The organism is Thalassobacterium sedimentorum, from assembly GCF_031127905.1.
In the GTDB taxonomy this organism is placed as follows: domain Bacteria; phylum Verrucomicrobiota; class Verrucomicrobiia; order Opitutales; family Coraliomargaritaceae; genus Thalassobacterium; species Thalassobacterium sedimentorum.
The window spans coordinates 1-57671 of sequence record NZ_JARXIC010000018.1 but is presented as its reverse complement, the minus strand read 5'-3'; the positions used below and the strand labels follow the sequence as shown (position 1 = coordinate 57671).

Here is a 57671-nt window from a genome sequence, read left to right as displayed (position 1 = left end):
CGGCCGATCTCCTGCATGTAGCTCTCGTAGCCTTTAGCCATGTGGTAGTGGTAAATATAGCGGATGTCGGACTTGTCGATGCCCATGCCGAAGGCGATGGTGGCGCAAATGATGGGTGTGCGGCCTTGCATGAAGGCCTCTTGGGTGGCGACGCGTTTTTCCGCAGTCATGCCTGCGTGGTAGGCGGCCGCGTTGAAGCCGGATTGTTGCAAGTGCTCGGCGACTTCTTCGGCGTGGCGCTGTAGGCTGACGTATACGATGGTCGCGCCCGCAGGGCGTTGCTCGAGGCGCTCCAGTAAAAGCACGGGGCGTTCGGCGTCGTGGCAGGCGGTGACTCGCAGCTCTAGGTTGGCACGGTAAAATCCGGTGTTGGTGATGTCGGCGGTCGCAATGTCAAAGGCGCTCGCCATATCGCTGGCGACTTGTGGTGTGGCGGTGGCGGTGAGTGCCAGCACCCGCTCGACTTTGAGTGTGCGTGCGGCGTCGGCCAGTTTTAGGTAGTCGGGGCGGAAGTTGTGGCCCCAAGAGGAGATACAGTGGGCCTCGTCGACGGCGAGTAAGCTAATATTCTGACCGCGAATCAGGTTGAGGAAGCGTTCGTTGCTGAGGCGCTCAGGTGCGACGAAGAGTAGTTTGACTGTGCCGCTGCGAATGTCGTCGGTTACGCGGCGGTAGTCGGCCTCATCCAGGCTGGAGTCCAAACGCTCGGCTTGGATGCCTTTGGCGCGCAGGCTGTCGATTTGATCTTTCATCAGCGCCAATAAGGGCGAGATCACGAGTGTCAGCCCCGGCAGTAGTAGCGAGGGCAGTTGGTAGCACAGACTCTTGCCCGAGCCGGTGGGGAAGATGGCACCGGCACTGCGCCCGTCGAGTAGACATTCAATCACGGCCTGCTGGCCGGGGCGAAACGCGTCGAAGCCGAAGCGTTCTTTGAGTAGGGTGAGTGGGGCAGGCAGATTCGACATAAGCCTATTTAAGATTCGTTCTCAGTATTCAGCCAAGTTGCTGCTTCCTCGAGTGTAGTGAATAGCTGAGTCATCCAAGGAGATTTTCCTCGAGTGTAGCGGTCGTAGGTCTCGGACAGGAATTGACCATCTTTGGCAGTCGTGACGACTGCAACCTTGACGCGAGGATTACTGCGGGCTGCTGCCATATCCAGATGTGCGATTTTCCGCATATGTTTTTCCGTAACCTTTACCTCAGTCACCGCGGTGAGATCGACTACTTGGTAGCGAATGTCGTCAAAGCGTTCATCTCCGAATATTTCGAAATTTGATCTGAGAAGTTCTTCACCAGTCAGAGTGCCTGAGTAAGTCCAGATAATTCCGTGAGTTTGCCATTTTGTTTCGTAAGGCATTAGATGCGAGGGGTTACAATTGGAAATAAGGTTAGTAGGGAGTTTGTGCTCCATGAGTCATGCCTGTGAGGCAATCACTCATGTTTTGCACCTTAAGGAGCTGTATAGATTTTTGCAGCTTTTACAAGGTTTGGCATGGGCTCTGTGTATTGAGTACTCATATCCAGTTTGTTTAGCTTCCGATGCCTAGCTGTCAAAATTCTCAAATATTTGTAGATAAGCACCAAAAATACTGAATGTTGTATAAATGACTAAGGCTGCAATGACAGCTAGAAGTAGTGCTGGGTAGATGATTGTGGCGCGGGTCATCGCACGGTTGGCACGTGCCTGATACTCGCGTCCAATGATGAGTAGATTAGTGTCCAATTGGCCGCTTCGGGCGCCAGTTTGATAAAAGGAAAGAAAGTCTGCAGGAAAGCAATCGAATTGCTGCAGCTTGTTGGAAGGCTCGGCTCCAGCTGCAAAAGTGGATTCTAGTTGTTCGGTTGCCTGAGTGTAGCGAGTGTCATTGACTAATTTGGATGACAGTCGCCAGGCGCTCGGGACCGGCACTCCGGCTGCAATAAATGTTCCGAGCGAATACGCTAAATCTGCTAATGCCTGTGCTTCACTGTAAGTTTTTAATATCGGAAGTCGTCGAAGTATGTGAGGGAGCCACGGATGCTGACTGCGGACGAGATAAATGCATGTAGCTATGATGCACCATGTCGGCGTGAGTAGGGAGGCTGTTTCCAATAAGTACTGAGGTAAGCTCCAACTCAATCCATTCTCAAAATCGATCATCCGCGCGATGGGCAGGATGCCTATGGTAATATGGAGCACGACGAGAGGATAGGTGAGCCCCAGTAGTAATTTCAGCTGTGAGGCGCCAATTTCGGCATGGCGTGCGGAGAGATTCGCCAAGGTCTGCGTCAGATTACCTGTTTCCCAACCTGCCAGTAGAAATTGACGGTCGGCTGGTGGTAACCACTTGGGGGCATCCGCTAATACTGTCGGAAATGAGACGCCTTCTTCCAAACGTTCGGCCATTGTAGTGCGTTCGGCTGTTGGCAGGCCTTTGCAGAGTCGCAGTGCATCGCTGAGCAGAACTCCAGCCTCTAAATGCTGCCCGAGTTGTGCATACCAATTGGAGAGTTCTGTGTGCGAAGTCATTTTTTAAGCAATGTGGATAGAAGCATTGATGGCGATAGGTAAAATTCAGCTTTGATACTTGGCGCAAATGCGCTTCATTCTTGCCACGACTAAATGATGACGAGTGATTACAAAAAGGTGCGGGCGTGAGTCGTCTTTGGAAATTTCTGGCGCTGGCTGCAGTCGTGTACGTGCTACTGTTTGGGCTGACCTTTCTGGCGGATCCCTTGGGGCAAACGCCTGTGCTGGATGCGCGTGAGAACGTGGCCTGGGCGCAGATCATTCGAGCTGGCCAGCTGCCGCAGGAGCCGATCTATCGAGCTTTATTGTATCCTTTGATTTTAGCGCAAGCACCTGCTTCGTTTTTGCCATGGGCGGCAACTTGTTTCGGTATCTTACTGCACTTGACGAGTGCGGTTCTGGTCGGGCTGATTGCTATGCAACTATGGCGTGATCGGGGCGCGGCATGGAGCTCTGGTTTGTTGTTTGCTGTTTATCCCGTCGCCTTATATTTTTCAGGACAGGTGCTGGATATTACTTTTTCCATCACACTCTTCCTGGCGGCGATCTATACGCTGCTGCGAGGTATGGAGGCATCTGCTGCATGTTCGCAAATAGCGTGGGGGCTGGCGGCTGGACTCTTCGGGGGGCTCGCAGTGCTTGCGCGTCCTAATTTTTTACCACCCGCGCTTTGCCTCCCTGTCGTGATATTGTTTGCCCAGACACGTTCGTGGAGGACTCCGCTCTGCGCTGGTGCAGGTCTACTGCTGATGCTGTGTCTGCAAGGCTGGGCGAATCAACAACTTTCGGGGCAGTTCCGATTATTGCCCTGGCAGGGGGCCTATAACCTTTACGCGGCCAACTGTGAAGGAGCCAATGGCAAATATTATACGCAGCGCGTTAGCTTCAATGAAGTGCCCGCAGGTAAGAATACCACTCGCATGGAATCCGAGCATTTTTATCGTGAGGCATTCGGTGCGGATGTGGATTTGGAGGTGGATGCGATGAATGCATATTGGCGCGAACAATTGCGCGAGTCCGTCGCCGCAGATCCCTGGCGATGGCTGGGGCTCATGGGGCGCAAGGGCTTCTATGTCTTTAATAATTGGGAACAGTATAACAATCTGAGCTATCATTATCATCAGGCACGTTGGCCTTTGTTGGCCTGGAACCCTTTGGGCTGGGGAGTGCTCTTGTTGTTCGCAGGGGCCGGGCTCTGCTTTGGTTACCGGAATTCCGATCGACCTGCTTTTTGGGGAATCACTATACTCGGGCTGGCATATGCCGCAGGGCTGTTGCTCTTTTTTGTCAGTGCGCGTTTTCGCTTGCCGCTGGTTCCTCTGCTCTGCGTGGCCGCGGGGGGCTGTGTCTTTTTGCGTAGGCCGCAAGGTAGGCGCGATTGGAGCCTAGCGACTATACTGCTGTTATGCCTGGGAGGCTTGGCCTTTGGCAACTGGTTTGATGCCAGAGACCGTGCGCCTTTTATCCAAGACGAAGTGCTGCTCGCAAAAGCCAATAGCGAGCTTGGAGATGATTTGCAGGCTTTAGCGCTATCGCGCTCCGTCTTGGCACGTGACCCTATGCGCGCAGAGGCGCAAGGCCTCGAGTTGACGAGTCTCTTTAACCTGTGGTTACTCCAGCGTGAGCCGATTTATTGGCAAGATTTAGCCCCCGCGCTTGAGAGGGTTCAGTCCAGCGATGCGGCTGTTGAATTTATTCGTGGCGTATTTTTGTGGCGTGAGGCTCAGCCTCAGCAGGCCATCGCGATCTGGCAGGCCGCGGTTCGAGACTTCGGCGCGAAGGCACGCTCCAGTGCGGATGCGCTTCAAGCTGTGGGAGCCGCGCCCCCGGAAGCAGGGCGTTCTCAAATCGTCGAGCAGTTGCGGCAGATTTTAGGCGTCTGATCTTAGCCTTCTAGCTTGCTATTTTTCTTATTTAGAATAATTCTAAATTAAGTATGAGTAAAGCAAGGCCGAGTCCAAATGCTGCTGAATGGGTCGATGCCCTAGCTGTATTTTTACAGGAGAGCAGTCGCGTCGAGGCGATCCGGGTGGATGCTGCGCATCATCGAGTCGAGGTTGCGACCTTGGGCGAAGTGGATGTCGCTGCGTTGCAAGCGCGTCTGGAGGCGACGCTGGCTGCCATTGAGCAAAGCCCACACTCCAAAGCAATTGGAGTCTCGGTCGATTCCAAGCCTGATGGTGGACTGGAATTGAGCAAAGCGACTTGCCTGACTGCGCCTAAACTTTGGCGCTGGCGTGAATTGTCGATGCCTGGGGAGGCTGCGGCCGAGGAAGAGGATTGGCGAACTCTGGCCATGTTGGCCGGCGCCTGTGCCATCTTGGGGCTCACGGCTTGGGGCATGGATACTGCGGACGTGGCTCCTGCCTGGCTGCCGATGGGGCTGTATCTCGCTGCGATGCTGGCGGGTGGTTGGGACGCCTTTCAGGATGCGCGAGAGGGACTGCCCAAGGGGGAGCTGGATATACACTTTCTAATGTTGGCCGTGGCGGTCGGTGCGGCCTGCATTGGTGCGTGGGCGGAAGGGGCATTGTTGCTCTTTCTCTTTTCGTTTTCGGGGGCCTTGGAGCATTTTGCGCTGCACCGCACGCGCCGCGAGATAAACAGTCTATTCGATGCGGCTCCTAAGACGGCCTTGCGAGTGGATGCCTCGGGGAGCGAGCATCAGATACCGGTGTCTCAGGTGCAGGTCGGCCATATACTGTCGGTCAAGCCCGGCGGGCTATTTCCGGTAGATGCCGAAGTGATCGAGGGGAAAACTGCTGCCGACGAGTCCAATCTCACAGGTGAGGCGAACCCAGTCGCGAAGCTCCAGGGTGATCCTGTGTTTAGTGGCACGCTCAATCTGTGGGGCGCGGTGCACGTTCGGGCGACGAAGCTCGCGGGGGAGAGTGCTTTGCAGAAAGTGATTCGGCTGATCCAAGAAGCGCAGCATTTAAAAGCGCCCAGTCAGCGCTTCACTGACCGCTTTGGCACGGGGTATACTGTTGGTATCTTGGGGCTTACTGCTCTGATGTTTTTTGTGTGGTGGCTCGGCTTTGGCATTCCCGCTTTCACTAATACCGAGCTCGGCTTTTCGGCCTTTTACCGCGCCATGACTTTGCTGGTGGTCGCTAGCCCCTGCGCCTTAGTCATTTCGATTCCTTCAGCGATTCTTGCTTCCATCGCATGGGGCGCCCGGCATGGCGTGCTTTTCCGCGGCGGGGCGGCGATCGAAAAATTGGCAGAGGTGAATCTAGTGGCATTGGATAAAACAGGCACGCTGACCACGGGCGAAATGGAAGTGGATCGTATCGAAAGTTTCCCGCCTGGACGCGAAGATGAGGCATTGGAGCTGGCCTATTCACTGGAGAGTCACGGTTCGCACCCGATCGGACGTGCGATTCAAAAATACGCCAAAGCACAAGGGGCTCACCAAAGGAAAATCGATGACTTTGAAGCAATGAGCGGTCAAGGCGTGCAGGGCCGGGCAGGCGATGCGCTCTGTGTGCTGGGACGACGCGAACTGCTGGAGGCTGGCCCCTTGGCTGAGTGGATCCAGGCCGTGCCGGAGCCGTCGCAGGAGTTTGTTGAAAACTGGATTTTTAAGGGCGATCTGATCGCTCGCATCTTATTGCGCGATCAAATACGGCTTGAATCCGCGGCCACGCTTGAGGCCTTGCGCGGGCTAGGCGTGCGCACTGTGATGCTGACTGGTGACCGCCGCGCGGCGGCTGAATCTGTCGGGAGCCAGATTGGTATCGACGAGATACGAGCCGCCCTCAGCCCGGAGGGAAAAGTGTCTGCCATTCGCGAGTATACCGAAGCTGGATACAAGGTCGCGATGGTTGGTGATGGCGTCAATGATGCGCCATGCTTGGCGGCCGCCTATGTCTCGGTCGCCATGGGAGCCCGCGGCAGTGATGCGGCGCTGGAGCAGAGCGAGGTGGTGCTGATGAAGGATCGCATCGAGAATTTTCTAGCGGCGGTCTCTCTGAGTAATCGAGCCCGCGCCATCATTCGTCAAAACCTCGCTATCGCCCTCGGCACCGTCATCCTAATGGCCGGCGCTGCGATCCTAGGTTGGATTCCACTCAGCATCGGAGTCTTCGCCCACGAAGGCAGCACCGTCGTCGTCTGCCTCAACAGCCTGCGGCTGCTCTTTAAATCTTAGTCGTTCTGTTGCTAGAGCTCGCCTAAAGGTACACATCGGCGAATTGCATTGACATTGTTTGTGTGTGTCGTGTGTATTGTGGTGGGTGAAGAGTGGCGATGTAATTAAGAAACTGAAATTAGATGGTTGGTTTTTGGCACATCTTAAAGGTAGTCATCAGCAGTTTAAACACCCGACTAAACCGGGTCGGCTTACTGTGCCACACCCGAAGAAAGATCTCCCCATTGGAACGATCAAAGCGATTGCCAAGCAGGCCGGGATCAAACTCTAAAACAGAAAGATATTTTTTATGAATTTCCCAGTAATCATCCATAAAGACAGTGATAGCGATTATGGTGTAACTATCCCCGATTTACCCGGCTGCTTCAGTGCCGGCAGTTCGTATGAAGATGCGCTGGCCAATGCTCGTGAGGCGATCGAGTGCCATATCGAAGGCATGTTAGAGGACGGTGAAGCCTTGCCACAGGCCAAGAGTATCGAGCATCATAAAGCCAATGAATTGGCTCAGGATGCGGTATTTGCTTTGGTGGCTGTCGATTTGAGCAAATTAAGCGGCAAGGTGAAACGAGTGAACATTACCTTCCCCGAGCGTTTATTAAGCCAGGTGGATCATTTTGCTGGCTCACATGGAGAGTCTCGTTCGGGACTCCTGGTCAATGCGGCGCTGGAATATATCAGTAGTCGTTCAAAATCAGCCTAGCCTCAACAGCCTGCGGCTGCTCTTTCAATCAAACAAAGAATAAGTCCAAAAAGAACAGGCAGATCACGCACACGCTGATTCCAAACTTGAGCGCAAAGGCCAAGATGCCGCCCACCACGGTGCCGATGCCCGCTTTGCCCCCGTCACGAAAACTGCGGCCCGCGGCCAGTTCACCAATCACCGCACCCAGAATCGGACCCACGATTAGCCAGAAGAGCGGGGGAGGGATGAAGAAGCCCACGAAGGCTCCCACAAAAGCGCCGACCGCGCCTTTCCAAGTCGCGCCAAATCGCCGCGCGCCCCAGACGCCCATCACGAAGTCTGCCAGCTGCCCGAGTAGTGTCAGCACGCCGCCAAGGATCACGATCTTCCAAGTCACCGAGTCTTCCGCACCCATCCAGAGGCGGTGCACGATCACACCCAGCCATACGATGAGAGCGCCTGGCACCACTGGTAATAATGAGCCCGCCAAGCCAATCATAAAAATCAATACGCTGACACCCAGCGCCGTATATTCCATTGCAGTCATAATAATTAATGGTAATTCACGAAATTAACGGTTCCAATTCATTTCAAATCAGACGCGGATCAAAGGCACAGGGTTCGGCCTTGCCGATCTTTATTCGGTCAAATTTCGCATGCCGAGGATTCAATAAGTAGTTTGGCTCTTCGGGGATAATCGCACTGCGCACTTCCAGGATTGGTTGTTGGGCGCGCCTAAGCCAATCCCGCCCCACTGTTTGCGTGCGGGGCGAAACCGTTAACGATGACAAGGCATCCGTTAATTCAGAGAGTGCCGCCGTCTCGATCAATTGCTTTGAAAAACTCACTGGATAGCGGACATACTGCACCTGACGCAGTGAACCCTCTGCGTGCACCAAGGTTTCCAGCGCTGCCAACGCCCGCGTGTCGGCCAGATACACTACAGACAGTCCCGGCGGATTCCAGCGTCCACCATACAGCCGCGCGCCTTCACCGTCAAAAGCACGTCCTGCCCAACGTGTCTGCACGATCCGCCAAGCCGTAATCATTAGCTAAATACACCGTGCTCGATGCGACCTAATAAATTTTCCACTTCACGTGCACCCGCTTCGGTCTCGGCAAACTGTAGCGGACTCTCGTAGCCCAGCGCACGTGCGGGCGCTTTCAGCCATTGTTGTGCCGCAGCTTCATCGCCCAATGTGCTTTTGGCCCGTGCATACAGCCGCGCATATCGTAAGAGCCGATCCGATTCCTGTGGGTCTAAACGACGCCCCTTGCGCCGACGAACCAAAGTGCTGCGCGAAATCCCCAAATGCCCCGCCAGCTCCTCAGCGGCCAAGCCCAAAAGTGCCTGCAGTGCTTCAAATTCGACCATCGGCAGCCCCGCGCGGATGCATGCCACCGTTTCGCCCGGTCCCATGGCTTCGCCTTTGGGCATGCCAGGCTTTTCCCCATAGATCGCAGCGGGTTCTTCAATGATAAGATCGTCTGCCTTTACTTTCTTGTCCATTTGAGACTTATTTAATGCTCATTTGGCTAGATCGCAAGTCTTTTGATCAGTATCACCAGGGGAGACAAAGTCAGCTTTACAGTAATTAACGGAAATTCACGAAATTAACGGTTCAAATCGCAGTGCCTGCGGACGCAGCTAGTTCCACTTCGTCATGCGGTCGAATTTGCGTTTGCCATTTATGGCAAGGCGCGCACATTCGCGGGCTTCGTTATGACAGATAAGACCGCCAATCCCGACAATTCGCACGATTTATACGCCGTGCGCCTGCAAAAGCTTGAGAATCTCTGCAAAGAGGATCGCAACCCCTTTGCCGCTAACTGCGCGCAAAGCCATACATCTGAGGAGGCGATTAAACTCTATAAAGAAGGCGTCGCCGATGAGGAACAGCCCAAAGTCGCCGTGGCCGGACGCATCGTCGTCTTCCGCGTGATGGGCAAGGCCAGCTTTATCAAGATCCAAGACCGCGACGGTCAGATCCAGGCCTACGTCACCCGCGACGAATTGCCAGAAGGGGAGTATAACACCTATTTCAAAAAGCTCGATCTTGGCGACATTATCGGCATCGAAGGCCGACTTTTTAAAACCAAGACCGGCGAGATCACCGTCCGTGCCGAAAGCTATACGCTCGTCTCCAAGTCCCTGCGCCCACTTCCCGAGAAATGGGCCGGTCTCACAGACGACGATAAAATCTATCGTCAGCGCTACCTCGACCTGATTGTCAACCAGGACTCACGTCAACGCTTCCGTCACCGCGCCAAAATCATTCAGGAAATGCGCAAGTATCTCTGGGAGCGCGATTTCACCGAAGTCGAGACCCCCATGTTGCAGTCCGTTGCCGGCGGTGCGGCCGCACGTCCATTCATCACCCATTCCAACGCCCTCGATTGCGACTTCTACATGCGCATTGCGCTCGAGCTCTACCTCAAGCGCATGCTCGTCGCAGGCGAAGACCGCGTCTTCGAGATCGGCCGCGTCTTCCGCAACGAAGGCCTCTCCCGACGCCACAACCCAGAGTTCACCATGTTGGAACTCTATCAGGCCTACACCGACTTTCGCGGCATGATGGAGCTCACGCAAGGGCTCATCCAACACGTCGCCAAGACCGTGATTGGCAGCCTCGAAATCGCCCGTCCCGACGGCACCGTCATCAACCTCGACGGTGAATGGCGCGAAGCCAAATATAAGGACCTCATCATCGAAGCCACCGGCGACGCCGACTGGTTCAGCCACAGCCGCGAGGACAAGCTCGAAAAAGCCCGCGCCCTCAATATCGAGGTCGATGGCGAGCTCGAAGACTACGAGATCACCAACAACGTCTTTGAAAAGCTCATTGAGCCCACGCTGATACAGCCCACCTTTGTGACGCACATTCCCAAGGAGCTTTGCCCCTTGGCCAAGATCACGCAAGACGACGACACCACCATCGACGTCTTCGAGCTCTGCATCAACGGACAAGAGATCGCGCCCGCATATTCCGAGCAGAACGACCCCATCATCCAGCGCAAAATGTTCGAGGCCCAGGTCGGGGAAGAAGTGCAAGACATGGACACCGACTTCCTCACCGCGCTCGAGCACGGCATGCCCCCCGCAGGTGGCATGGGCCTAGGAATCGACCGTCTCATCATCCTTCTAACAGGCGCTGAGAGCATTCGTGACACCATCCTGTTCCCAAGTTTAAAGCCCCTCAAACAAGAGGCAGAAAAATAAATAAAAAATTCTCACGAAACTATTGACAAGGGGCAAAATCATTCCCTTTATACGCGCTTTCCCACGAGCCGAGAGGCTCCGAAGAAACGATTTTATTGCTCGGTAGCTCAGCGGTAGAGCAGGTGACTGTTAATCACTTGGTCGCTGGTTCGATCCCAGCCCGAGCAGCCATTTCGTTTTTAAAGCGAACTACTTTCAAAAGTAGTTAACTGGCTCTTATAAGCCCCTGTTCATCAGGGGCTTATTTTATTTTTGGGTGGTTAACCACTTTGTCGTTGGTTCGATTTTTGCCTTTTTATATGCTCTGTTTATGCTGAAATAGCTGGAGGCTGCCATAAAGTGGTTAACTGGCTTCTCGCTGAGAATACCCGATGGAGTTTGGTATTTATTAGTCTTCTTTTCTTGTCAGTTTCGCGAGTGCTTTGCCGAGTTCCTTTAGTGTCGGGTTCATTGAAGCGAGCCGCTGATTCCAGCAAACACAGAGCTCTTGAGCCAAAGGCTTTAGACTTGCGAGTTCAGCCATCTTGAACGACTCGGCTGGTAGCTCTTCGCTGGCGATTGTCGGGAGTATGGCCGCAACAGGGATTGAGGTCAGAGTTTTAGCCATCATCGGGAACGAGCTGCAGCTTACGCTCTTTCTTACGAGGATACCATGTTTGCTGGAAAGCTCTGAGATAAACTTTTGATAGCGTCCTTCGCCTTCCATGATCGCCAAGGGGAAGCTGGAGAAGAGTTGGGCTTCATCCGATGGATCGATTTTGGAGTGGGATGGATAAAAAAACGCAAATTTAAGCGAGCCTACTGGCAGAGTCGCTAAATTTGAGGTGACCGCACTTTTTCGAATGATTCCAAAATCGATTTCTCCCTTATTGATTCCATCTATGATATCGGCGGTTCTTAAGTTCTTAAAGATGACGTCTGCCTTCGCAAACGACTCCTTTATTTCATTTAGTTTAGGTATCAGCTTCCACTGAATAATGCTTTCGCCAGCTCCTATCGTATAGCTGCCGAGTTGGCCGGAGCAGCGCTCCTTGAAGTCCTCTAATGCTGAAAAATACTCGGAAACTAGAGTATGAAGCTCTTTGCCAGTTTCCGATAGAGAGACAGTTCTTCCTTTGCGGTGGAACAGCTCTGTTCCAAAGAATTGCTCAAGATCCTTAATTTGACGGCTATACTGTGTTTGCCGATTGGGGTCGCCTCCGGCTGCCTGAGTGAAGCTTTCTGTTTTGGCGACACGGCAGAAGCTATTGAGTCGATCTAGGGAAAGTCCGGATTTTGAAAAGAGAGCTTGATGCATGACTCTACAGTCATAAATTGTTTAGTTTAGTCCATTTCAAAAAATATGAGATTCCTATATGATGTAGGCATCAAATATGTGGATGCATAGAAATCAGACAAAATTTACAATACCGGGATGGAAGAGCTTCCATGTGTTGGGAAATGCTGCCAATTTCCCAATCATGCAGTCGCATAACTTTGAGTTTCTACGTAAGGATCATCCCGAACTAGCCGATTTGGCTGGTTTTGCGGAGAGCTATTCGTTTGCCGATCCGGTGGGCGCACTTGTGAAGCTCCGCATGTATGCCGAGTTTCTAGTCAAAGCGATCTTCGCGCACCATAAATTGGAACTGACTTTTCAGAGTAATCTGAATGACCTACTGCACGACGCTTCCTTTTGTTCGATTACACCGGCAGTGGTTAAGGATAAACTTCACCTACTCAGAATCAAGGGTAACCAGGCTGCGCACGGCTCTTTGAGTAAAGAAGATGAAGCGCGTGTGCCAGAATACGTCAAAGAGGCTTTCGACCTTGGGCGTTGGCACATCCTCTCCACCAAAGGTGCGCCGGCGATTGAATCTGCGCAATGGACGCCACTCACGCCTGAGATTGCCGATCCCGCTGCGACACTCAAACAGCAGAATAAAGCGCAACAGAAGAAGCTGGCTGAACAAGAAGCCTTGATGGCGAAGCTGCTCTCCGACTTGGAAATGGTGCGCACGAAAGCTGAGGCGACTGGCAAGTCCGAAACCGAAAAGCTCGAACTGCTCAAGCACGCGCAACAAGCCGCCAGCACACTCGAATTTAGCGAAGAGGAAACCCGCTTTAAACTCATCGACGAACTCCTGCGCTCCGTGGGCTGGGATGTCGGCGCGCGCGGCAAAAATACCGCAGAGGTTGAGCAAGAGCGGGAAGTCACCCACCAACCGACGACTAGCGGTATCGGCTATATTGATTATGTGCTGAAAGATCCCAATTCTGGCAAAGTGCTCGCCGTCGTTGAGGCCAAGAAAACGGCAGAAGATGCCGACAAAGGCAAGGTGCAGGCCAAATATTACGCGGACGGCATCGAGAAAGAGACCGGCCACCGTCCAATCATCTTTTACACCAACGGCTACGAGATCTACATCTGGAACGATGGCAAGGGCGAGCCGCCTCGTTCACTCTTTGGTTTTTACTCACAGGACAGCTTGGAATATGAGCTCTACCAAATCGCCAATCGTGAGCAGGTGCTTGGTTCGCTGAATCCAAAGGAACAAATTGTCGATCGTCTCTATCAGATCGAAGCGATTAAGCGCGTCACTGAAAGTTTCGACGCTCGGCGTCGCAAGGCACTGCTCATCCAAGCCACTGGCACCGGAAAGACCCGCGTCGCCATCGCGCTCTCCGAGGTCATGATCCGCGCCAGCTGGGCCAAGCGCATTCTCTTTCTCTGTGACCGTCGTGAACTGCGGAAGCAAGCCAATGACGCCTTTGAGGAGCACATGCCCGATGAACCACGGGTCTACGTGAACCGCAAGACGGGCAACGACCGCAACAAGCGTATCTATCTGGCCACTTATCCGGCCATGATGAAGTGTTTTCAGAATTTCGACGTCGGTTTCTTTGATCTCATCATCGCCGACGAATCACACCGCAGTATCTACAACCGCTACCGCGATCTCTTTCGCTACTTCGACGCCTATCAAGTCGGGCTCACGGCCACGCCGCTCAAGTTCATCTTCCGCAACACTTACAAGCTCTTTGAGTGCGAGAACGAAGATCCCACTGCCAATTACACTTACGAAGACGCGATTGAACACAATCCGCCTTACCTCTGTCCTTTTAAGGTAGTCAAACACACCACCAAGTTCCTGCGGGACGGCATCAAATACAAAGCGCTCAACAAAGTGCAGCAGGAGCAGCTCGATGAACAAGTGGAAGACTCTGAAACGGTCAACTACGAGAAGGAACAAGTCAGCCGCCAGGTTTTCAACCGTGACACCGACCGCGCCATCATTCGCAACCTCATGGAGAACGGACTGCGCGGTCCGGACGGCACACGCGTCGGCAAGACCATCATTTTTGCTCGCAACCACAAACACGCCAAGCAGCTCGTCGATGTCTTCGATGAGTGCTACCCGCAATACGGAGGCGACTTCTGCCTGCGTATCGACAACTACGAGCCGCGCGCCGAGCAGCTGATCGACGATTTCAAAAACACCGACGGCAGTAAAAACCTCACCATCGCCGTATCCGTCGACATGCTCGACACCGGCATCGATGTGCCATCGCTCCTCAACCTCGTCTTTGCCAAGCCGGTAAAGTCCTACGCCAAGTTCTGGCAAATGATCGGCCGTGGCACACGACTTTGCAAAGACCTCTTTGGCCCTGGCAAAGACAAGTCCGAGTTCCTGATCTTCGATCATTGGGGTAACTTCGAATACTTCGACGAACTGGTTAAGGAAGAAGAGCCCTCGCAGAGCAAGAGCCTGCCGCAGCAACTTTTCGAAGCCCGTATCGCCCTCGGCGAGACCGCACTCAAGCAGCAAGACCTCGACGGACTCAAGACCGCCACCGCACTCATCGCGGCCGATATCGCCGCGCTGCCTGCGGACAGCCTTTCCGTGCGTGAAAAGGTCAAGACGGTCAAAGCTATGCAAGCCAGTGGCGTGATCGAAGCCTTCGAGCCTCACACCGTCGCCACGCTCAAGCGCGAGCTTGCGCCGCTCATGCAGTGGCGCGACATCCGCAGCAAGGAAGCCGCGCTACAATTTGATCTTCTCATCGCGAAGCTCGAAGTGGCACGCTTGGAGAAGTCCGCCGCCGCAGACGACCTGACCGATACCGTGGTGGAGCAAGTCTCACAGTTGCCGATCAACCTCAAGCAGGTCGAAGAAAAGCTACCCGCCATTCAAAAGGCGAAAGATCTGGGCTACCATAACAGTGCCAGCGTCAAGGACTTGGAATACCTTCGCACCGAGCTGCGTGGCATCATGAAGCACCGCAAGAAGGATACGGTCAATCCAGTCGCGCCACTCTTCCTCGATGTCGCGGAAGACCAAGCCGGCTACAATAGCCAGGAGCACAAAGTGAAACTCTCCGGGCTCGACCTCGCTGCGTATCGCAGCCGAGTCGAATCCGTGCTCAAGGAACTCTTCGACGCCAACGAAGCCCTGCGCAAAATCAAAGCAGGCCAGGCGATCTTGCCCGATGAACTCAACGAGCTGGTGCACGACGTCTTAATGCACGACCCTTATCTACATCTCGAAGATTTGCTCGTGCACTATCCCAACAAGTCCAAGAGCCTCGCGCTCGCCATTCGCCAAGTCATCGGCATGGATGCCGCCGCCGTCGATGCGCACTTCAAAGACTTCGTGCAAAAGTATCCCGCGCTCAACGCCAACCAAATTCGTTTCTTAGAGATGCTCAAGAGTCACATCAGCCGCTACGGCGTAATCGAGCTCGATCAACTCTGGGAGAGCCCATTCACCAGCATCGATAGCCAAGGCGTCGAAGGTGTTTTTAAAGAAGACGACCAAGTCAACGCACTGCTGGAACTCTTAAAAACTTTAAACAACACCGCCGCTTAAGAGAATATTTTAACCGCTTAAGAACGCTTAATTTACGCTTAAATTTATGACATCCAATTCAGAATATCTCGGCAACCAAGGTTATGCTCTCATGGGGGCAGCATTCGAGGTGTATAAAGAACTTGGCTATGGATTGAGCGAAGAGATCTATCAAGAAAGCTTAGAGTTAGAGCTCGGCTTTCAATCCATTCCATTCATTCCCAAAGAAGAATTAGCAGTCTACTACAAAGGTCATCGGCTGAAGAAAACCTATATCCCCGACCTGCTGGTTCACCGTGAAATCGTCACGGAACTCAAAGCAGTTAAAGCGCTACTTCCCGAGCATGAACAACAACTGCTCAATTACATGCACATTACCAAGAAAGCAGTCGGCTACTTGATCAACTTCGGAACTAAGCAATCTGTCGAATGGAAACGCTACATACTCAAAGAATACATTCCCGACACTCACCCTTAAGCGTAACTTAAGCGCTATTTAAGCGGTCCCCGGCGCAGCCGGAATCCAATTTTCAATCCAATTTTCATGCAATCACTCAAATCTAAAATCGACGCCCTTTGGCTGGAGTTCCACTCCGGCGGGATCACCAATCCGATCACTGTCATCGAGCAGATCTCTTACCTGATGTTCATTCGTCTGCTCGACCTTAACGAATCGCGCCAGGAGAGCCGGGCGCAGCGCTTAGGCAAAGATTTCTCCGGAGTCTTCGGCCCCGATCAACAACACCTGCGCTGGAAGAATTTTAAGCAAATCGGTGGCGATCCTATGCTCAAAACTGTGCGGGACGAAGTCTTTCCTTTCCTGCGCGACGACGTGGTTAAAAAATCACCACTCGGCAAATACTTGGAAAATGCCAACTGCTTGATCCCCACCGGCAACTTGCTGGTCAAAGCCGTCAACGCCATCAACGAGCTGCCCCTCGATAAGGGTGACACCAAGGGCGATCTTTACGAATACCTGCTCTCCAAGTTGCAAAGCGCGGGCATCGCCGGACAGTTCCGCACGCCACGCCACATCATCCGTGCCATGGTTGAGATTCTCGATCCCAAGCCAACCGATACGGTGTGCGACCCCGCTTGTGGCACGGCCGGTTTCTTGGTCGGGGTGATGGATTATCTCAAGCAGAAGTATTCCACGCCTGCTCTGATCGAAACCGATGAGGACGGCGAGAAGCACTATCCCGGCGACCTGCTGGAGCCTTACCGCGAGCACATTCAAAACAGTATGTTCTTCGGCTTCGATTTCGACAGCACCATGCTGCGCATCGCCGCCATGAATTTGCTGCTGCACGATGTGCAGTCGCGAACCCTACACAATCAAGACACACTCGTGTCCAGCTTCAGCGAGCGCATGCCGCAGATAGCAAACAATCACTTCGATGTGATCCTCGCCAATCCACCCTTCAAGGGCAGCATCGATGCCGACAGCACCGATCCCACCCTCAAGAGCAAAGTAAAGACCAAGAAGACGGAATTGCTCTTCCTCGTGCTCATGCTGCGCATGCTCAACAACGGCGGACGCTGCGCCGTGATCGTGCCCGATGGCGTGCTCTTCGGATCCAGCGGTGCCCACGTCGGCGTGCGCAAAATGATCGTCGACGATAACCAACTCGAAGCCGTCATCTCCCTCCCTTCCGGTGTTTTCAAGCCCTATGCCGGAGTCTCGACCGCCATCCTTGTCTTCACCAAAGGCGGCCGCACCGACGACGTCTGGTTTTACGATGTTTTAGCCGACGGCTATTCGCTCGACGACAAGCGAACCCCACAACCCGATAAAGACGATCTGCCCGATCTGCTCAAGCAATGGAACCAAGGCCAGCCTATCGCGCAAAAGACGCGCACCAAAAACTTCAAGGTGCCCGTTGCTGAAATTCGTGATAACAAATACGACCTCTCCATCAACCGCTACAAGGAAGTCGCGTATGAGGAAGTTGAATACGAAGATCCGAAAGTGATCCTCGGTCAGCTAAAGACTTTGGAGCAGGATATTCTCAAGGACATTGAGGCACTGGAAGGGATGTTGGATTAGTATGGGTTACAAATTGTTTCAGGTTTCTGAACTAGCAGAACAAGTTCGAGGAGTTACCTATTCGAAGTCTGATGCTAGTCTGATTGAAAAAGAGGGGTGTCTTCCAATATTGAGAGCCAATAATATAACGGATACTGGGCTCGTTTTAGATAAATTCGTCTATGTCCCTCGACTGAAAATATCAGACAAGCAGTTGTTGCAGGAAGGGGACATTGTAGTTGCAGCATCTAGCGGAAGCATTGATGTCGTAGGTAAAGCTGCCCCTTTAACCGAAAAATTCACCGGAAGTTTTGGTGCATTTTGTAAAGTAGTTAGACCGAACAGCAAAATACACCCCACATATCTGTCTCATTTTTTCAAAACCGAAAAGTATAGGTCAATAATTTCAGCGCTGGCAGCTGGAGCCAATATTAACAACCTTCGAAACGAACATATTGATACACTAAAAATCCCCCTCCCAATGAAAAACGGGAAGCCGGATTTATTGGAGCAGCAGCGGATCGCGGGGATCTTGGATCAGGCGGATGCCATCCGCCGCAAACGCCAGCAAGCCCTCCAACTCACCGACGACTTCCTTCGCGCCACCTTCCTCGACCTCTTCGGCGACCCCGTCACCAACCCCAAGGGCTGGGATGAGTGTAAAATTGGAGACGTAGAAGATTTCATAACCAGCGGGTCCCGTGGATGGGCAAAGTATTACAGTGATTCAGGTGCATTCTTCATCCGCATTCAGAACCTTAAGAATGGAGTATTGGATCTACAAGATGTTGCATATGTAAATGCCCCGAATAATCAGGAAGCAATTCGCACATCAGTTAAAGCTGGGGATATACTACTTAGCATCACTGCAGATTTGGGCCGCGTTGCGGTTGTCCCAGACGACCTGGGACAAGCGCACATTAACCAGCATTTATCCATTCTAAGACTAAACGACATTAATTCTGTCTACGCCGCTCATTACTTGGCATCCGCTGGAGGCGGACATCAATTCGCGGCCTTTAGTCGTAGAGGCGTAAAAGCTGGGTTGAATTTTACTGACATTCGAAACCTCACATTGCTGAGACCTCCCCTTGATTTGCAAAATGAATATCAAAAAATAGTAGAATTCCATTTAAAGCGAATTAACTCACAGAAGCACTTTATAGCACAGAGTGACGATCTCTTCGCCTCACTCCAACAACGCGCCTTTAAAGGAGAACTTTAAAATGAAAGAGCCTGAAACTCCATCGCCCGAGGACTTTGAGAAATTCCAAGCGCTCATGCGAGATATGGTTCCTGTTCCATCTGGTCATTTAATAAGCAATCTGCGACAAGATCATCAGACTCTCGCAAGTTGGCTGCGCGAATTTAAACCTACTTCAGCAGCGCGGTTAATTGCCTCATTGGAAACAATGCCGAGTTTGGCCGAAAACAATATAAGGATCCAAGTCCTGCAGAACATGGCTTTGCTGTGTTGCAAAGGTCATAAAATAGCAAAGCCAAATGACCTTCGGCAATGGACTTCTCAAATGGGTTCGTCGCCGTGGGCACCTCAGGAAGATCCATCCGAAGATGTTTTCGTAGGATACGTGTGCACAACTGAAGGTGGATTTCGGGTTTATCCAGGCACTTTTTCAAACGCTGATTTCATCCTTGAGCGGTTATTGAACTTTCTCTCTGAAAAAGTCAATTTTCCCGGATTTAAGGAATGCTATGAATCAGTCATCGCCCTCCTTCGAATTTCAGATTCGATTGCAGACGAACTAAATCAACACCGATACATTACCAGCGAAAGCGTAGCGGGTGGCCCCATCGAATTGCCGTCCGATGCCGTTATATGCGCACACTCTGGGGCCGTGACGTTTTCGGATGAGCGTCTTTCGAGTCTTGGGATTAATACTACAACACTCGCGGCATTTGTTTTTGACCGCAGTAAACATCAAGATTTAGAATCTAATCCTGTGGTGGGGTCGCCGTTAGAACGCTTCCCTCTACATAAAGAGGAGGGTAGTCTTGTCATTGCGGCACCGTCTTGTCTTTGCCGTGCTGCGGCTGCATTTATTCTCGAAGTAGTTCCTGCCTTAGGAGGTTGGGCCGATACGTTTTTCGGAAAGGAAAGCGCGGAGTTTTTCGTAAACGATGTGCTCCCACGGTTTGGTGTGCGGGCGCTGGAAGGAATAAGCCTACCGAAAAGTCCAGAATGTCTGCCACCATTATTCCCATACGTTGGTCAGTTTGATTTGGGTAAGCCGATTCTGGCATTCACATGGAGCTCAACTTTGTCTACAGGCAGTAATCTTGAAGCAGTTGAGGATATGAGCGAGGAGCAGGCTGATGCTTTGACTCAATACATCGAAGATTGCTGTCGATCATGTGAAAAAGTTGAGGATTTCAAAGGGGGAATCGTCCTTTTTGGATTATCGGGTGTTGGCCGCCCCGTAGTCTTTGCCTTAAAGAGCATTCCGCCTCGCTGGCACTTCTTCTCTTGCGGCTTAGCAGATTGGCAAACTCTCTCATTTGATCACGAATTTAGCGCAAAGAGGCTTTGGTATTTGGGGTGTCAAGAGGACAATCTGGAGCAAGCTAACGTCAAAATCGTCAACACTGCTGGATTTTTTAATCTTTACGCCTTCTGGAAAGATCAAGACTTCATTTTACATCGCCGAGAGATAGATCCGAAAAATCCTCACAATATGCTGATGATTGAAGGGAGTTTTTCAAAAGGTCTCAATCTTGAGCTAAAATCAACCAATGATCGTCACTGCCAAAAAGTGCCTGAAGGAGATGGGTGGCACATCGTTCAACGAAAAGCCGTTGGTCTAAATCCAGATTTGAGTTCAAATATTTTCTATGCTGATCACGATGCCGTCGGTAACGGCATTTTGAGTGGTTGTGCGGAGTGGCAGGGGCATGTCTGGTGGGTCACCGCCAGAGAGCGTCCAAAGAATCCAGAAGTAAGGAATTTATATTACCGCTTATGGGATTGTATTTCTAATTGGATTGAACGGATCTTGCCTGCTGTATCCGAAAAATCGGCATGGGGTGTCGAGCGTTTCAATCTTGAATTACTGTTTGTGGATATTGATGGATGGAAACTGGAGAATGTATCTCAGTTGGCGGACGAGCAAACTGAATTAAACTATCAGTTAGACAGGAGTCACGCGGTTGCTCGACTTAGTATATTTGAAGGTTTCCTAGGGAAGTTTCATCGGGCAGACAATATTGCGGAACGGGAAATTGTCTCGACGATCATTCGAGCTGTTGCAGACATGGCGGATGTAAGTCTTGGACCTGAAGAAGAGGTAGAACTCGTCACACAGATCGTGAAAAACGATAATACACGTTTCTTCCACGTTATTTCATCTGACAACCTTGAATCAATTGTTAGTGGTCCCGGAGATGCTGACCCAGAATTTATTCCACCAGAAGAGCTCGGCAGATTGCGAGTTGGGCTTGCTTTTCTGGTTGATGACAAACTACCCAAGCGAATTACAGATTCTAGTGAGGCTCAAAAAACTCTGGATACGATCGTTCGGAAACTGCAAGAAGATCTTACAGCTAAGCTCAAGCAGTATGATACATTGTCTGTCGTTTCTCGGTCGTTCTCTCAGATGGATGATTTTTCACGTGATCGTTCGCGTTGGAGTTTATCGACAAGAGCCCTTTTGGCTCTGGATGATGGAGCAGATTGGCTGAAGGAACGAATTCGAACAGAGAGTGGAAAACATGCCACTTCTGAAGTCGCAAATAGAGCGCTGATCGAGACGGCCGTATACTCACACGAACCAAACGCAAAAGAGTCTATATCTCAAACGGAACATGCCTCGCTTCTAGCTCAAATTTTTCTAATGATTGAAATTGCAAACCATCGAGACTCAATTGTTAGCGGGTTCGTTCAGGCTAGTCTAGAAATCAATCCGAATGGGATTGTGGATTATCAAGAGGACTTTCAAGAAGCAGTTTTTGCTCCCTACATCACCTCGCGAATCGATGATGGGATCCAGCATGACGCGGATTCATACGGAACCCACTTTCAGAATGCTGAAGAACCTTCTAAAACTTCCGGCGAGCGGAGTAAGGAGGTTTTGAGTTTTGAAAAGGCGTTCGAGGCAGAGTTTGGTTTTAGCTACGACACAATTTTGGATGTTCGAGACTTTTTCACCGAAAAGGCAGTTAAGACAAAAACTGCTGGTGGGACTCTTGGTATTCGCGAGTTTCGATACCTCCTAGAAGAGCATATAGGCCTGAATTCCAAGCAGGCAGATTCATTTGTTGCACGTTTTGTTTTACCAATCAGGCCAAGCTGGAATGCAGAGTTCCCCAAAGGTTGCGACGGGAACGATGTCCTTCCTTGGCGATATTTCAGAGGTCTTTCGGTGTTGCTGCGTCCATTTGTTGAGGTCGAGCGTTCCCCACAACAATTTGCGATATCGGCTACACACCTTCACCGATGGGTTCGATATTTGACTCGCAATATTTGGGAGGGGAATCTTCCAGAGAAGCTCTTTCAATCTAAAGAAATGAGCAGCTACTTTGGCAGCGTAGCTGACAAGAAGGGGAAAGCGTTTACGAGAGAGGTTGCTAATGAAATCCAGAAATTGCTTCCTAATCAAAAAACTGAGATCAAGCTAACTGAGCTTGGAGCTTCGAAGCAGCCTGACCTAGGCGACTTTGATGTTCTGGCATGGGATCATGACACTGGAAAGATATTTTTAATTGAGTGCAAGCGACTAAAGCCCTCGCTCACAGTGCGTCAGGTGATTCAAAAACTTGAGGAATTTCGGGGGGATATGAAAAAGAAGGATTACCTTGCTAAGCACAAACGCAGATGTGCGTGGATAAAAGATCATCCTGAAGCGATATCTAAGATGGCAGGCATTGATGAATCCAGAATAATTTGGGTGCCGCTGCTCGTCACAAGTGACCGAGTTCCGATGGCATTTATTGACGGAATCGACTACCCAAAAAGTCAGGTCGTGGCATTTCAAGATTTAGAGCAGCATATCAAATCACTAGTAAGCCTCGTGGATTAAGAGATCTCACCATGTCCATTACGAAAATCACCATCGAAAACTTTAAAGGCATCGCCGACCGCGTCGAGGTCGACCTAAAGCCGATCACCGCGCTCTTCGGAGCCAACAGCGCTGGCACGCTGCTGCAACAACCCACTTCATTTCCCTTTAAGCGTAAATTAAGTGCCCTTTAAGCGGTCAAAAATACAGAGCCTAAGATAAGCAGAAATCATCACCGCTTAATCACGCTAAATCTACGCTTAACCAAACAGGTAACTGTATTCATTTTAATTTTTCCAATGGCCATCACCCGCATCACCATCGAAAACTTCAAAGGCATCGCCGACCGCGTCGAGGTCGACCTAAAGCCGATCACCGTGCTCTTCGGAGCCAACAGCGCTGGCAAGAGCACATTATTGCAAGCAATGCTCTACCTTCGTGAATTACTGGAGCGCCGCAACGCCGACGCCGACCAGCTGCAAGCCAGCGGTAGCTCCATCGACCTCGGTGGCTTTCAGCAACTAGTGCATGGGCACGATAAAGAAGGCCGCGAAGTGAAGATCGGCGTAACGGTCGAGGTCAGCGACGACGGCTTGCCCGTGATCCCCGTCATGGATTACCGTAGTGATTTGGCTGATGTGAACGCTCGCTCACTGATCGACAACGGTCTGCCTGGAATCAAAACCGTCACGGTGGAAGTGACAGTCGGCTGGGATTTCAACGAAAAACGGCCACTGATCAGAAAATATTCCGTCAGCCTGAATGGTCAGGATTTTGTCGAACTGATCGCCGAATCCAGCCAGCAGGCATATTTGCACCACTGCCGACCAACGCACCGTTTGCTGCAGTCAGCCTTTGCCGAAGGGGGAAGCAATCCCTACGAGTCGACAGAGATCCAATTGCTCTATCGCTACCTAGAGCGCAAATGTCTCATAGCCAACAAGCCAGAAGGCTTTTTACTTTTCAAAGTTCCGATTAATAGCCGCTCCGCGATCCCTAACTGGCAACAGCCTCTATTGCCAGCAGAAGAGACCATTGACATTCGTGCCTCAGCTTGGGACGACGAAGCTAAAGACGCTTACAAAGACTATGCCTGGTCGCAATTTATATTGAGCCACTTGGCTGTAGGTGCGGGGCAGGCAGTGCTCGATGAGTTAAAGAAGGTCTGCTACATCGGCCCTCTCCGTGCGATTCCAAAACGCAACTTTAGCAGCTTACGTTCCCCTCGAGAAGATCGCTGGGCCGATGGCATGGCGGCGTGGGATAAGCTGTATCACTCTGCAACGATACCAGATGGGAACGGCTTGGTATTAGCCACCAGTGAATGGCTCTCGGATCGCCTTGATTTAGGCTACAGTCTGTTGAGTCGTAAGTCCTACGAAGTAGACGAAGACAGCCTGGCACTGCTCACGCTGGAGCGTCTGTCAGAGACCGCGATCGATGAGGACATTGAGGAACGACTCAAAGCAGTGTTGAGTGAAATCTATAGTAGTCCCCTCCGGGCATCGCTGAGTCTCTACGACGCGCGGACGGGCTCGACAGTCGCCCCTTGTGATATCGGCGTGGGAGTCTCGCAAGTCATACCGGTCGTCGTGGGATCCATGGTCGGCGATGGTAATACGATCTGTATTGAGCAACCAGAGCTGCACCTACACCCCGCAGTGCAATCTCGCCTCGGCGATCTATTCATCCATTCCGCAATCACGGAAGACAACAAGCGCTTCATTTTGGAGTCCCACAGTGAGCACTTGATGCTTCGACTGCTGCGCCGTATTCGCGAAACTACGGAAGAGGGCGAAGCCGATGTCGACTATCTCGGCGCAGTCAAACCGGAGCATATTTCGGTATATTATGTAAACGCGGGTGAGCACAAAACTGAGATGATTCCTCTCCGGATTTCCGAGGACGGCGACTTTCTTGACCGCTGGCCGAATGGATTTTTCGAAGAACGCGAATCAGAGTTATTCTAGATGCACGATATTTACGCAATTGAACCTGAGGGCCTCTGTAACAGTTGGGAGCGCTTTGATCGAATCTTCATCGAGGGCATGGGTTATGGCCAGGGCCGCTTGATGGCAGTATTTCCTAGGCTGAAAGATTGGATGCGTGAGGCTAAGCGTAATCCCGCCTTAAATCAGATGGGGCAAGTTAAGGCGAAGAGTATTAAGGAAAAGTATCTGCGTCGTAATGGCGAAGAGTTCAGGAAGCGAACAACCGCAATCAATTTCCCCAATGATTGCAATGGCGCGAACTGGCTAGAGAAGGCGGAAGAGATGCACTCAAGAGTGCCATTTAAGGCAGTGCTCGCTGAAGAGAACCCTCGTTCGAATACAGCAGTAGTCCGCTTCGATGATATTAATGGCGAATGCATACCCTGGTCTGTTCGTAGTTCTGGGCGTATCCCTAGAAATCTCGAATCGCTGTGCGGTTGCACCGAGCACCTACTTAAGCAATGTAGAAAGGTCGCCTTTGTAGATCCTCATTTTTGTTTCGAGACTCGCTTTTTAACAGTGCTGAAAAAGAACCTCGAGCATCTTCGCGACTCCGAACAAATCATAGAAAGCATCGAATTCAACTGTAGCTACAACCCGCAAGAGTGGTCGAAAGGTCGAGAAGACACTTTTCTTTATAATTTTGAACATTCGATGCGCAATGAATCCCATCGATTTATGCCCGCGGGCTCTAAAGAAATTGCGAGTGTCATGTCTTTTAAGATCTGGAGGAATACTCAGAGAGCCAGCGTCCATCCCCGTTTAATTCTAACCGACATCGCAGGGCTTAATATCGAGTCAGGCTTAGATGCCGCCCGCGAACCTGAATCAATGACGCCTGTCTCTCGTATCAGCGGTGTCGAATTACTAGAATGGTGGGCCGAATACACTGAACCAAGCTCACCTTTTGATTTGATTAAGACGATACCAGTTGCAAAAGGTGATAATTTTTAATGCTGAAAGGGCTCAACCCCGTTCAACTGCCTTTAAGCGTAAATTAAGGGCTGTTTAAGCGGTTGAAAAACACAGATACGAAGGTCCGCAGTTTACTAATTCTTGACTGTCAGATTTGGCCTAGTCGAAGGATTAAAAGAAGCCCCATCAATACGTTTCGGTTTTAATGCTGCGGAAATAGTGATGGGCATCGTATGACTATATAGTCATGAGTTATGCATTTGGGACGATTGTAAAGTTTTCGTTAATCAAGTAGTATGTAGATATTCAATTGAACGTTAACCCCAAATACAATGACTGCAAAAATTACATTCTTTCCTCTCGGCAATGCCGATACCTCGCTTATCCGTCTAGCTGACGATCAGCTTGTACTGTTGGATTATGCCAACAAGCGGGACCCCAATAATCAATACGATGCTCGCTGCGACCTTCCCGTTGAATTGCGCAAGGAGTTGGATGATGCGGATCAAGAGGACTTTTCCGTCGTCTGTTTTACGCACCTCGACGATGACCATGTTTGTGGTTCGAGTGATTTCTTTTGGCTAGAGCATGCTGCAAAATATCAAGAGGAGGGTCGACCTAAGATCGATGAATTGTGGGTGCCTGCGGCTGCGATCACAGAGGTAGGAGTTGAGGATTCAGCTTGGGCAATCCGTCAGGAGGCACGCCATCGTTTGAAGCATGGCTCCGGCATCAAAGTCTTTTCACGTCCAGCGGCTTTGGAGTCTTTTCTCAAAGAGAATGGGCTCACGTTGGAATCCCGTGCGCATTGCATCGTTGATGCTGGAACGACGATCCCAGGCTTTAGTTTGGATGGCTCCGAGCAGGTAGAGTTCTTCGTGCATTGCCCCTTCGCATGGCGCAGCGATGAACGTGGTCTTGAAGACCGCAACCAAGATGCGGTTGTGCTGCAGGCCACATTTATAGAAGGTGGTTCAGAAACCTATGCGCTACTCGGTTCCGACGTGGACTGTGATACCATCGGTGAGATTGTAAAAACGAGTCGTAGTCATGACAACGAAGACCGGTTGCTTTGGGATATTTTGCACCTCTTCCATCATTGTTCCTACAAGTCGGTGGGGCCCGAGCGTGGTGTGGACGAAACGGAGCCGACAGAGGAAGTGGCATGGCTCATCGAGGAGCAGAGCCGAGACGGAGCGGTTATCATCAGTCCGAGTAAACCAATCCCCGGCAAAGGGGCAGAGGAAGACGAAGATAAGCAACCTCCGCACCGACAGGCCGCCAACTATTATAAGCGGATTTTGGATAATAAGGATGGGGAATTTAAAGTCACCATGGAAACACCTTCGAAAAATTCACCGAAGCCGTTTAAAATCGAGATTACATCAGCTGGGGCAAAAATTGTCCTCGGCGTGCTTAGTCCGGTAACTTCAGTAACCTCCAAGCCAGCTCGGGCAGGTTAGTATGAGTGATTGGATAAAGTCCATTGGAGAGGAAATCGCCTGTCAGGATCTGAGTGTCGAACTTGCGTGCGAATTTAGGGATTGCGCGATTCGGTATGCCGAAGGGGTCGTTCATTTGTTGAGAGCTTTTCGACTCCCCGATGGGCATGAGGTGATCGAATTTGAGTTAGAGACTGGGCGGCCCCAACGACGAGTTTACGCAATTAATCGCCAGGAGGCCATTGGAGTTGTTTTCCGGACAGATGGTCAGGCACCGTCCGTTTTCGCGCTAAGGGGCGACTTTCCAGATACGCCGCATCAGAACATGGTTCCAGACGAATTCCCCTGCTGTTTATGCGTTGATGACCGTCCTTGGCAGGATGCAAAGTCGACTTACACGGGGAGTGAGCTGCTCTATAGAATTAGGCGATGGTTCGACCGCGCTGGTGTCGGGCAGCTTCATGATCTAGGTCAAGCGCTCGATCCGTATTTCGGTGGTGCGCTATTTAATGTAGTCGTGCCGAACTCGATGTTCACAGGAGGCGCAGGCCTGGAATCTGAAACGGTTGCACTGCGACCAATTGAGGCTAATTCGAATGTCTTAATGCTTAAGGCCGCCACCCCGGAGAATCGGCGTGCGAGCCAAGATCTTGGTGCCATCCTCTTCCTGAATTTTACTGTATCCGAAGCGGACATGGAACGCTTGCGCAAGGCACCCGTAAACTTTCTCGGGCTGTGCCGTGTCATGGAGTCGCGTGGCTTGAATCTGAGTGAGGAACTATCAACTATCATCGACCAATGGGCCGACGATACAGATGGTGATTCTGCTTTTCGCCTGAATGCACGTTTGGGTTTCTTGATTCAAATGCCCGTAATACACCCTGCGACTAAGGAAGTGCATACTGGAAAACCGGTTGGTTTCTTGTGTGGTTCTACTGTCGGAGAGGTTGGAATCGCTTTAGGGAGGCTGTTTAAAGACGTATCCAATACGGGACAGAGATCAGGCTATACAAAGAATATCACGCCGGGAGGTGCAGATGAAGCGCAGCTAGAAGGAATTGAAGTCGGTATGGTTGCGGTCCATCAGGAATTTGATGAGACAACTGCAGCCTCTTTAGCTGGGCGTGATTCTGCTGATCGGCGGCGAATCACGATGGTCGGCGCGGGTGCAGTTGGCTCAATGGTCGCCGAAGCACTTTGCCGCGAGGGTCGCTTCCGCTGGACAATTATTGATCACGACTTGCTGCTTCCGCACAATTTGGAGCGTCATACGCTTAATCAATACGATGTAGGCTGCCTTAAATCGAAATCTGTCGCGGACAGGTTGAATGCGATCCGGCACGACGCGGCTGCAACTGCAATCGATGCGAATGTCCTAATGCAGCATGGTGAGAAAGATCTTGTGAATGAGGCGCTCTGTGCGGCGGATATAATTTTGGATGCCTCCGCTTCCACTGTAGTCGCGCGGAGTTTGTGTGACAGAACTGCAGCGGGACGTCGAGCAAGTGTATTTTTTAATCCGGCTGGCGACACTGCTGTGCTGATGATTGAAGATTCCGAGCGCAAACTTGATCTTCGTCACATTGAGGCTCAATACTACCGGGAGACGCTTAATCATACTCAACTTCGAGAGCATCTATCACAGTCGGTTGAACACATTCCTTATGCTGGCTCTTGTCGTGCAGTAACAAACAGAATGCCTTACACACGGGCGAGCTTACTCAGTTCGTTGCTAGCGGGTGGCCTGTCCGATGGGCTGGATAAAGAGGAGGCCTCACTCGCAGTCTGGTCCGTCGGTAAGAATTATACTGTCGATGCTTTCACTGTCCCTTTGAAGGAGCCGCAGTGCAAAGAGATTGGCGACTGGGAGGTCTGCATTGATCCAGAGCTTGAATCGAAAATTCTGGTGATGCGTGAGGAGCGCTTAGGCAATGAAACGGGAGGAGTCTTGCTTGGCGTGGTCGATCGAATCGCGAAGCGAATCGACTTGGTGGAGGCCTGGCCTGAGCCGGAAGACAGCACTGGTAAGCCGTCAGAATTTAAGCGAGGGATCAAACGCCTCATACCCGACATTAAGAAAGCATGTGAGGCGACATTGGATCAAATTCGCTATGTGGGTGAGTGGCACTCACATCCGGATGGATGCACGACGAATCCCAGCGGGACCGACCTGAATCAAATAATGTGGCTTACAGACGAGTTGGCCATGGACGGCTGTCCCAGTTTGATGATCATTGCGGGGGATGAGGGGCTAACTTTTTTGATCGGTAAATGTATGAAGGAAGGGGAGATGTCATGATCGGGCTAGACACAATCGACAAGTATACCATGAAAGCCCGGGTCTTTCCCGCTGCGATCGCTTTAGCGCCAGCTCTTGCGTTGGCGGTTGCGTATGTTTCTTGGGATAGCTTTTCCCTATCGGATGCATACGCAGCGATTGCTAGTATTGTCTTATTGGTTGTGTTTGCGGATATATCCCGCCGTCATGGAAAGCGGCTTGAAAAGCAGTTGCTTAAAGAATGGGGAGGATTGCCATCGACTCATATGTTTCGGCACGCTGACTCTAGATTTGATACGCCTACAAAAAAGCGCTACCTAACATTTATTAGCCAAAAGATGGGCGAAGATCCACCTTCGGAAGAAGATGAAGTAAACGATCTAGCCGCTTGCGACGCATTTTACAATAGATGCGTTAATTGGTTGAGAGAGAACACTAGTGACAAAGAGAGATTCAGCCTGCTGTTAGAGGAAAATATCAACTATGGGTTTCGTAGGAATTTGCTTGGTTTAAAGGGCAGTGCATTGATTGTGAGCCTGACCGTCGTACTGATTGCAATAGGCTCTTTGTTGTTCGGAATGCCGATTGATGCTTCTTCGTCAATGTCCACGCAACTTGCTCTGCTTGTCGGGTTCGCCGGCATTCATTCGGCTTACTTCATGATGTATGTGACTGATGATGCCGTATCCGAGGCAGCTGAGTTGTATGCGCGTCAACTGATTCTAAGTTGTGAGAAACACATAGCTTCTAGTCCTGCTAGGTAATTATTGTTTAGCCAGAATGATCTTTTGAATCATCTCTATCTGGGCTGATTCTGTTTGCTTTTTTAGAATTCGGCTACGTGCCTTTCGACTGACCTTTCTAATTTGACTAGGTTCGCTCAGCTTCAAAAGTATGCTTTGGGCTCCTGCAGATAGCTTGAGCCAATTCATGACGTGAGTCACAGCTACTTTTGAATATCCGACTTTTTTTGCCAGTCCGATTTGGTCGAGATTACAACGTTCCATCTCCTTTTTCCATCGAATCGCCCGGTGGATTTCATGTTCGGTTTTCTTTGGGCGCTTCCGGTTCTTCGGTGCTTTATGCCCGCATTCTTTATGGACGGGCGAGAGTAGGGCGCAGTTTTCCATCGGCTTCTTCCGGCAGTGGGCGATTTCGATGGAGAGGGTGAAACCGCTTTTTCGTCCTCCAGTGGTTTCGGTTTCACCGAAGAGGGTTTGGATGGCTTCGGTGCGAAGGCGCACCTCGACGCTGAGGTGCCTGCGGCTTTCCCGTGTCCGACGGGCGTTCTCATCGATCGGATCTTTGGCCTGGCCGCCTTCGTTGACGATGATGGATTTGAAAAGGAGCTTGTAGAGTTCCCGTTGCTCTTCCTCGGGGAGGCATTTCACGGCTTCGGCGAAGTGGGCGAGGGCGTGCTGCAGTTTCTTGGGAGCTAGCAAATCCGATTTTAGGGCGTCGATTTCCTTATTGAGCCGAATTTCCTCAGAAACCAGTTCGTTTTTCCGCTCAGTCAGGGCATCGATTCTGTCTTTCAGATTCTTGCCCACGGCAGTCCCGGCCATGTTCAGGACTTTGTCCGTCACCCTTTCGACCTCGGCATCCAATTCTTTCAGTTGCGTACGGATCGCCTGCCGCTCCTTGGAAAGCCTGCGGATTTTTGACGATTTGGTTTTGGGGGCTTTGTCGATGAGGCGCTTGGCCACTTCAGGATTAGCTGCGATTTCCCCGAAGGCTTCCAGCAGGAGTTTTTCCAGAAGCCGAGCCGGTATCCTACGGATCGTGCAGGTCGATTCGTCTCCCTGCTTTTCGTGCTTCGAACAGAGGTAGTAAAAATATTTTTCCATCGAGCCGTCCGGTCTGCGTTTCGTGGAGAAGGTCGGCTTCATGGCGGAGTGGCAACAGCCGCAGCGGATCTTGCCCTTCAGGGGCATAAAGTTTTTGTCCCTTTTCTGGACGATCGCCTCTTTGTTTTTGGGTCTGCGGTCCAAGGCAACCTGGGCTTTCGACCAGACTGCTTCGGGGACGATGGATTCGGCGGCGGAAGGGTATTCCACGCCGTCATGGACGATGACTCCCTTGTAGGTCGGATCCCGAAGGATAGTGAGGACGTGCTCGATCCGGAAACGCTTCCCGCCGGTCACCTTCCCCTTGTTTGAGATGCGCTGTCTTGTGCGGATTTTCCGCTCGTTCAAATCGTTGACGATTTCCATCGGCGTCATGCCGTTGACCGCCATTTCAAAGATATGGAAGACAACCTTTGCATCTTCAGGCACAATATAGAGCCTGCCTTTTTCAATGGCGTATCCCGGCTTCGGCACGCCGCCGTGGGTCAATCCTTTTTCCAGTCGGGTGAGGATGGACCGGCGGACGTCGTCGGCGATGATGTTGCTGGTCAACTCGGCCAGCGCCCAGAAGATGCTCCGAACGAACCTTTCATACGGGGTGTCGTTTCCGCCCGGTTGCGTGGTGGAGACCAGCCGCACCCCGTTCTCTTGCAGCGCTTGGTCGAACTCGTGCCCCAGGCGGCTGTTGCGGAAGGCGCGGCTAAGCCCATAGACCAGCACGACATCGGCGTCGCCCCTTGAGGTGTGCGCGCGCACCCGGTTGATGCCGTCCCTCTTGTCGTTACGCCCCGTCCGACCGTCGTCCGAAATGATTTCGACGATCTCCCACCGCTCACCGACGCGCAGCATCTCCTTGCAGAACTTCCGGCAGCAGTGGATCTGGCTTTTGATCGAGTCCTCTTCCTTGTTGTCCAGTTGCTTCTGGCTGGAAACACGGGCATAAATGATGACACGAGTGACCTTCAGGGCCTTCTCAAATTTCTGTGTGGAAACTGTTATGTCCTTACCCATCTATTTTTCTGTTTTCGGGTGGGGCGTAGCGGACGCCTTTCGTGTTTCCATGCTTTACTATTAGATTTCCTAATAGTAATTCTTTCAGGCGCCTCTGGACTGTAGGCTGGGAGACTGCACAATGCCTGGCCAAATCGCAGGGCCGCGCCTGTCCAAGTAACTGAAGAGTTTTCAGGAGTTGCTTCGAGACGTCATCCAACTCCACTTCGGCATCCCGCAAGTCGGACACCTCTTTTTCATGGCATCCCACTGATTTTGGAATTTTCCCTGAGTGCCAGAGGCTCGCTGCCTTGAGTATCAGTTCAGCCAGTCGCTCCTGCCCTTGAGAATCGCCACTATCACTCCTAATCGCGCACGCAGAGCCTCCCGAGTTCGTTAGAACTTCAGTATTTCGATATGCTCTCGATGCCGTCTGGGACATCTATAGAGGATATCGAAAGATTTCTGAATGGTAAGATCGATTTGTGAACGAAAGCTATTTTGCGCGCGTAAGTGCGTTTTTCTTCATTCAACTTGAGAACAGCTCACCCAAAGATGAGGCTTACTTCCATTTTGGGGCAGGAAAATGCCTCTAAACGGCACATTCCGTGAGGAACAAATTGTGAAAACGAAATTTGTTCCTCATTCTTGAGCTTCATAAGCTCAAGAAACTGTCATTCCGCCGGTTACCGAGATGATCAACCTGCCAGAATGACTTTTGTTCACAATTGACGGCAGTCAGCCAGCCTTCCCCTGATTCCGGGAGGGTGTCGATGCAGGTTGAGCACTTGTCAAAAGCGGGCAGTCCCGAGGCCTGAGTGGTGTGGCCGCATACTACGAGTTTTCCTGAAACATGGCGGATGGGGCCATCGTAGAACCGCCAGAGGAGATCACTCTCGGATTGATCGCTCATTTCCAAGTTCGGATCAAGATTGGCGTGCACGAAGATCGTATCGTCCGTTTCGTGATAAAGAAGGCTGGATTCAAAAAGTCTCCAGTCTTCATCCGGGATGTCATCGAAGCTCTTCGCTCGATACGAATCAAGCGTCGCGCCGCCTCCGCACTCGACCCAAAACGGGAGATGCTCACGGTTGCGCCGAGCCTGCAGAAGCATCGCTTCATGGTTGCCGCGCAGGAAAATCACTGGATAGGCCTTCTTGAGTTCGTGGATTTTCCGCAATACAGCTGCTGAATCCGGCCCCCGGTCGATCACATCGCCGAGTAAAACGATGGTGTCTTCGGGAGCAAGTGGCATGAATTCCAGCAACTGTTTAAGATGCGCGTAGTGCCCGTGAAGGTCGCCGATTGCCCAAGTTGCCATGCTCTTACTCTGTGGGGATTGTCAGAATCGGTGTTGATTCAATGACGCGGTTCAGTGATCTGCAAGGAATGCTTGCAGTGCTCGGAAACGTATTGCCTCTCTGCTGGACTCGTCGCTTATTCGTGAATCAATGTCGGCGACCTCCCAATCGAGCACCCTAAAGAACTGTTCGATCTCTTGCTCCACCGAACCATCGACCGTGCGTAGGGCCGCTTCGATTGCTTTCCGGTCGAGGCATTCGTTGTTCACCGCATCGCAAAATCGGAATCTCCAGCGCCCTTCGCTGAGCGTGATACCGAGACTGTGCCTGCGATTGCCGTAAACAACGGTATCTCTCAGACAGTGGCGGCTATAAATGCGCCATGCGTTCGGAGCAAGTTTTGCGAGTTCACCGAGAGTCGTAGCCGGTTTGAACGAGGACCAGGGTTCAGGGAGTACTTTCAGCCACTGGGGGGCGGGGCCGCGGGTGAGGTTGATTTCTTCTATTTGGATCATTGCGTTGCTTTTCTTGTTTTCTAGGAGGACGGGATCGCCGAGAGGCACTCCGTCCGGGAACAATTTTTAGTTTTGGCGTAGCGGTCCTTCAGATGTCGCATACCGTCTGCAAAACCTTTAGTTGCTCAAAGCTGTCGGGCATTCCTACGATTAGCCGCAAGACCAGTTCCCGGCCGCGCTGGCATGAAACCAACACGTCCAGAAGAAAATCATACCCTTCAATTTGGCTCAATCGGATGCTTCTTTTTCGCTTCGGATCATAGGCCACCATGGATGCACTGGCGCGCGTGCTGCACCCAACCCTCCGTAGGTAGAAGCAGCGCTTAACGTGGCTTGAACAATTCTGATGGGCGGATCTTGAGGCACTTGCAGATCGCCATCAGTTCGTAGTCCAGAATGCCCCGTTCCTGATTTTCGATCCTGGAAATCGCGCTTCGGTCGAGCCAGATGCCCATCTGAGCTAATCGCCCGGCGAGATCGTCCTGTGAAATCTTTCGTTTCGAAGCCAGCCGCTTGCGCCGAATCAGTGGTCCGAAATCATTGAGGGCGGCGTCTTCTCGTGTCTTTTTCATGCATGTGTGGTTTACACACAGCTTGACCTTAGCTTAATCCCGGCTCTAAAGTTTGTGGATATCACACATAACATCAAGAGTCCTAAAAAATATGTATATCATGAAACCATACCAAAATAAGAGCCGCGGCTTCACCCTCGTTGAAATTATGATCGTTGTCGTCATCATCGGCTTGCTGGCTTCGATGGCGATCCCGGCGTTCAAAAAAGTCCGAGAGACCTCTCAGACCAAAGCCATCTACAACAACTTGCGGCAACTGGCCTCTGGAGCAGACCAATACTTCCTCGAATTCGGGGTCGTTGACGTGGAAGTCGCCGACCTCATGGGCTCGGACAGCTATGTGAAGGACTTCGAACCGGTCGCCCAAGAGGAATACCCGACACTGATCTCTCAGGGTGTGGATATCGTCGTCACCAATGCCCCGGGCGGCGTGGACATATCCTGGGAATTCTAGCTCTCAGGTTCTCTCGTTTAGCCGCGGCGGATCCACATAAAGTCGCGCATGTTAAGCAACTCGATTTCGAGCCGGTGCCGTTTGGCCTCGTGTTCTTTGCTCCGGGCCTGAGGTTTCAAGTCCCGCACCTGCCGGATGAGTTGTTCGACCGTATCGGTCAACTCGTGGGCTTGGACTTCAATGGCTTCAAAATTAGTGATGAATTCGTTCATATTTCGGATTTGCTTTCAGATTTGAGGGATTTGCGTAAAGCGCTCGACGATGGCTGCGGCGGATTGTGCGTCTGGCAACTCCAAGGGATGGAGAGCTGCGGTGTTGCCGTGCCGCGCCAAGTGAAGGCAAAGGCTGACCCGCCAGGCTTGCTCGGCTCTTCGACGCAGGACTTCGCCTCGGATGCTTTCATCGGTCATCGCTGTTGCCCGGCAGTGCTGTTCAATCTCCTGAAGATACCCCCGGGCTTGCTTGGAAGCCTCGACGATGGCCGAGGTTCGCTCGAAGCGGTATGCCTTCAAGATGGCCTGGTGCATTTCGGCATAATCCCGCTGGATGCGAGGGATCGTCCTTCCGTCTATTAGCGGAAGTTTTGTATCGGCATGTCCAATACACGCATGCAGAAACCTAGGCAGCAAACCTGAGCGATTTCTCAGGGTCCGCTCCACGAACTTTGCATGAGCGTCCCTTTGTGTCAGCAGGAGTGTCGTCAGGCAGGGACGCCGGAGGCGGACGGCGTTCCGCGACACGCGATTAGTCAGGGCCAAGTCACCGCTGTAACCTTTCAGGAAGAAGGATTCTTCCTTCGTGTCCGGCGTTCCGAGCCGTTTCAAAAAATACCTCGCATCTGCCGAAACCGTGGCAATCGACTCATAGGAACGGTGCATGATTTGCGCCAAGGCTTCCGATGTCGAATCGTCGGCCACGAGGCAAGGTGGCGTGCGATAGCCTTCGCAGGCCATCCGGGCGCGTTCGGCCCGTTGGAGCATTTCGAAGAGGCGCATCGTGCCACCGGAATAAAGCCTGCGGATTTCGGATCGCATCCCTGAAATCTTTGCCTTGAGAAGCTCTTCCCCGGCCCGCGCTTTAACGCAGGGCGTTTCGTCCCACCATTGATGCAAGGCCTCTTCGAACCGGAAAACTGGACCGAGCAAGTCCTTGAAGACTTCGCTTTTTCCAATCCCCGAGCTGACACCGAGCAGCACGAATAGATTGGCCCGAGTCGCCCGCCTGTTGCCGGACTGGATTTCAATACCCGGACCCGCACTGATGGCGATAGACGCGAGTCCGACCATGAGTGGAATCTCGACGGGCACTTGTCGTTCGCGGGCGCAGAGCCTGACCCGATCTAGCAAAACAGGCGGGAGCGAATCCATCCAGTCGGGTTGCTGGTGTGGTGGTCTGGTTCGAACTTTAGGCATCGTGGTCCTCCCTCAGTTGGGCTTCTACGCCGTCGAGGTCCTCGGGCAGCATTTCGCAAAGTTCGTGGCGCGCTTTGTCCGGCTTGCGGACAAGACGGGCGGCCTGGTTCTCCAATGCGATTTCCAGGGCGGTCCGCACCATGCGCGCATTGCCATCGTAGGTAAGTCGGTCGCGGTAGAGCTTCTGCCAGAGCAATTCGCTCCGCAGCAAGAAGCCCTCGGAAGCTTCGAATCCGTTGCTTCGCAGGATTTGCTTTTGGATCGAAAGCAGCTCGGCGGAATCGTAGTCCTCGAAACAGATGCTCCGGTTGAAGCGTGATTTCAGGCCGGGATTCGAGTGGATGAACCTACGCATATCCTGCGGGTATCTGGCGGCCACCACGACGACTCGGCCCCTCCGGTCTTCCATCTGTTTGACAATCCCATCGACAGCCTCACGGCCATAAAGGTCTTCAGTGTCATGCGTTAGTGAATACGCCTCGTCGATGTAGAGAACGCCCCCATCGGCCTCGTCAAAAGCGGCTTCGACCTTCATCGGCGTCTGTCCGAGATACTCACCCACAAGTCCTGCCTTATCGACTTCAACCGTGTGTCCATTTTCCAAGAGGCCGAGAGCGTGCAATATCTTTCCCAACAGCCGCGCAAAGGTGGTTTTCCCCGTCCCCGGGGATCCTGAGAAAACGCTGTGGAAGCCGACCTCGGACTGGGGCAACTTTAGTCGTCTGGCTCCGCTTCGATCTTGGCAAAGTCGGCCAGCCGCCGGATCGAACGTTTCGCAGAGCGCAAGCCGACGAGGCCGTTGACGGCATGCATAGCTTCCTCGAATGCGGCTTCGTCGACGGTGCCGAGCTTCGGTTTGGTCCGTCCCTTGTCCGCTACATTTGAGCTACTGCCTGCGTAATTGCCCATTCCGGGGAGCTGCCAATTGCGCCCTCCGCTCGCCATGGTGGGACTGCCGTCCCCTTCCAAGGCCTCCTTGAAAAGCGCATTGATCGGACCCATCAGCTTCTTCTTGAAGGATTCAGAAGGGGAAGTCATCCGCGACCTCCTTTCCTGCCGTTTCGGCTCCGGCCCATCTGTGGACCAGGTCGATGGTGTCCGCCGAGGCATACCCGTTTTCATGGCACCGGATCTCTGCTGGATACCAATTGTCGAAATTCTTCCGCAGCAGGATCGTCGCCCGCTCGGGATGCAGCATGCGGTAGGCGTAATGCTTTCCCTCCAGAATGCTGCGTGCATAGGTCATGATGCAATTGCTCATCTCCTTACCTTCTTTGAAAAGCGCCCGAACGGAGGTTAGCGGTTCGATCACGAGCTTCGAACTTCCGATCGCTTCCAGCGGCGGAGCCGGAAACCTTGCCAGACTGTTGTCCTTGCCCAAAGCCAGTCGTATCTCCAGAAGGTTGCGAGCCTGAACCAGATCATTGAGTGTCACATTTTTCCCTTTGTAGGGCCAAAGCGGATACTTTTTCGTTACCTGGCGGAATTGCATGATTTCACGGCAGACTTCGGAAACCGAGTCGCACTGCTGGGGCAACTGCGCCTCCGCGCTTATTTGAAGCAAATTGATGTCGAGGCATTCTGCAGGGAGCTGCAAAGTGTCCAACGTTTCCGTTGTGATGGTCTTCAGGTGCCGCATCAGCCGCCTCCGCGCCGGATCGTTCACGGTCACTCGGAGTTGCTCTAGCTGGGCGGGATAACAGTCTTCCACCGGCACTTTCGAAAGGATCCGAAAAGCCTCCCTTGTGGGCGGCAGGCCGAGCACGCGCATCCTCTCTTCCCTCCCGCGATAGAGTGCCGCGATACGATCAATATCACGATCTGTTTGCCGTCTGGATTCATGGATGGCCATCAGGCCGATCAACGCCGGACAATGTCCGCTCCATTGCAAAAAATAGTCCGTATGAAGCTGCGAAACCTCCAGAAGTCCGCGCCACAGGCATTGCGGGAAACACTTTATCACCCGTAACGTGCCATCAGGGATCTTGCCCCGCCACAGCATGGCAAACGGGTCGTCTGATTCGAGGAGATCACAGACGATCGGGTCGGCCTTTTCGGGGTCGCCCAGAACCGTAAAATCCGGCCAGGGGCGCAGCGTGATGTTGTCGACGCGGATGGATGCGTCGGTGAGGAATTGATAGTGGATGGCTGTATTCATGATTCTTATACAATTTTTAGTTGTGGCGTCGGTGTGCCCTCAGCCACCGGCATAGTAGCCCCATCGTGCCCGCTCTAACCTGCCGCTCGTTACCCTTGATCATCGCCTCCTCGATGATCCAATGCCGATATTGCCATTTGATCAGCACGGTCGCGCGCTCCGGTCGGAGCAAACGGTAGGCGTAAGTTTTAAGACGGCTGCATTTGGAGCTGTATCCTTCGATACAGTTGAGCATCTCCCTGCTCTCCTGGGTCAGTGCAGTCCGACTCTTCAGTGGTACGATGTGCAATGCCTCGTCCTCATGTTCACCGATCGGCGGTGGAGGAAATACCTCCACGACATGATTCGTTTTCTTCAGGAATCTGTTGTAGGCCGCGAGGAGCTGGGGCCATGTATGTAGCCGGTTTCGGTACGGCCAGAAATCCATGCAGGCCATTTCTCTGCGATTGGATAGGTCGCTGATGATCTCAAGGAGGGAGAACTCTTCATGCTCGGGTTCCCTGGTTACAAGCTGGTGGATGGCCGGATCGAGGATCGGCGGACAACAGGACAGCAGCCAGAGGTTCTCCGCAGTGATGACCGGAAGATGTTGCAGAAGCCTTCGTTTGTCCGGGATCGCCCACAGGTTCCGCAGGCTTTCGATCCGATAGAGATAGGCGTGCTCGACGGGGATTTTCGCCAAGTTTCTGAGAAAACTCTTTGTATGAGGAAAGCGGGCGTAGTGGAGCACTTGATCCGCATCAAGGTTCTCCCAGAGCGTAGTTCTTTCCTCGATACCGGGCACACTCGCCAGCTTGCGGAACTGCCAGTAGGTCGCCGCCAACAGGGTCAGTGCGGGGTTTAGGTCGGTCTGCCGGATGAAATATTCCGGCATGGCTTGCGCCATTTCGATGAGTTCGCAATGGCATTCGCGAAACTCTCTCAGGCGACTGAGTATTTCGCGGGGGATTGGAGCCCTCCAGGCGGCGCAGCACAGGTCGTCTGAGCAAAGGACTTTTTCAAGGAAGTGCGCGCGCCAAAGCCCGCCAATCCTATTCGAGCCCAACGGACGGAAATCCGGCCAGGCTTGGTAGTTTTCATACTCCATTTGGAGCATGCCGTTTTCGAGCAGTCGTGGGTACATCTTTTTTATGTTTGCAGTCATCGGAGCAACAAAGAGGCCCGCCGTTTTCACGGCGGGCCTCACCCACTCACCAGTTTTATCCACATCCGAGGACGTACCCTCAGATAAATTCGATTAGTCGCGCGGGCTCTGTGTAGGGTCCCGGTTCCAGCCGCATGTGCAGGTCGCGGATCAGACTGCCGACCTCGCACCAATGTGAATGTTGATGGGGAAGCGGGGTCTCAAACTGGACGTGCAGGTGCCCGCCGAAGCGGAACACGTGGTTCCACCCGAATACCTCGTGGATCGTGCAGTTCGGGTAAGAGGGCCAGTGGGTTTCCCTGATCATTTCGTGGAGCGCTTTCGCCCAATGGTAAGGCAGGTCGAACAATCCCACCGGAACCCCGAGGCCGCTGGCTTCGTAGAGCTCGACGAGGTTTTGGGCGACTTCAGGGGCGCTGCGGATGGTCGGCAAGGCATCCAACACCGCCGACAGGAGATTGGGCGGTGCATCCCTGTGTATACCCATCTCGCGATCATATTCGATCAGGTAGTCGGCGCAGGCGAAGTCGCCCCGTTCGAGGTCGTTTTTGTTCAGCTTGTGCAAGGCAACGTAGTGCGCGTTGGCTTCGTCGGGTTGGTAATCATTCTCTATATCGTATTCGTTCATTTTGCTATTATACTGGATTGTCAGGAATGAGGCAAAGAGCCTCGGAATGGAGAGTGGAACCAATGAGTGCGTAGGCCTCGCCCGTGGCGAGTCGTGCCAATGCGCCCATGGCGACGGCCGGAACGCGTATCTCGCGCTCGTGCCGGATCGGGTAATCGACATGCCCGGATCGTTTCGGGCGGTCGAAGTGTGAGGTGTCGACCAGCCGGTCTTTTCGTTCACCAAGGTAAGTTGAAGCAATCAGATCGACCTCGGGATCCCTGCCGCGGAAAAAAACCAAGTTGGCGAAATTCGCCAATGCGGCGCGACGGTCGGTAGGGCCCAAGACGCTATCGAGCGCGGAAAGGCTCTGCGCTGAAGTGACCACAAAACCTCCCCGGCTGCGGATCATGCCCAGGGCCTCGACGTCCGAGTGGAGGTTGCCCCATCCGCCGGTGGCGGCAGTGGCCCAGTCGTCCATCACCAGTCCGGTCAGTGGCGGGAATAAGGAGTGGCTGCGCCCCAAGATAGCTTCGTAGAATCTGCCCTTGACGATGCAGGCAACCAGCCGCGCCACGCTCGCGTGGCGGATGCCGTCGATACTGATGATGAGGATTTTTCCCTGGTCGACCGCGCCAGTGACAGAGTGGCTTTCCCCACCACCAAAGTAGCGATGTGCCAGGGGGGTGTTCATTGGCCCGGTTAGGGACGCAGCCATACTCTGCAGGTTCGAGCGCGTGCGTGCGTCGAGTAAGTCCCACATCCGGTGGGTCGCAATCACTTCATCGTAGAGCAGTCGGGCCGACGGATCCTGTGATTCACTTGGTTCCTTCAATTGTTCGACCTGCTGCTTGTAGTGCGGGTCTTGCAGCCGGTGCAGCAACAGATAACGGATCAACTGGCTAACCACAGCGGGGTAATCCATTTTAGCAGTTTCCTGTAGAGCCAACAGCCTCAGGGCCTGCCGCAGGAGTGCTTCAAGGGTCTGTTCCCAATAGCGGTTTCTCATGTCCCTCGGGATCAATGAAGCTAGCAATGAACCCAGCGTATCCACTTGTCCGATACTAAATGAATTACGATCTCCGAAGACATCGAAGGTGTGCTCACCGCTCCCGTCGATGACGACTAGATCGTCAACGCGTCCCGCTTTAGCCACAGAATCGCGAACAGCCGCGGCCATCTGGCCGTCGGACTTGGTGTCAAGGATTACCAGGCCGACCTTTTCGTGGGAGAGGATGAGCTTCCTCAGAAAGGGAAGGACGAAGCGGCTGGTCTTCCCGGATCCGCTGCCGCCAAGAGCAAGGCTATGGCCGAGTAGATCCTCGCGGCTGAATTCAAGCTTCATCCCAGAAGGTTCAAAACAATCGAGTTCGACGAATGAATTATTCATGGCAGCCCCCTCCAGTGAACAGTTGCAAGATCTCGTCGGAGCGCTTGTCATTGGCCGCATCCGACATGCCGGCGATGGACCACAAGTAGTTCATCCTGGAAAAATCATGGCGGAGGATCTGCAAGAGTGGCTGCGGGTCAAAGCTGGCCGCGCATGAGGGTGCACCTTCTCTTTTGTACGATTCGACGCCGTCGATCAGACAAAGGTAGGCCACCGCCATACTGCCTGCCTCGTTGCTCAGGAAAAATGACCACCAGGGCCACCTTTTATGAAGCTCTTGATAAAAGCGGCGGATTGCCGGGATACAGTAGATTTCGTCGGGGTACTTGTCGTAACCGTCGATGAGGAAAACCAACGAGTCGAATTTCTCCCGCAGTTCCATACCCCAAAGTTGCGGCCAGTGCCCGTAGAGCGCCTCGAAGCGTGTGAAATCCAAGGTCTCTACCTCGGACTGGGTGAAAGTATGTAGTATAATCTGTTTCATTTGTTTCTTAGTTTTAGGAGTTTTTGCGCCGTGGGTTTCGGCTGTGAATCCGCCATGGCTCCAAGAAGCCTTCCTTTTCAAGTTCCACGCAGCATTTGGCGTCCTCGCCGATCTGGTGGCGCTCTTCGTGGTAGCGCTGGCACACGAATTCGATCGGACCACCGCCGCCGGGCTGGTCGCGGTCGATCCCGAAAATCTCACGTATGAGTCGCAGCCAGCGACGGTTTACGAGACGGGCGAGCGGTTGGTATTTCCTAGACTCGTCAATGTGATGCCCGTCGAGATAGTGACCGGGGACGTCGCATTTGCCGCACGCCATGCAGCCGATGCATTCCTTCAATTTGTTCAGGCGCGGGATATTCTGCTTGCGGTTGCGTTTGATTTGACGGGCGGTTTGGCGCGAGATGGCGGATTTGTATTTCTTTGGCATTTTAGTTTCTAATTCTATGTTTCGAGGAGTGGCGTGTTTGCCGCTCGTTTTTATGTCTTCGAGTGATATCAGGTTTGAGATGAGGACGTTTGACATCAGAACAGCTGTCATATTTGTTGACATTAGAGCTAATGTCATTTTTTGTTTCCGGTATGTCACAGGTTCATTCCATACGTAGCCCTCAGGATCTGGGTGTCTTGCTGGTGCAGGCACGAAAAAAAAAGGGACTCTCGCAGCGGCAGTTGGCGAAGGAATTCGGGGTTAGCCAGGCATGGATTTCCCGAGTCGAGCAGGGCTATCAGAAGACTTGGATCGGTCAGGTCTTTCGTCTGGCGGTTTACCTTGGCATCGACCTGACGGTTGAAGTTGGGCCCTCAAAAGAGAAGGAGAGTTCTGGCGCTCCATCTACCTCGAAAAACTACCCTAATCTGGATCAACTTGTTTAAGCATGGCCGTCACCGACCGACAGTTGCATGTTTTCCTGAATGAAACGCCGATGGGTACGCTCAGCCGTGCTCGGGGCGGCAAGTTGTCATTCATTTATAGTGAGGACTATCTGAACAGGGAGGCACCCGTGCCGCTTTCACTCACAATGCCTCTCGACGACCGGCGCTACAGCCATGAGAAGGTGCACACCTGGCTCTGGGGGCTTCTGCCGGATAATGAACTGGTGTTGGCCCGATGGGCGCAACGTTTTCAGGTCAGTCCCTCCAGTGCATTCGGGCTTTTGGAAGGAATGGGGGAGGACTGCGCGGGTGCGGTCCGGTTCATCCGTCCCGAGAAATTTGATCAGGCGGAAAAGGGTGGGAAGCAAGTCGTCACCGAGTCTGAGATCGAGCGAAGGTTACGTGAGCTTAGAAAGGGTCCCGCTTTGGGACGTGAACCTGACGATCGGGGGCAGTTTTCACTGGCTGGTGCCCAATCAAAAACGGCTTTGCAGCGTCGTGGAGAGAAGTGGTACCTCCCCTGGGGGCGAGAACCGACAACACATATCCTGAAACCACCACGTCCTGATATTGACGGACATGTTGAGAACGAACACTTTTGTCTTCGACTGGCGGCTGCGCTGGGGCTCTCGGTTGCGAAAAGCGAAGTCCTCCGTTTTGGGAAAGAGACCGCGATCGCTGTCGAGCGCTATGATCGAATCATGATGAATCGTCGTTTGACCCGGGTGCATCAGGAGGATGCCTGTCAAGTCTTGGGCGTGCATCCGTCTCTAAAGTATCAGAGCGAGGGTGGGCCTGACATTGTCAAGGTCATGGAACTAATGAACCGCTCGAACCACCCCGTCGAGGACCGGCGACGTGTGATGGAGGCGGTGGTTTTCAACTATTTGATTCTGGGAACCGATGCGCATGCCAAGAATTTCAGTATACTGCTCGGCATGAACCAACAAGTGCGTCTTGCGCGGCTTTATGACATTGCCTCGTACTTGCCCTATGTGGAACGGCGTAAAGATTGCCGCTTCGCGATGAAAATCGGTGGTTATTACAAGGAAGCTCAGATACAACCGAGGCACTTCGAGAAAATGGCGCGATCCTGTGAGTTCCCTGCTCAGGAACTGGGCGGCATTCTTAAAGAGATGGCCGAGCGCATGCCGCAGGCGGCAAAAGCGGTTATAGCAGAACTGAATCAACAAGGAATTAAACATTCCGTGCTCGGCAAGCTGGTCAGTGGGATCAACCAGAGGTCGAAGTCTGTGCTCCAAAATTTTGCCAAGGCGTAATTTGTAGCTTTTCGCACCAGTGCTGAAATAGGATCCACTGACTCGCCGTGTCGAGGGTGACGTAGTTGCGGAGCAGGGTGGCAATGGATTCTTTGGTTTTCGAGCAGGTCGCTCCGCGTCCGATAATCATTTCTCGATAAGCTTTCATCGCACCGCAACCTTCGTGTACTTCGATGATTTGGCCATCAACCACAAGGTCGGGCAGCGTCTTGTAGGGGTCGATAACCTCACCATCGGCCTCTTTATGATAACGACTGAAGTATTCGTGACGGTGCAGGGCTTGATTACTTCGCCAGACTGCGGGAAGGGCCACTTTAATCGATGACCGCCCGCCGTTCATTTTCGGGTGCATGTGATATCTGTACACCCAATCATGTTGATCGACGATTCGCCCCGAGTTCAGGAGGTCGGCGATCCACTCTCGTTCCTCGAAGCTCTCGTCATGGTGGAGACGCTTAAGCAAACAGACTGCCTCGTTTAAGATCCGAATCTCGTAATCCGTGAAAATCAAAACACTGCCGACGCTGGCCAGTGACTCTCTGAGATTCTGGATAAAAGGAAATGTTGGAATGCGGTCTTCGCTGTTCAGCCATTCTTTATGCTCGCAGGTCCCGTCTGCGTGAAGAATGTGTACTGAAAACTGAAAGGGGAGAGTCTCATACGGCTTTAGTTCAGAGTGCCATGGAATCGCAGCCATCGTAGTCTCGCAGTCAAAGAATGCGATCGGCCATTGGAGTTTGGCGATTTCTTCACCGAGCAGTGGATCGATCCATTCCTTGCCTGTTTCCAAACAGTCCAATTGCATGAGCTGACGGGCGGCGTGCTGACCTTGGAGATCACTTTTGTTTATATCGAAAAGGGAGGTCTTACTGTCCTGAATCATCTGGTCTGCCAGTAGGGCCTGATTGTTCTGGGGTACTTTCAGCTGGTAAAGCTGGTGCAGATCGAAGAGGTGCGGGTTTGGTTCGGCCAGAGTTCCCCAGCAACTGTGAAAGCCGTCATTTCTGCCGCTGGCACCCTGGAGTCTAAATTCGCAGTTCCGGCAACCGTATCGAAGCCGAGGAGTGGGGCGCACGTCCGACTTCCATGCCTCTGCCATGGCGTCCATAGTGGCGGAAGTGATCGGTTTGATCTTCTCGATGGCTTGCTCGGCTGGGAAGAACTTTAACACAGATTTCGAGCGTCGGGTCTTAAGCGTATTCTCGTCCGCATCTGGAAACGAAATTTGTTCCTCATTTCTGGTAGCGGCTACCTCATCCTCGGATGAACGCGCCTGCTCTTCAGGGAGCAGAAAGTAGGGAACGATAGTCAAATCTTGGAAAGCTCTCTGCAGAACTTCGACTTGGAAAGCCAAGTCATAGACAATTTCCTTAAAGGCGGCTCGCACATCTCCATGCATGTTGATGAGCATTCTGCCTTCCCTGTGCTGTTTCAGATTTCCGACCTTTGATTTAATTTCGACAATATATATAACGTTGTCTTTACGGATCAGCACATCGGGTCGCACGACGAAGTCGTCCTGCACTATACAGCTTTCGAATAGCGTGCAATCATTTTGCAAGCGAGTCCGGGTGATTTGGTCCGCATGGGCGGGATCCGTCTCCTCGATCAATTCAGGATTCGCAAATAGCCGCTGCGCCATGCGTCCAACTGTCCGGCCTTCTTCGGCTAGAAAAGCTAGAAACGCATCGTTATCATTCTTGGATTCAAAGCCAGACCATCCGTAGTGGGCGGTAGTCGGGCAATTCATCCAGCGCGTAAAATCAGTTTTGGTCAGGTAAGGCATAAATTTTTATGTTTGCCGCATTCTCTGACCCTGAGTCAGGGGGCAAGAATGTATGCTCGCTGGCAGGGTCTATGATTACCTGTCCATGCCGATATCGGAACCGGGTGCGTTCTTATTTATCGGTGGCTTCTTGATTGTGTGGTCTTCAAACTCTTCACTTTTTGCTTCCGGCGTGATCGATTGATTTTCCTCTTCGACCTCCGTTACCGTGTTTTTCGGGCGGACGATATCCTTCGGCTGCTCGATAGGAAGGCTTTTTGACTGCGTTGGATCTGGCGGGGCAGGTGCGACTCCCCCATAAATTGTGAACTTGACCGCCATTCGGTGCTCCCGAAGTTTTTGGAGGATGACCGTCATATCTACGTTAAAGTGTTTCTTTTTTTCGGTTTTGGGTTTATAAGTATTTTGTCTGCCTCTTTTTATTACGGTAAGTCCGTCAATTGGTATTTCCTGTTGTGTAAGTTGCCAAAAGCTGTATTCTTCCAGGAAGGCGGGTTTGCGTCCCCGTATCGCGGCGTCTATGACATCCTCTTTGATCTTCGAGGCCGCTTGATCGACCCGGAGTCCTGCCATTTTTCGCTGTATCTCACTATTCTGTTCTCGGACGCTTTGCAGTTCTGAGCGGTGTGTCTCAATGGCAGCCAAAAGAAACTCCTTTACGAAATCCTTTTGCGAATACTTTGAGAGGGCTGCATCCTGGCGGTAGTAGCGATCCAGCATCGAGAACGCAGGGCCCACGATTTTACCGCCACTATACTGAATGCACTGTCGGGTAAACCGATCCTTCTCGGTGAATTTTTCCGCCGCAACCGGATTGTTTGCGCCTGCCATCGCACGCAAAAACTGTTTCGGTAGCTCGATTCGTTCGTCATCGGCTTGTTTCTTCGCGACATACTTCCTCACCATATCCCCGAATTCGTCGGATCGGGCCATGGTTTCAACTAGCCAATCTGCTATATTCGGATCGCGCAGGTCGTTGCCGCTCTCGGATATCGATCCACGAGGGAAGCGGTAGCGCTGCCATTTTCCGAGATCCTCAAATAGAGCCTGTTTACCTGCACGTAACTGGCGCATCTTCTCGTTTAGCTGTTTTTTTTGTTTGAGCAGTTTCTTGAGTTGCTCTGCCTGTTCTTCTCTTAGCATCCGGTTCGCTACTACGCGGTCCGTCAGCCCTTGCGGGTCATTGATGCGAACTTCCATGAGCATATCAAAATGCTTTTCCTGCTCTTCGTAACCCTCGCGCAGTGCGTCGCGCTGCTGGTGCTCATCTGCAGATAGCAGACTTTCGTACTGCTGGGCCTGCCAAAGCTGCTTCTCCTGATCCGAAAGTTCTCTCAGCGCTACATTTTTTCGCATTTTTGTGCGGACCGCGAGCGCCAGTAGTTTGGATTGAGTGAAGCGCGAGGGGCTACGGATTGATGCAGGGCTTTGTCCTTTTATTTCACGTTCGAAGAAGCGACTCACTGCTTTATTCGCGATCTCCTTCATGAATTGGAAGGGTTTGCGGTCGCCACGCTCTTTTCCCTCGTCGGTGACTCGGAGGAGTTTCCCTGATCCGGTCGTGGGAAAAAGCATTACATGTGCATGAATATGAGCCCGATCATGGTGAATCCCGACCAAATAGCCGATTTTTTGGTCGGGATAATATTTCTCCTGATAGCGGCGCATCGTTTTGCGCACAGAGGTCTGGAGCACTTCGTCGGCACTGTGTCCCGTCTTGGCCATCACTTGGCAGAGATCGGGTGGTAGCGATAAGATATACTTGTGAGCGACCCGCTTGATATTTTTCTGTTTTAATCTGGTTTCCCATACCTGTAGACATGCTTCCACAAGGTCATCGTTATCCATTTTATGTGGTATTTGACCTGTCAGTTTAAGCACATCCTCCCTCAGGAAACCGTAAACTTTTAGGCGCCCGCTGACTTCTTTTGTCAGATAATCCAAACCTCTTTTGAGGTGGTTGGGATGATTATTTGCCCGTGCGGCTTCTTTATTTACCCCGTCTTTCATGTGCTCGCAGAGGTAGGCAGTGATACCGGTTCGAACCGTGCGGATGTCGGTCGGGCTGGATGTCTTCTTCCAAATCCCGAGATATTGATGCTGTTCCAAAGCCCCGATCTTTTTTTCTACACTCATAGCGCATGTTTCCCCCAAATATATTCGTTATGGTCGAGTTCCGTATGCTTCGTGAAATCAGCCTCAGGATCCTCCCTCGGTGTGAGTTCCTTTAGAAATTTGTCTAAAAGGGTCTGCCCGGTGCTCAGGCCGTGTCCGAGGGTGGACAATCTTTCCGCCATTAACTGCGTGTAATGTGCCGAGGCATTGCAGTGTGTCTGAAGTTTGGAAAATAATTTGTGACACTGCTCCGCTAAGTTTTCGCACGCAGACCTGCGCGATATCAAGTCGTCGGTCAGGGAATTGGTGTAGCCCTCAATGAGAGGCAGGTATATCTGAACGAGTGACATGATGGTCAAAGTCGCTTCAGCCGGCCTCAAGTTGTAGTAGTCGAGCAGGAGTGTCAGCTTGTACATGGTATGGTGTGTGAGTCGAACTGTGGCGGTTTCTCTCTCTAACAGGTATTTGCAGCCGTGGTTTCTGATGGCAGCGCAAATTCCTGCGGTAGAAAGCGAACTTCTGAAAGGCATCTCGATGGATTTGATATCATCCATTGTTGCTGAAGTTTTTCTGGGCTCTTTGGTTTTTTCGACGCTTCCAGTGGCTGCGCTTTTCGATTCCTGTCTTTCTGCGTAGTCATCACGGGCGCGAAGACCTGCCTCCATGTAGATCGCTCGCCCGCGTGATTCGTCGATTTGGTCCTCTAGCACCTCTGATAATGCGTAACACGCAGACAGAATTTCCTCAAAACCGGTCATTGCATTCCAAAGGTCCTTCCTGAATTGTAGTGGCTGGGGCTTGTCGTACTCGGCTGCGGGGGGTGGGCAGAGGCAGTTACAGGCAAATAGCACCGCCTCGTCGATCAGTTCATTGTGGGTATAGCCCTGGCCTGCGTAGGCGATCTGCGGTAGGATACTCACCCAATATCTCCACAGGTGGGAGTTGCAGCTGAATGCGAAAACGGAATTTTTGTCGAATCGGCTCATGGTTCGTTGTCTTTATTGGTCGAACTCTTGGCTACCATGGTAGGGACTCAGCTCCAATTCCACTGCGGTGAGTGCCGTTACCTCCAGTGACTGGATCTCCATTCCGAGTTCCTCCACCTGACATTCAAGGTTTTTGAGCAGCATGCCCAGCTCGCTGACTGACCGTCGCTCGTCGGAAAAGCACTGCCGGTAGAGCATTATGATCGCGATGTTAGCCACATCACCATTAGGGATGCCGAGTTGGTCGCCAACCAAATCTAACATCTCCAAAACCAGCGGACTACACCACAGGGAGTTTTGTGTCTTCAGATGCAGGTCGGCCAGATGAAGCTTCTGCTCCAACTCGAGTGCCCGCTTCTGTATGTCCAGAGGATCCTGCGACCTTTTCGTCTTACTTCCCTTCTTACGCTTGGATGCGCCAGATATTTTGTCAGCAGATTGTTCGGTTGAACTTGCTGCGTTTTTTAAATTTGGCTTCGCTTTCACATTAATCTATTCCAAATCTACGATTGCGAACGCAAACTGTATTTGTTCAATCGTGGCATTTTACAAATTATTAGCCAAATGTGCTGCTTGTACTCCTTGCTCTCGACGAAGCTATTTCAAAGACTGTTTAATCGCCGCAATCGGCTTGCCGTGCAACAACACTTGTACTGTTTAGCAGACCGCCAAATGTGGAGCGCAAGCGGAACATTTCCGCCGACCATTTGCGCGAGCAAATGGCTATCCTGCGGGTTGCGGTTGAATAATCGCTTTTGGGCCACGAATCGCCGAAAAAAATTAAACAGTTCGGATTTACCCGCGCAGCGGGTAAAAAAATCCATTGTTCGCTGTGACCGGCGAAGCCGTTTCAGGCTTCAATAGACTTGTGGAATCATGACTCAGGGAACATGGAGTCGATCTCGTTTAGGCTAAGTGGACTGAGGGGGTGCAATAGTCCCAACTTGATGGTGTTCCTGCTGACTTGCTTAAAGACGTCTCTAGGGGGGCTCTCTCTCTCTCTCTCTCTCTCTCTCTCTCTCTCTCTCTCTCTCTCTGGCCGACCTAGGGTGGAGGGGCCTCTTCCCAGAATTGGAAGGAGTTTCGGCTTCGCCTTTGACAGCTCAAAAGGGGGAGGGGGAGGGCATCATTGATCTCCGCAAACAAAATCAATCTGCGACAATTGCGACGAAACTTTGCGCGACGTATGCGACATGCTTTTCGAAGGCCAAATAATACTGAATGATTAAGGGCAGTCTGTAATTCTCTGATTAATCTGGCTGTTTTGGGATTCCCCTTAAAGTCTGCAAAAATGTGTCTAGATTCGCAATCGTATTGAGGGACGTAGGCAGCAAAATCTAGATCTAGTTCGGTAGTTAGGAATTCTGTCCATTAACTATTCCCCTTACAGTGTTCTACAGCTTAAATCATTGGAAGAGGGATACTCGCCCGGCATTTGTTTACAGGCGTATGTCGAGGCTTCGCGCTTACTTGGGGGCAGATGCCAAAAGCATAAGCTGGAGGCATGTTGATTCATTTGACTCAAATGTTATTAAAGTGAAAGCGGTTGAAAGAAACGCTGTTTCTGGTTTGGAAGGATCGGTTTGTGATCTCAGGTCTACGCCTCCACTAAGAAGGTGATTGATTCAATTTGGCATCCGGCACTGCCCTAAATAGCTCTGTCGGTATGCTTACCGCGATATACTCCACGTCCGCTGTTGTTTTTGGACGTTGTCTTAAAGCGTGATATCTCCCTCAGGCATATCTTTCCCGGACAGACCGAAGGACTCGCCCCGCTTCGGTATGCCACCTTTTAATCAATTGAATCACATCTACTGTTCAGTTTCTCAGAGCGACTGAGTGCGAAATTCAATAATCGGGTCCGATGATAAGCCCCGATTTGCTGTCCCTGAGTCCCGCAGTCCGTGGCGCATTTCAGGGCGATTGATCCTATTTGCACAGCGACTGGCATAAAAAGGCTCATTTTTTCAAAATATAAGTTGAATATATTAAACGTCTTGAATAAGTTATATGCAATGAGATCCAAAGCTGAAATTTTTGCAGGGCAACTGAACTTCTTGCTGAAGAAAGAAGGCCTGTCGGGGCGGCAGCTTGCCGTTGAGTTGGGAATACCGGAACAGACGGTTTCCAGATGGCGGAGTGGGGCGCGCATGCCCTATCGCCGCCATATCCTGAGCCTAGCTCAGCGGTTCAATGTCGAAGAAGGGGTCTTTTACTCGGAAGACTTTGGCTTGGCCTATCCGATGGCACCGCTCGCATTTGACGAAGAACAGAGCCTCGTCATTAGGCGTTCCCGCTGTCTGGACTATTTGAAGAGGCATCTGACGGCACTGAACGACGCCGAGAGTCTCGACAAAGCATACGGACTTTTAAACGCTCACTTCCCTCTGGAGGAGCCACAGAATATGGAGGAATAAATTATGGGACCAGATGAAGAAAAACTAGAAGAGGGGCTACCGTCGAAGCCTGCAACCGGAGCGCTTGAGGGCAGAGCCGCCCCCATCGTAAGTTTCAGGGAAGAAAAATCGGGGACGCCAACACTCCATCAGCTCGAATCGCTCGCGAGCAATTTTAAGCATCCTGATGGAAAGGGACCATTCGGGGAGTTTGTGAAAGAAGCGGAATCGTTGCAGTTGCCGGCTGACTATGCGTTGTCGCTTTGGGCTTTCGTTGCCACAAGTCTCATTGCGACGCGGACGCTCCATTCCATCTTTGGTGTCGAGCAGAGGCTGAATCCCGCATTCCTTTTTGCAGGCGATGAAATTGGCGTGTCCCGGTTATTGCGAGATATCGGCTTTGAAGTGTTGGCTGAGTGCGACTATAGTAAGACGATCAGCTCCGTGCACATGGCGCAGACGAAAGAGGGATTGGAGCTTTTTAAACGTTACGATTCTCTTAATGTTGTCGATAGCGGCCCAGGGCTTGACCTGAAGACGTGGACACGGGCTCCCAAGGGGCAGATCCCGCTGGAATTGCTTTTTGATGGGGTTCGCCTCGACCGGTATCTTAAAACATTTGCGCGTGCGGCCGATGATGTGCCCGCAGGTGTATCGGTTTTGGCTGGCTGCGGGGTGAACGACCTTTTAGCGGCCTCCCCTGACGCAAAGCGTTTGTTTGGGAGCTTTTTAGTTGTTCCCTCTTTGGGGTGCTCCGGTCGTCAGGCATACTCCGGTGGCGAATTGAAGTCTCTTAGGAACCATTTGCTAAGGTTATTGCCGTTGTCGAAGATTCCGCAGTGCGAATTGCGAATGTCCACAGCGGCTTCAGAGAAATGGAAGGAAATGCTCACCACGCTCAAGTCTCTGCTCACTATTCGTGAGTCGGTCGGGAATGAGGAAAGCCCTTGGCACTATCGGCAGGTTTCAACTCCGCGAAATTGGATCGTCCTGTCCCTCGCTCATGCAATCCACCGCACCTTCTTCTACAAGTTGGGCTTTACTGGCATGTTGGAGCCAGCGGATTTAGAGTTCGCACATACCAACCTCGATCTGAACCATCGGGCTTGGGAGCAGACTGAAGACACTTACGAGAAGAGCCAGCATGTAGAGGAAGCGCTCTGGTATCTCCGTCTTATACAGGATGACTTCGCCAAGAATTATTCGCCAGAAGACGGAGGGATCACCGTCGGGTTTGGCGCATTGAGGCAAAAATACTGTCATCATCCCGGACGGGATAGCAAATACTCATCGAGGGAGTTCCATATCCACGTTCTCGGCGAACTCCAACGCAGAGGCCTCGCGGCTCCGCATCCGAAAACCAGCCGGACTTGGATTTTCTCCAAAAATATGGATCTGCTCAAAGTGCCACCAAAGATGGCGGCTTCCATCGCATGACCTCCGAAAGAATGAAGTGCTCCGAGCAATTCGATTGGAACAAGAGGGACGAGATTTGGTTCATTGTGGGAGTTAACGAAAATTCTCTGGGCTGGGATATCCTATTTTCCCTTACGCCGGTCAGAAGGACGCGTGAAGAAATGGACGCCCTCTTTTTGAACCGGAGGCAGGTGGAGGAGGCGCATGGTTTTCCGATCCGGTGGGATGACTTCGAGAAGACGTTCAGCTACGAACTTCACCACATTGAGGCACCCAATGAAATTTTGGAGCCCCTGCTGGCATTTTCTAGGGACGAGTCCTCACTGAGGTCGATCTGTTCGATCAAAGATGAGATCACGCAGCGTTTGGGCGTTAGATTCAGATATTTCTACGATCAGTGCTTGCCTATATTCTACTACGGAAAAACGATGAGCATCGAAGACATTTTCTTCCGCGATATCTTTCTGGCAAAGATCGATTGGTGTGTCTGCGATCCTTTCAAGTTCGCAGCCTGGGTCCTGAGTGATCGGCGATGGGCCGTGATGACGACGGTTCACGCCATCTGAAGGTTGAGTTCGGAAGATCCCGATTAGACATAAGCGTTATTGCACGATGTAAATTTTTCGATCCCCGATTGGCCAGCCAGGATAAGGCGTTTACTGCAACTCACTAGCTGTCCGAGAAGCGGGGAACTGGCTGTGGGTGTACCGTGGCTTTGCTTGTGGTATTTTTCCACAGAGTGAAGCATGGGAAATCCTTGAGTGAGAAACGCAGTCGAGGTGACTAATTCGCTAATCCATATGCTGACGCAGCCATTGTTGCGGCGACTGTCCGAAGTGTTTTTTAAAGGCTCGGGAAAAGTAATAGACCGTCGAAAAGCCCAGTGCGTTGGCGGTTTCGCCAACACTGTAGCGTTCGCGGAGTAGGAGGTCGCGTGCGCAGTTAAGTTTGATAATATTCTCAAACGCGCGGGGTGCGTATCCGGTTTGCTTTTTGAAGGCGAAGCGGAAGCGTGAATAGCTTACACCGAGCTGTTGTGAAAGTGCCTCCAAGTCGGTGTTCGTTTCAAGATTCGCGAGCATCGTTGCCTTCGCCTGGATCACGAGTTCACCGTCTTTACTTTGCGGGCTATCCTTAGTCAGAGCGCCCGATTTTAGAAAGGCCAGCGCAAGCGGCATATGGCTTGCCAGTATCTGTTCCTTCGCTGGCACGGTCATTTGCAACCAATATAAAATCTGATCGAAATGCTGAATCAGCGCGTCGCTCTGCCCCACCGTGCAGATCGGGGTATCGGCAGAGAAAAACGACCGCATGATTCGGTCCGCTTCGCGGCCTCGGAAACCGACCCAGTATTCGGACCAGCCAGTCTCGGTGGCTGGTTGGTAGTGGTGCCATTCGCCCGGAAAGAGTAAGATGGCCTCGCCTGCACGGACGGTGGTCTTAGCCTGTTTTTGCGATTCGAACGTGCCGGACCCGCGTGAGATGAAGACGATTTGAAACTCGTCCAATGTGCGCCGTCCATCCTTGTCGAAAAGGTAATCCAAGGGGTGACCTTTACTGGGGTATCTAGAGTGGGGTGGCACGGTTTGCCGACCTGCGTGAACGAGCCGCCATCCCCATGCTTTTGCCTGTTGGTCAGTCGGTAGGTAGCGGCTGAAACTGTTTGCTGTCGGGGGCATTGCTGGATTGAGTTCCTCAATGTCAAAAAATGCAAACATAATATCATGCCATGCATTCTAAGAATGCACAAAAAGGTGTATACTGCGCCTTTTTAATCCCCCGCACTATTATGTTTGATCAAGTAAAAGAATTGTATAACTCACTCGGCGTTGACGTAGAGCAAGCCCTCAAAGCTATGGCAAAGACGCCGATTTCCTTGCACTGCTGGCAAGGCGACGACGTCGTCGGCTTCGAAGCTGGTGCCGGTGCACTGGGTAGTGGCCTCGCCGTAACCGGCAATTACCCCGGTAAGGCGCGCACGATCGCCGAGTTGCGTCAGGATTTAGAAAAAGTGCTGTCCATGCTGCCCGGTAAGCACCGATTAAACCTGCATGCGATCTACGGCGATTTCGGCGGTGAGTCGGTGGATCGCGACCAGATCGAGGTGAAGCACTTCCAGAGCTGGATCGACTGGGCAAAAGAGCAGGGCATTGGCCTTGATTTCAACCCATCCTGTTTCTCCCACCCGAAGGCTGACGACGGGCTGACCTTGAGCCATCCGGATCCTGAGATCCGCGAATTTTGGATCGAACATTGCAAACGCAGTCGAATCATCAGCGCGGCAATGGGCGAGCAACTGGGCAGTGCCAGCGTGATGAATGTTTGGGTGCCGGATGGTATGAAGGATATGCCCGCAGATCGTCAAAGCTACCGTCAGCGACTTTCTGATAGCCTCGATGAAATCTTTGCAGAAAAGCTAAATCCCGCGCATCACATAGATGCCGTGGAGTGTAAGCTCTTTGGTATAGGCTCTGAAAGCATGGTCGTCGGTTCGCATGAATTTTACATGGGCTATGCGATCAAAAATCAGACCGCACTGTGCTTGGATGCCGGACACTTCCATCCGACCGAAGGGATCGCCGATAAAATTTCTTCCGTCATGATGTATGTTCCAGAGCTGTTGCTGCACGTTTCCCGCGGTGTGCGCTGGGATAGTGATCACGTCGTGCTCTTTGACGATCAAACTCAAGCGATCATGCAAGAGCTGGTGCGTTGCGATGTATTACCACGCACGCACATCGGACTCGATTTCTTCGACGCGTCCATCAACCGTATTGGCGCATGGACGATTGGTACACGTGCCGCTCAGAAATCGCTCTTATTGGCCTTGCTTGAACCGCGCGAAAAATTGCGTGCCGCGGAACTGTCCGGCGATTATACCACACGTTTGGCACTGCTGGAGCAGGCCAAGGCATTACCATGGTCTATCGTCTGGGAAGAGTTCTGCAAGCGCAACGATGTGCCAGGTGAGTTGACTCTACTCAATGAGGTTAAGGCTTACGAAGCATCGGTTCTATCTGGCCGGCAGTAAATCAAATTAACTTATTTTAATTGCGATATGCAAGATCCCTTCACTTATACGGTCAGTTCAGTGTTGATGCGCCTTGACGGCCTTTTCGCCATTTCGGAATGCCGTTCGCTTGAATAAACAAGTCCAGATATTCTAAGTGGTTTTGGCGGGTTGGATGAACCGTAAACAGCAGAAGGTGATCGAGTATCTTTTGGAGGAGAACCGAATTTTGAAGCAACAGTTTGAGTTGACGGGGAAGGAACTTTGTTTGGACAATCATCAGCGGCGTAATCTGGTGAAGCGAGGTAAGACCATCGGGTGGGCTTAGTTGCAGAAATACGCGACCTTGGTTCGACCGGAAACAATCCTCGGATGGCACCGGTAGTTAATAGCCCTCAAATATACTGGTAAGCGCGTGGTGAAAACCGACCGACAAGAACGCATGGAGGTAATAAGAGAGCTCTGTGTCAAATTTGCTGAGGAGAAAATGGGGTGTGGCTATAGCCGTATCCAAGGGGCTCTGTCAAATTTCGGCTACAAAGTGAGTATGACGATCGTCGGTAACATTCTGCGAGCAAAGGGAATCATTCCTTCACCTGAGCGGGGTAAGCAGTCGAACTGGACGGAGCACGAAAGTGCGGAGATGGTGCATCGCAGATGTGCCCGAAGGGATTTGAGTGCGGGTGCCCTTTGGGCGGCATGAACAGCAAACATTCGTGCGTTTCATATGGACGTTATGTCCGTCGAAGATTTTTTCACGGTCGAGGTCTGGACACTGCGCGGGCTGGTTCGTTGCCACGTATTCTTTGTGATGAACTTGGCGAAGCGTCAGGTTGAGATTGTTCACATCGGCTGTCAGGTCAACGGTGCTGTAATGGCGCAAGTTGCTCGGAACATGACTGACAGCTGCGACGGTATTCTCAAAGGCAGGCGTTTCTTTGTCATGCGACCATGATCCGCTCTACACCAAAGAGTTTCGTCAGATACTCACGGATTCAGAGGTTGAAGTCATCCAAACTCGGGTAGGCTGCCCACAGCAAAACGGTTATGCTGAAAGTTTCGTATCGGCCATCAAACGTGAGTGTATCGATCACATGATCTTCTTCAGCGAGAAGTCTCTGCGTCGAGCTGTAGAACAATATATTGATCATTTTACCACGAGCGTACCACGAAGTGCCGTCGCAGGCGACCAATTACCAAGGGATCGATAATCTGATCCCTTTTCCAAATAGCCCACAAGTGCAGTCTCAAAGCGGACTGATCGTAAAAAGTGAACGACTAGGAGGGTTGCTGAACTACTATCATCATGAAGAAAAGGAGGTGGAAGCAGCGGCGTAAAAATTGAACTAAATATTTCTGAAAACGGCACTCGAAGTTGCCTTACGAAAGTTGATTACGATCATTCTGTGATCGTTCACGAAGTGCCACCGAAGGTGACCAATGATAGAAATAATGCAAGTAAATCGACCCGTATTAGAGGTGTCTGAAGCGGGTCGGAACCGTGATTTCGGTTGTCGTCCGAACACGGCAGCGTTCTTCCGCAAATACAACTCCCGCAAGCATCAGAGCCTGGGCAGGATTACATCTAAACTATCTCTGCAACCTGTCCAAGGTTTGGGTCCACCTTATGGATCTGAGGTGAATTTAGCAGCTTGGATCCGCCTTCGCTCAAGCTATGCTGGGGCCAGTGAATCGTGAACAGCAGTCCGAATTGACGCGTGAGAAGCTTCTTCGGGCAATCATCTGCGCCGTGGTCTGGCTCGGCAAGACGACCTATTTGATCGTGTCTTTCGAGACTTGCACTTCGGTCCAATCATCAATGCCTATTACGGATTTGAAGGGGGCGGTGGTGCTGGCTTCTGCGGGTGTTTCGAG

The 57671-nt window shown here is 52.0% G+C and carries 54 protein-coding genes and 1 tRNA gene (1 of these 55 running past the window's edge); 30 read left to right on the top strand and 25 right to left on the bottom strand.

Going from position 1 to position 57671, the window contains the following annotated elements:
* The 3 genes from QEH59_RS11900 to QEH59_RS11890 all read right to left on the bottom strand — a co-directional run.
* Positions 1 to 965, bottom strand: partial view of a RecQ family ATP-dependent DNA helicase gene (locus QEH59_RS11900; RefSeq protein ID WP_308985597.1) — the 5' portion only. It extends 952 nt beyond the left edge of the window; the window shows 965 of its 1917 coding nt (coding positions 1–965); the start codon lies at positions 963 to 965; its stop codon lies beyond the left edge, outside the window.
* 8 nt (positions 966 to 973) lie between these two features.
* Positions 974 to 1357 (bottom strand): hypothetical protein, encoded by a 384-nt coding sequence (locus QEH59_RS11895; protein WP_308985596.1) that lies wholly within the window; start codon positions 1355 to 1357, stop codon positions 974 to 976.
* Positions 1358 to 1543: 186 nt separating this feature from the next.
* Positions 1544 to 2509: a type II secretion system F family protein gene (locus QEH59_RS11890; protein ID WP_308985595.1), complete on the bottom strand. Its 966-nt coding sequence runs from the start codon at positions 2507 to 2509 to the stop codon at positions 1544 to 1546.
* 125 nt (positions 2510 to 2634) lie between these two features.
* On the opposite strand from QEH59_RS11890, the gene QEH59_RS11885 reads away from it, so the two are divergent.
* The 4 genes from QEH59_RS11885 (at position 2635) to QEH59_RS11870 (ending at position 7362) form a co-directional block, all read left to right on the top strand.
* Complete coding sequence (locus QEH59_RS11885; protein WP_308985594.1) at positions 2635 to 4392, top strand: ArnT family glycosyltransferase; 1758 nt, start codon at positions 2635 to 2637, stop codon at positions 4390 to 4392.
* Positions 4393 to 4445: 53 nt separating this feature from the next.
* Positions 4446 to 6662 carry a heavy metal translocating P-type ATPase gene (locus QEH59_RS11880; RefSeq protein ID WP_308985593.1) on the top strand — a complete coding sequence of 739 codons (2217 nt, stop codon included), beginning with the start codon at positions 4446 to 4448 and terminating at the stop codon, positions 6660 to 6662.
* 85 nt (positions 6663 to 6747) lie between these two features.
* Positions 6748 to 6933, top strand: coding sequence for a type II toxin-antitoxin system HicA family toxin (locus QEH59_RS11875; protein WP_345785341.1), 186 nt, complete (start codon positions 6748 to 6750; stop codon positions 6931 to 6933).
* A gap of 18 nt (positions 6934 to 6951) precedes the next feature.
* Positions 6952 to 7362: a type II toxin-antitoxin system HicB family antitoxin gene (locus tag QEH59_RS11870; protein WP_308952029.1), complete on the top strand. Its 411-nt coding sequence runs from the start codon at positions 6952 to 6954 to the stop codon at positions 7360 to 7362.
* Between the two features lie 28 nt (positions 7363 to 7390).
* Here QEH59_RS11870 and QEH59_RS11865 read toward each other — a convergent pair whose 3' ends face one another.
* Genes QEH59_RS11865 through parS form a run of 3 tightly spaced genes read right to left on the bottom strand, consistent with a single transcriptional unit; the run spans position 7391 to position 8854 of the window.
* Positions 7391 to 7891: a DUF456 domain-containing protein gene (locus QEH59_RS11865; RefSeq protein ID WP_308985591.1), complete on the bottom strand. Its 501-nt coding sequence runs from the start codon at positions 7889 to 7891 to the stop codon at positions 7391 to 7393.
* A 43-nt stretch (positions 7892 to 7934) separates the two neighbouring features.
* Positions 7935 to 8393 (bottom strand): RES family NAD+ phosphorylase, encoded by a 459-nt coding sequence (locus QEH59_RS11860; RefSeq protein ID WP_308985590.1) that lies wholly within the window; start codon positions 8391 to 8393, stop codon positions 7935 to 7937.
* Positions 8393 to 8854, bottom strand: coding sequence for a type II RES/Xre toxin-antitoxin system antitoxin (parS, locus tag QEH59_RS11855; protein ID WP_308985589.1), 462 nt, complete (start codon positions 8852 to 8854; stop codon positions 8393 to 8395). The genes QEH59_RS11860 and parS overlap by 1 nt, the downstream gene beginning before the upstream one ends.
* 213 nt (positions 8855 to 9067) lie before the next feature.
* Here parS and lysS point away from each other — a divergent pair, with 213 nt between their 5' ends.
* Both lysS and QEH59_RS11845 read left to right on the top strand, forming a co-directional pair.
* Positions 9068 to 10564, top strand: coding sequence for a lysine--tRNA ligase (gene lysS, locus QEH59_RS11850; RefSeq protein ID WP_308985588.1), 1497 nt, complete (start codon positions 9068 to 9070; stop codon positions 10562 to 10564).
* A gap of 96 nt (positions 10565 to 10660) precedes the next feature.
* Positions 10661 to 10735, top strand: a tRNA-Asn gene (locus QEH59_RS11845).
* Positions 10736 to 10952: 217 nt separating this feature from the next.
* Here the strand turns inward: QEH59_RS11845 and QEH59_RS11840 are convergent.
* On the bottom strand, positions 10953 to 11861 hold the full coding sequence (locus tag QEH59_RS11840) for a LysR family transcriptional regulator (protein ID WP_308985587.1): 909 nt from the start codon (positions 11859 to 11861) through the stop codon (positions 10953 to 10955).
* A 163-nt stretch (positions 11862 to 12024) separates the two neighbouring features.
* On the opposite strand from QEH59_RS11840, the gene QEH59_RS11835 reads away from it, so the two are divergent.
* The 11 genes from QEH59_RS11835 (at position 12025) to QEH59_RS11785 (ending at position 29821) form a co-directional block, all read left to right on the top strand.
* A complete protein-coding gene (locus tag QEH59_RS11835; RefSeq protein WP_308985586.1) occupies positions 12025 to 15414 on the top strand; it encodes a DEAD/DEAH box helicase family protein in 3390 nt (1129 codons plus the stop codon).
* 46 nt (positions 15415 to 15460) lie between these two features.
* On the top strand, positions 15461 to 15871 hold the full coding sequence (locus QEH59_RS11830; RefSeq protein ID WP_308985585.1) for a GxxExxY protein: 411 nt from the start codon (positions 15461 to 15463) through the stop codon (positions 15869 to 15871).
* Between the two features lie 66 nt (positions 15872 to 15937).
* A complete protein-coding gene (locus QEH59_RS11825; protein WP_308985584.1) occupies positions 15938 to 17440 on the top strand; it encodes a class I SAM-dependent DNA methyltransferase in 1503 nt (500 codons plus the stop codon).
* Position 17441: 1 nt separating this feature from the next.
* The gene (locus QEH59_RS11820; RefSeq protein WP_308985583.1) at positions 17442 to 18644 is read left to right on the top strand and encodes a restriction endonuclease subunit S; all 1203 of its coding nucleotides are present in this window, start codon (positions 17442 to 17444) and stop codon (positions 18642 to 18644) included.
* Position 18645: 1 nt separating this feature from the next.
* Positions 18646 to 22452 (top strand): hypothetical protein, encoded by a 3807-nt coding sequence (locus tag QEH59_RS11815; protein WP_308985582.1) that lies wholly within the window; start codon positions 18646 to 18648, stop codon positions 22450 to 22452.
* An 11-nt stretch (positions 22453 to 22463) separates the two neighbouring features.
* Entirely contained in the window at positions 22464 to 22625 is a 162-nt protein-coding gene (locus tag QEH59_RS11810; protein ID WP_308985581.1) for a hypothetical protein, read from the top strand.
* Between the two features lie 105 nt (positions 22626 to 22730).
* Entirely contained in the window at positions 22731 to 24401 is a 1671-nt protein-coding gene (locus QEH59_RS11805; RefSeq protein ID WP_308985580.1) for a DUF3696 domain-containing protein, read from the top strand.
* A complete protein-coding gene (locus QEH59_RS11800; RefSeq protein WP_308985579.1) occupies positions 24402 to 25376 on the top strand; it encodes a hypothetical protein in 975 nt (324 codons plus the stop codon).
* A 293-nt stretch (positions 25377 to 25669) separates the two neighbouring features.
* Positions 25670 to 26800: an anti-phage 6A-MBL system MBL-fold protein gene (gene mblB, locus QEH59_RS11795; RefSeq protein ID WP_308985578.1), complete on the top strand. Its 1131-nt coding sequence runs from the start codon at positions 25670 to 25672 to the stop codon at positions 26798 to 26800.
* 1 nt (position 26801) lies between these two features.
* Positions 26802 to 29078, top strand: coding sequence for an anti-phage 6A-MBL system cap2_3 protein (gene cap2-3, locus QEH59_RS11790; protein WP_308985577.1), 2277 nt, complete (start codon positions 26802 to 26804; stop codon positions 29076 to 29078).
* Positions 29075 to 29821 carry a hypothetical protein gene (locus QEH59_RS11785; protein WP_308985576.1) on the top strand — a complete coding sequence of 249 codons (747 nt, stop codon included), beginning with the start codon at positions 29075 to 29077 and terminating at the stop codon, positions 29819 to 29821. The genes cap2-3 and QEH59_RS11785 overlap by 4 nt, the downstream gene beginning before the upstream one ends.
* On the opposite strand, the gene QEH59_RS11780 is transcribed toward QEH59_RS11785, so the two are convergent.
* The 4 genes from QEH59_RS11780 to QEH59_RS11765 form a co-directional block, all read right to left on the bottom strand.
* Positions 29822 to 31915 carry a recombinase family protein gene (locus QEH59_RS11780; protein ID WP_308985575.1) on the bottom strand — a complete coding sequence of 698 codons (2094 nt, stop codon included), beginning with the start codon at positions 31913 to 31915 and terminating at the stop codon, positions 29822 to 29824. It lies immediately after the preceding gene.
* A 634-nt stretch (positions 31916 to 32549) separates the two neighbouring features.
* A complete protein-coding gene (locus QEH59_RS11775) occupies positions 32550 to 33215 on the bottom strand; it encodes a metallophosphoesterase family protein (RefSeq protein WP_308985574.1) in 666 nt (221 codons plus the stop codon).
* 51 nt (positions 33216 to 33266) lie between these two features.
* Positions 33267 to 33710: a hypothetical protein gene (locus QEH59_RS11770; protein WP_308985573.1), complete on the bottom strand. Its 444-nt coding sequence runs from the start codon at positions 33708 to 33710 to the stop codon at positions 33267 to 33269.
* A gap of 323 nt (positions 33711 to 34033) precedes the next feature.
* The gene (locus tag QEH59_RS11765) at positions 34034 to 34282 is read right to left on the bottom strand and encodes a helix-turn-helix domain-containing protein (protein ID WP_308985572.1); all 249 of its coding nucleotides are present in this window, start codon (positions 34280 to 34282) and stop codon (positions 34034 to 34036) included.
* A 100-nt stretch (positions 34283 to 34382) separates the two neighbouring features.
* On the opposite strand from QEH59_RS11765, the gene QEH59_RS11760 reads away from it, so the two are divergent.
* Positions 34383 to 34736, top strand: coding sequence for a type II secretion system protein (locus QEH59_RS11760; RefSeq protein WP_308985571.1), 354 nt, complete (start codon positions 34383 to 34385; stop codon positions 34734 to 34736).
* A 17-nt stretch (positions 34737 to 34753) separates the two neighbouring features.
* On the opposite strand, the gene QEH59_RS11755 is transcribed toward QEH59_RS11760, so the two are convergent.
* The 9 genes from QEH59_RS11755 to QEH59_RS11715 are packed head-to-tail and all read right to left on the bottom strand — an operon-like array spanning position 34754 to position 41931.
* Positions 34754 to 34948: a hypothetical protein gene (locus QEH59_RS11755; protein ID WP_308985570.1), complete on the bottom strand. Its 195-nt coding sequence runs from the start codon at positions 34946 to 34948 to the stop codon at positions 34754 to 34756.
* A gap of 15 nt (positions 34949 to 34963) precedes the next feature.
* Positions 34964 to 36148, bottom strand: a complete 1185-nt coding sequence (locus QEH59_RS11750; RefSeq protein WP_308985569.1) for a DUF3987 domain-containing protein — start codon at positions 36146 to 36148, stop codon at positions 34964 to 34966.
* Positions 36141 to 36860, bottom strand: coding sequence for an AAA family ATPase (locus QEH59_RS11745; RefSeq protein WP_308985568.1), 720 nt, complete (start codon positions 36858 to 36860; stop codon positions 36141 to 36143). Before QEH59_RS11745 ends, QEH59_RS11750 begins: the two co-directional genes overlap by 8 nt.
* 2 nt (positions 36861 to 36862) lie before the next feature.
* Positions 36863 to 37186 (bottom strand): hypothetical protein, encoded by a 324-nt coding sequence (locus QEH59_RS11740; protein ID WP_308985567.1) that lies wholly within the window; start codon positions 37184 to 37186, stop codon positions 36863 to 36865.
* Complete coding sequence (locus tag QEH59_RS11735) at positions 37170 to 38306, bottom strand: PcfJ domain-containing protein (protein ID WP_308985566.1); 1137 nt, start codon at positions 38304 to 38306, stop codon at positions 37170 to 37172. Before QEH59_RS11735 ends, QEH59_RS11740 begins: the two co-directional genes overlap by 17 nt.
* 16 nt (positions 38307 to 38322) lie before the next feature.
* A complete protein-coding gene (locus QEH59_RS11730; protein WP_308985565.1) occupies positions 38323 to 39513 on the bottom strand; it encodes a hypothetical protein in 1191 nt (396 codons plus the stop codon).
* Positions 39514 to 39529: 16 nt separating this feature from the next.
* Positions 39530 to 40078, bottom strand: coding sequence for a hypothetical protein (locus QEH59_RS11725; RefSeq protein WP_308985564.1), 549 nt, complete (start codon positions 40076 to 40078; stop codon positions 39530 to 39532).
* 7 nt (positions 40079 to 40085) lie between these two features.
* Complete coding sequence (locus tag QEH59_RS11720; protein WP_308985563.1) at positions 40086 to 41447, bottom strand: type IV secretory system conjugative DNA transfer family protein; 1362 nt, start codon at positions 41445 to 41447, stop codon at positions 40086 to 40088.
* Positions 41440 to 41931 (bottom strand): hypothetical protein, encoded by a 492-nt coding sequence (locus tag QEH59_RS11715; RefSeq protein WP_308985562.1) that lies wholly within the window; start codon positions 41929 to 41931, stop codon positions 41440 to 41442. Before QEH59_RS11715 ends, QEH59_RS11720 begins: the two co-directional genes overlap by 8 nt.
* Positions 41932 to 41974: 43 nt before the next feature.
* Here QEH59_RS11715 and QEH59_RS11710 point away from each other — a divergent pair, with 43 nt between their 5' ends.
* The 3 genes from QEH59_RS11710 to QEH59_RS11700 all read left to right on the top strand — a co-directional run bounded on the left by QEH59_RS11710 (position 41975) and on the right by QEH59_RS11700 (position 44087).
* Positions 41975 to 42373: a hypothetical protein gene (locus QEH59_RS11710; protein ID WP_308985561.1), complete on the top strand. Its 399-nt coding sequence runs from the start codon at positions 41975 to 41977 to the stop codon at positions 42371 to 42373.
* 119 nt (positions 42374 to 42492) lie between these two features.
* Positions 42493 to 42807, top strand: coding sequence for a helix-turn-helix domain-containing protein (locus tag QEH59_RS11705; protein WP_308985560.1), 315 nt, complete (start codon positions 42493 to 42495; stop codon positions 42805 to 42807).
* A 2-nt stretch (positions 42808 to 42809) separates the two neighbouring features.
* Positions 42810 to 44087, top strand: coding sequence for a type II toxin-antitoxin system HipA family toxin (locus QEH59_RS11700; protein WP_308985559.1), 1278 nt, complete (start codon positions 42810 to 42812; stop codon positions 44085 to 44087).
* Here QEH59_RS11700 and QEH59_RS11695 read toward each other — a convergent pair.
* From QEH59_RS11695 to QEH59_RS11680, 4 genes are all read right to left on the bottom strand, one after another.
* Positions 44041 to 45873: a DUF2779 domain-containing protein gene (locus QEH59_RS11695; protein ID WP_308985558.1), complete on the bottom strand. Its 1833-nt coding sequence runs from the start codon at positions 45871 to 45873 to the stop codon at positions 44041 to 44043. The two genes, QEH59_RS11700 and QEH59_RS11695, sit on opposite strands and share 47 nt — an antisense overlap.
* Positions 45874 to 45948: 75 nt before the next feature.
* The gene (locus QEH59_RS11690) at positions 45949 to 48009 is read right to left on the bottom strand and encodes a plasmid recombination protein (protein WP_308985557.1); all 2061 of its coding nucleotides are present in this window, start codon (positions 48007 to 48009) and stop codon (positions 45949 to 45951) included.
* Positions 48006 to 48908 (bottom strand): hypothetical protein, encoded by a 903-nt coding sequence (locus QEH59_RS11685; RefSeq protein ID WP_308985556.1) that lies wholly within the window; start codon positions 48906 to 48908, stop codon positions 48006 to 48008. Before QEH59_RS11685 ends, QEH59_RS11690 begins: the two co-directional genes overlap by 4 nt.
* Before the next feature lie 78 nt (positions 48909 to 48986).
* Positions 48987 to 49460, bottom strand: coding sequence for a hypothetical protein (locus tag QEH59_RS11680; protein ID WP_308985555.1), 474 nt, complete (start codon positions 49458 to 49460; stop codon positions 48987 to 48989).
* 1529 nt (positions 49461 to 50989) lie between these two features.
* Between QEH59_RS11680 and QEH59_RS11675 the strand changes: the two genes are divergently transcribed.
* The 3 genes from QEH59_RS11675 to QEH59_RS11665 are packed head-to-tail and all read left to right on the top strand — an operon-like array spanning position 50990 to position 53352.
* On the top strand, positions 50990 to 51391 hold the full coding sequence (locus tag QEH59_RS11675) for a helix-turn-helix domain-containing protein (RefSeq protein WP_308985554.1): 402 nt from the start codon (positions 50990 to 50992) through the stop codon (positions 51389 to 51391).
* Between the two features lie 3 nt (positions 51392 to 51394).
* Positions 51395 to 52807 carry a hypothetical protein gene (locus QEH59_RS11670; RefSeq protein WP_308985553.1) on the top strand — a complete coding sequence of 471 codons (1413 nt, stop codon included), beginning with the start codon at positions 51395 to 51397 and terminating at the stop codon, positions 52805 to 52807.
* The gene (locus QEH59_RS11665) at positions 52804 to 53352 is read left to right on the top strand and encodes a hypothetical protein (protein WP_308985552.1); all 549 of its coding nucleotides are present in this window, start codon (positions 52804 to 52806) and stop codon (positions 53350 to 53352) included. Before QEH59_RS11670 ends, QEH59_RS11665 begins: the two co-directional genes overlap by 4 nt.
* A 225-nt stretch (positions 53353 to 53577) precedes the next feature.
* On the opposite strand, the gene QEH59_RS11660 is transcribed toward QEH59_RS11665, so the two are convergent.
* Complete coding sequence (locus QEH59_RS11660; RefSeq protein ID WP_308985551.1) at positions 53578 to 54504, bottom strand: AraC family transcriptional regulator; 927 nt, start codon at positions 54502 to 54504, stop codon at positions 53578 to 53580.
* A gap of 71 nt (positions 54505 to 54575) precedes the next feature.
* Here QEH59_RS11660 and QEH59_RS11655 point away from each other — a divergent pair, with 71 nt between their 5' ends.
* From QEH59_RS11655 to QEH59_RS11635, 6 genes are all read left to right on the top strand, one after another.
* The gene (locus QEH59_RS11655) at positions 54576 to 55817 is read left to right on the top strand and encodes an L-rhamnose isomerase (RefSeq protein WP_308985550.1); all 1242 of its coding nucleotides are present in this window, start codon (positions 54576 to 54578) and stop codon (positions 55815 to 55817) included.
* 154 nt (positions 55818 to 55971) lie between these two features.
* Complete coding sequence (locus QEH59_RS11650) at positions 55972 to 56124, top strand: hypothetical protein (RefSeq protein ID WP_308985549.1); 153 nt, start codon at positions 55972 to 55974, stop codon at positions 56122 to 56124.
* 90 nt (positions 56125 to 56214) lie between these two features.
* Complete coding sequence (locus QEH59_RS11645) at positions 56215 to 56499, top strand: hypothetical protein (protein WP_308985548.1); 285 nt, start codon at positions 56215 to 56217, stop codon at positions 56497 to 56499.
* Between the two features lie 33 nt (positions 56500 to 56532).
* Positions 56533 to 56751, top strand: a complete 219-nt coding sequence (locus QEH59_RS11640) for a hypothetical protein (protein ID WP_308985547.1) — start codon at positions 56533 to 56535, stop codon at positions 56749 to 56751.
* On the top strand, positions 56735 to 57007 hold the full coding sequence (locus QEH59_RS19000) for an integrase core domain-containing protein (protein ID WP_425609243.1): 273 nt from the start codon (positions 56735 to 56737) through the stop codon (positions 57005 to 57007). The genes QEH59_RS11640 and QEH59_RS19000 overlap by 17 nt, the downstream gene beginning before the upstream one ends.
* Complete coding sequence (locus QEH59_RS11635; protein ID WP_308985546.1) at positions 56940 to 57134, top strand: hypothetical protein; 195 nt, start codon at positions 56940 to 56942, stop codon at positions 57132 to 57134. Before QEH59_RS19000 ends, QEH59_RS11635 begins: the two co-directional genes overlap by 68 nt.
* Positions 57135 to 57671: the final 537 nt, after the last annotated feature.

What these genes read in the sequence shown, in the direction of transcription:
- QEH59_RS11700 (WP_308985559.1), top strand. Translation starts at nt 42,810, where the DNA reads ATGGCCGTCACCGACCGACAGTTGCATGTTTTCCTGAATGAAACGCCG.
- QEH59_RS11740 (WP_308985567.1), bottom strand. Translation starts at nt 37,186, where the DNA reads ATGACTTCCCCTTCTGAATCCTTCAAGAAGAAGCTGATGGGTCCGATC.
- QEH59_RS11805 (WP_308985580.1), top strand. Translation starts at nt 22,731, where the DNA reads ATGGCCATCACCCGCATCACCATCGAAAACTTCAAAGGCATCGCCGAC.
- QEH59_RS11720 (WP_308985563.1), bottom strand. Translation starts at nt 41,447, where the DNA reads ATGAATAATTCATTCGTCGAACTCGATTGTTTTGAACCTTCTGGGATG.
- parS (WP_308985589.1), bottom strand. Translation starts at nt 8,854, where the DNA reads ATGGACAAGAAAGTAAAGGCAGACGATCTTATCATTGAAGAACCCGCT.
- QEH59_RS11670 (WP_308985553.1), top strand. Translation starts at nt 51,395, where the DNA reads ATGGGACCAGATGAAGAAAAACTAGAAGAGGGGCTACCGTCGAAGCCT.
- QEH59_RS11695 (WP_308985558.1), bottom strand. Translation starts at nt 45,873, where the DNA reads ATGCCTTACCTGACCAAAACTGATTTTACGCGCTGGATGAATTGCCCG.
- QEH59_RS11715 (WP_308985562.1), bottom strand. Translation starts at nt 41,931, where the DNA reads ATGAAACAGATTATACTACATACTTTCACCCAGTCCGAGGTAGAGACC.
- QEH59_RS11765 (WP_308985572.1), bottom strand. Translation starts at nt 34,282, where the DNA reads ATGAAAAAGACACGAGAAGACGCCGCCCTCAATGATTTCGGACCACTG.
- QEH59_RS11650 (WP_308985549.1), top strand. Translation starts at nt 55,972, where the DNA reads ATGAACCGTAAACAGCAGAAGGTGATCGAGTATCTTTTGGAGGAGAAC.
- QEH59_RS11775 (WP_308985574.1), bottom strand. Translation starts at nt 33,215, where the DNA reads ATGGCAACTTGGGCAATCGGCGACCTTCACGGGCACTACGCGCATCTT.
- QEH59_RS11725 (WP_308985564.1), bottom strand. Translation starts at nt 40,078, where the DNA reads ATGAACGAATACGATATAGAGAATGATTACCAACCCGACGAAGCCAAC.
- QEH59_RS11840 (WP_308985587.1), bottom strand. Translation starts at nt 11,861, where the DNA reads ATGCATCAAGCTCTCTTTTCAAAATCCGGACTTTCCCTAGATCGACTC.
- QEH59_RS11860 (WP_308985590.1), bottom strand. Translation starts at nt 8,393, where the DNA reads ATGATTACGGCTTGGCGGATCGTGCAGACACGTTGGGCAGGACGTGCT.
- QEH59_RS11825 (WP_308985584.1), top strand. Translation starts at nt 15,938, where the DNA reads ATGCAATCACTCAAATCTAAAATCGACGCCCTTTGGCTGGAGTTCCAC.
- QEH59_RS11735 (WP_308985566.1), bottom strand. Translation starts at nt 38,306, where the DNA reads ATGAATACAGCCATCCACTATCAATTCCTCACCGACGCATCCATCCGC.
- QEH59_RS11870 (WP_308952029.1), top strand. Translation starts at nt 6,952, where the DNA reads ATGAATTTCCCAGTAATCATCCATAAAGACAGTGATAGCGATTATGGT.
- QEH59_RS11665 (WP_308985552.1), top strand. Translation starts at nt 52,804, where the DNA reads ATGACCTCCGAAAGAATGAAGTGCTCCGAGCAATTCGATTGGAACAAG.
- lysS (WP_308985588.1), top strand. Translation starts at nt 9,068, where the DNA reads ATGACAGATAAGACCGCCAATCCCGACAATTCGCACGATTTATACGCC.
- QEH59_RS11835 (WP_308985586.1), top strand. Translation starts at nt 12,025, where the DNA reads ATGCAGTCGCATAACTTTGAGTTTCTACGTAAGGATCATCCCGAACTA.
- QEH59_RS11895 (WP_308985596.1), bottom strand. Translation starts at nt 1,357, where the DNA reads ATGCCTTACGAAACAAAATGGCAAACTCACGGAATTATCTGGACTTAC.
- QEH59_RS11755 (WP_308985570.1), bottom strand. Translation starts at nt 34,948, where the DNA reads ATGAACGAATTCATCACTAATTTTGAAGCCATTGAAGTCCAAGCCCAC.
- QEH59_RS11655 (WP_308985550.1), top strand. Translation starts at nt 54,576, where the DNA reads ATGTTTGATCAAGTAAAAGAATTGTATAACTCACTCGGCGTTGACGTA.
- QEH59_RS11705 (WP_308985560.1), top strand. Translation starts at nt 42,493, where the DNA reads ATGTCATTTTTTGTTTCCGGTATGTCACAGGTTCATTCCATACGTAGC.
- QEH59_RS11780 (WP_308985575.1), bottom strand. Translation starts at nt 31,915, where the DNA reads ATGGGTAAGGACATAACAGTTTCCACACAGAAATTTGAGAAGGCCCTG.
- cap2-3 (WP_308985577.1), top strand. Translation starts at nt 26,802, where the DNA reads ATGAGTGATTGGATAAAGTCCATTGGAGAGGAAATCGCCTGTCAGGAT.
- QEH59_RS11890 (WP_308985595.1), bottom strand. Translation starts at nt 2,509, where the DNA reads ATGACTTCGCACACAGAACTCTCCAATTGGTATGCACAACTCGGGCAG.
- QEH59_RS11815 (WP_308985582.1), top strand. Translation starts at nt 18,646, where the DNA reads ATGAAAGAGCCTGAAACTCCATCGCCCGAGGACTTTGAGAAATTCCAA.
- QEH59_RS11800 (WP_308985579.1), top strand. Translation starts at nt 24,402, where the DNA reads ATGCACGATATTTACGCAATTGAACCTGAGGGCCTCTGTAACAGTTGG.
- QEH59_RS11675 (WP_308985554.1), top strand. Translation starts at nt 50,990, where the DNA reads ATGAGATCCAAAGCTGAAATTTTTGCAGGGCAACTGAACTTCTTGCTG.
- QEH59_RS11810 (WP_308985581.1), top strand. Translation starts at nt 22,464, where the DNA reads ATGTCCATTACGAAAATCACCATCGAAAACTTTAAAGGCATCGCCGAC.
- QEH59_RS11640 (WP_308985547.1), top strand. Translation starts at nt 56,533, where the DNA reads ATGTCCGTCGAAGATTTTTTCACGGTCGAGGTCTGGACACTGCGCGGG.
- QEH59_RS11785 (WP_308985576.1), top strand. Translation starts at nt 29,075, where the DNA reads ATGATCGGGCTAGACACAATCGACAAGTATACCATGAAAGCCCGGGTC.
- QEH59_RS11830 (WP_308985585.1), top strand. Translation starts at nt 15,461, where the DNA reads ATGACATCCAATTCAGAATATCTCGGCAACCAAGGTTATGCTCTCATG.
- QEH59_RS11880 (WP_308985593.1), top strand. Translation starts at nt 4,446, where the DNA reads ATGAGTAAAGCAAGGCCGAGTCCAAATGCTGCTGAATGGGTCGATGCC.
- QEH59_RS11690 (WP_308985557.1), bottom strand. Translation starts at nt 48,009, where the DNA reads ATGAGTGTAGAAAAAAAGATCGGGGCTTTGGAACAGCATCAATATCTC.
- QEH59_RS11760 (WP_308985571.1), top strand. Translation starts at nt 34,383, where the DNA reads ATGAAACCATACCAAAATAAGAGCCGCGGCTTCACCCTCGTTGAAATT.
- QEH59_RS11770 (WP_308985573.1), bottom strand. Translation starts at nt 33,710, where the DNA reads ATGATCCAAATAGAAGAAATCAACCTCACCCGCGGCCCCGCCCCCCAG.
- QEH59_RS11865 (WP_308985591.1), bottom strand. Translation starts at nt 7,891, where the DNA reads ATGACTGCAATGGAATATACGGCGCTGGGTGTCAGCGTATTGATTTTT.
- QEH59_RS11820 (WP_308985583.1), top strand. Translation starts at nt 17,442, where the DNA reads ATGGGTTACAAATTGTTTCAGGTTTCTGAACTAGCAGAACAAGTTCGA.
- mblB (WP_308985578.1), top strand. Translation starts at nt 25,670, where the DNA reads ATGACTGCAAAAATTACATTCTTTCCTCTCGGCAATGCCGATACCTCG.
- QEH59_RS11660 (WP_308985551.1), bottom strand. Translation starts at nt 54,504, where the DNA reads ATGTTTGCATTTTTTGACATTGAGGAACTCAATCCAGCAATGCCCCCG.
- QEH59_RS11750 (WP_308985569.1), bottom strand. Translation starts at nt 36,148, where the DNA reads ATGCCTAAAGTTCGAACCAGACCACCACACCAGCAACCCGACTGGATG.